Raw genomic sequence first — 55,917 nt, 5'->3', positions numbered from 1 at the left:
GTGCCCGCTACGTCGAGCTGGACGGCGAGGCCGAGATCCTGCCGGGCGTGGTGATCGTGCCCACACCCGGGCACACCGCCGGACACCAGTCGGTGGTGGTACGCCGCCGCGACGGCACGGTGGTGGTCGCCGGGCAGAGTCACGACCATGCGGCCGCCTTCACCGGCGACGTGCTGGCCCGGCGGGCGCGCGCCGACGGGGCGGGGCCACCGCTGCCGGTTTTCCCGGACTGGGTGGCCCGCCTCCTCCAGTTCGATCCGGCACGCGTCGTCTTCGCCCACGACAACGCGGTGTGGACCCCCTGAACCGGCGCGCCGCCGGGCTGCGGCTACAGCCCGCTCAGGCGCTGGCCCGCGCGGACCACGGCCATCGCGTGCCGCTCGCCGGGCCGGCGGCCGAGGCGCTCGATCGGGCCGCTGATGGAGATGGCCGCGATCACCCGCCCGGTCCGGTCCCGGATCGGCGCCGAGACGCTCGCCACACCCGGCTCGCGCTCGGCCACGCTCTGCGCCCAGCCGCGGCGGCGGACCTCGGCCAGCGTGCGCCCGGTGAACTTGCACCGCGGCAGCAGCGGCATGACCGCCTCGGGCGGCTCCCACGCGAGCAGGATCTGGGCCGCCGAGCCGGCCACCATCGGCAGCACCGAGCCGACCGGCACCGTGTCGCGCAGCCCGCTCGCCCGCTCCGCCGCCGCCACGCAGATGCGCTCGTCGGCGCGGCGCAGATAGAGCTGCGCGCTCTCACCGGTCGCGTCGCGCAGCGCCGACAGCAGCGGCTCGGCCGCGGTCAGCAGCACGTCGGGTGCCGCGTTGGCCAGCTCGCCGAGGCGCGGTCCGGGTCGCCAGCGTCCCTGGGTGTCCCGGACCAGCATCCGATGGATCTCCAGGGCCTGGGCCAGCCGGTGCGCGGTCGCCCGGGGGAGCTTCGTGCGGTCGACTAGTTCGGCCAGGCTGGCGCCGTCGACACAGGCCGCGAGGATGACCACTGCCTTGTCGAGAACGCCGACACCGCTCATACTGTGTCCCACAAGCCGAAACATACCTCCCAGAATTTAGGATGTCCAGATGGTGGGAGTCACTCCGAAGCCGAGGACCTTGGCAGAGAAGGTCTGGGACGACCACGTCGTCCGCTCTGCCGAGGGTGAGCCTGATCTGCTCTACATCGACCTTCACCTGCTGCACGAGGTGACCAGCCCGCAGGCCTTCGACGGTCTGCGCCTGGCCGGCCGCCGGGTCCGGCGCACCGATCTCACGCTCGCGACCGAGGACCACAACACCCCGACGGGGTACGCGGACCCGGCGTTCAACAACCGCCGCGGCGACCTGCTGACGATCGCCGACACGACCTCGCGGACGCAGATCGAGACGCTGCGCAAGAACTGTGCCGAGTTCGGCGTGCAGATCCGCTCGCTCGGCCACGAGCAGCAGGGCATCGTGCACGTGATCGGTCCGCAGCTCGGCCTGACCCAGCCGGGCACCACCATCGTCTGCGGCGACTCCCACACCGCGACCCACGGCGCGTTCGGGGCGCTGGCCTTCGGCATCGGCACCAGCGAGGTCGAGCACGTGCTCGCGACGCAGACGCTGCCGCAGTCGAAGCCGAAGACGATGGCGGTCACCGTCGTCGGCGACCTGCGCCCGGGCGTCACCGCCAAGGACCTCATCCTCGCGCTCATCGCCCAGGTGGGCACCGGTGGCGGCAACGGCCACATCGTCGAGTACCGCGGCGAGGCGATCCGCAAGCTCTCCATGGAGGGCCGGATGACCATCTGCAACATGTCCATCGAGTGGGGCGCCAAGGCCGGCATGATCGCGCCGGACGAGACCACCTTCGCGTACCTCAAGGGCCGCGAGCACGCCCCCACGGGTGCCGACTGGGACGCTGCGGTCGCCTACTGGAGCTCGCTCGGCACGGACGAGGGCGCGCAGTTCGACACCGAGGTGATTTTGGACGCCTCCGCCCTCAGCCCGTTCGTCACCTGGGGCACCAACCCGGGACAGGGTGCCCCGCTGGACTCCGTCGTGCCGGATCCGGAGGAGTTCGTCGAGGAGGTCGAGCGCAACGCCGCCCGCCGCGCGCTGGAATACATGGGCCTGGAGGCCGGGACGCCGCTCAAGGACGTACCGGTCGACGTGGTCTTCGTGGGCTCCTGCACCAACGGCCGCATCGAGGACCTGCGCGCCGCCGCCGACGTGATCCGTGGCCGCAAGGTGCACGACGGGGTGCGGATGATGATCGTGCCGGGGTCGTACCAGGTGCGGGAGGCCGCCGAGCAGGAGGGCCTGGACAAGGTCTTCCTCGACGCCGGTGCCGAATGGCGCTTCGCCGGCTGCTCCATGTGCCTGGGCATGAACCCCGACACGCTCAGCCCGGGCCAGCGCGCCGCTTCCACCTCCAACCGCAACTTCGAGGGCCGGCAGGGCCGTGGTGGGCGCACCCATCTCGTCTCGCCGGAGGTCGCCGCCGCCACCGCCGTGGTGGGCCGGCTGGCCGCCCCCGCCGACCTCTGAGCCGAGAGAGACCGTCATGGAGAAGTTCACCACCCACACCGGCAAAGTCATGCCGCTGCGCCGCTCCGATGTGGACACCGACCAGATCATCCCGGCCGTGTACCTGAAGCGGGTCACCCGGACCGGCTTCGAGGACGGGCTCTTCAGCGCCTGGCGCGACGACCCGTCGTTCGTCCTGAACAACCCGGCGCACGCCGGCGCGACGATCCTGGTCGCCGGGCCCGACTTCGGCACCGGTTCGTCGCGCCAGCACGCCGTCTGGGCCCTGCGCGACTGGGGTTTCAAGGTCGTCGTCGCCGCCCGCTTCGGCGACATCTTCCGCAGCAACGCGCTCAAGGAAGGCCTGCTGCCGGTGCAGCTCGACCAGAAGGCGGTCGAGGCGCTCTGGGACATGGCCGACAGCGAGCCGGAGAAGCGGATCACCGTGGACCTCGCCGAGCGCCAGGTACGGGCGGACGACGCCGCCTGGGGCTTCCCGATCGACGACTTCAGTCGCTGGCGCCTCATGGAGGGCCTCGACGACATCGGACTGACCCTGCGACACGAGAGCGCGATTACCTCGTACGAGAAAGTCCGGCCGGCCTACAAGCCGGTCGTCGTCTGAGCCGCAAAACCCTGTCAGTACAGGCTTTTTCGCCCCCGCCGGCCGTCCGACGGGGGCGAATTCGTTGCGACACAACGGTTTTTTTTCCGGCTAATGTTTGTGTCTGCTGGTCAGAGGGCATACGGTGCGCGCAGAATGGCTCGCATTGGGCCAGTGATGCTCGCCACGACGGTGGAGACCCCGTAGGCGACTTGCGCAGGGCGCAGATCAAGGTAGGTCGTGAACGAGCATCTGTTCTCACGTTCGGGAGGAAAACCGTGAACAAGGCCGAGCTCATCGAGGCGCTCGCCGCCCGACTGGGGGACCGGAAGACGGCGACAGCGGCGCTGGACGCGGTGATCAGCGAGGTGCAGACCGCCGTCACCAAGGGCGACCGTGTTGCCATCACCGGTTTCGGGGTCTTCGAGAAGCGGGCGCGCAACGCGCGCACGGCTCGGAATCCGCGCACCGGCGAACCAGTCAAGGTGAAGAAGACGTCCGTCCCCGCCTTCAAGCCCGGCACGGGTTTCCGGGAGATGGTCGCCAGCGGCAAGGTGGCCAAGGCCGCCGCCGCGAAGAAGACGACGGCCACCAAGGCCACCGCCACCAAGGCGACCGCGACGAAGGCCACCGCCACCAAGGCGGCTGCCACCAAGGCCACCGCCACCAAGGCCACCGCCACCAAGGCGACCGCCACCAAGGCCACGGCGGCCAAGAAGACCGCCCCGGCCAAGGCGGCCGCCACCAAGACGGCGCCGGCCAAGAAGACCACGGCCGCCAAGGCGACGGCGACGAAGGCCACCGCGGCCAAGTCGACCGCCACCAAGGCCACCGCGGCCAAGGCGACCGCCACCAAGGCCACGGCGGCGAAGAAGACCGCCACGAAGGCCGCCCCGGCCAAGGCGGCCGCCACCAAGACGGCGGCGGCCAAGAAGACCACGGCCAAGGCCACGCCGGCGAAGAAGACCGCCACCAAGACGGCGGCCGCCACGAAGGCGGCCCCGGCGCGCAAGACGGCCGCCCGCAAGACCACGGCCGCGGCCAAGGCCACCCCGGCCAGCAAGGCCACCACGGCGCGCGCGACGCCGGCCCGCAAGACCCGCTGACGCGACCGCTCAGCGGGCCGCTGACGAGACGAAAGGCGTCCACCCTTCCGGTGGACGCCTTTCGCGTGTTCCGGCGCCACAGCGGCCGCTGAGCCTACGGTCCGCTGCATGAACCGCAGAACCACCCGGGACGACCCCGAGGCAGCGGCCGGATCGGCGCTGCCCTCCCGCGATCCGGCCCGGCCGCGCGGCCTGGTGAGCCGGTCGCTGATCGCCGCCGCCGTCTTCGTCGCCGCCGTGCTGCCCGGCTGGGCCCTGGGCGACGCCGCGGAACGCTGGACCGGCTGGGGGCTGCTCGACTGGCTCGTCACCTGTGCGCTGTCCGGCGTGGCCGTGTTCCTGCTGGCGCCGTACGGCTCGTACCGGCGCCGGGACGCGGTGCTCGGGCTCGTACCCTTCTACGGCTGGTATCTGACCAGCGTGCTCTGCTGGCGCATCGCGCTGCTGCCGCTGCGCGACTGGGAACCCCGCGAGGACGAGTTGTGGCGCGCCCGCTGGCTCACCGGCGACCTGATCGGCTTCTGGCGGGCGGACCCGCTGCCGCCGCCCCTGCCGCGCCGCCCGTCCGGCGGCTCCCGGCTCAGAACCGGCTCAGCGCCACGAGCCGGTCGCCCGACCAGGTGAGCACCCAGCCGTCGCCCTTGGGCGTCTTGTAGGGCGCCGGGTCGTCCACGCCGTCGAGGAGCGCCAGCAGCCCCGGGATGACCTTGCCCTGGCTGCAGATCGCCGTACGCCGGCCGTCGCGCAGCTCGACCAGCCGGGCCGCCGCGGCCTTCACCCGCGCCGGAATCTCCTCGGGCTCCCCGGGCTCGGCGAAGGCCGAGTCCGTGGCGATCGGCAGCCCCAGCCGGTCGGCGAGCGGCTCGAACGTCTGCCGGCAGCGCAGCGGCGTCGCCGCGACCAGCCGCCGGGGAGCGAAGAGGGCGGCGGCCGCGGCCATCGTCTCGGCCTGGGCCCGGCCCCGGTCGTCGATGGGCCGCAGCGCGTCGTTGCCGGCGAAGTCCTTGCGCCGGCCCGCGTGCGCGTGCCGGACCAGCAGGGTCACCCCGGTCACCCGTGGCAGGGCGACGACGTGCTCGACCAGGCGGCGGTCGTCCGGATAGCTCAGCCGGGCGACGGCCTCGCGCGGCGGCAGCCACACCACGGCGTCGACCTCGGTCGGATCCTGCGGCTCCGCGGCCGGTCCGTCACCGGCTCGCAGCAACCAGAAGTCCACGGTCTTCGGCACGCCGTCGGGCATCGTGTACGAGACCCCGGGCAGCCGCAGCTGCGGCTCGCCGCGGACGCCGGTCTCCTCCAGCACCTCGCGCACCGCCGCGGCCAGCGGATGCTCGGCTCCGTCCAGCTTGCCCTTGGGCAGACTCCAGTCCGCACGGTACGGCCGGTGCACGACGCAGATCTCGATCCCGTCGCCGGCCGGACGCCACAGCACCCCACCGGCGGCGCGGACAGTCTCCGTCAACTCAGACCGCCTTGCCGATGACCCGGCGCAGCAGCGCCTCCTGCAGGTGGATGTGCGGCTCGCCGTGGCTCGAGGAGCGCCGGTGCCAGGTGCCGTCGCCCGCCAAGTCCCAGCCCTCGCTCTCGTCGCTCATGGCCAATTCCAGCACATTGCGCAGATCCTCCTGCGCGGACGGCAGAGTGACACGCACCAGCGCCTCGACCCGGCGGTCGAGGTTGCGGTGCATCAGGTCCGCCGACCCGATCCAGTATTCGGCGTCGTCGCCGGCGCCGAAGCGGAACACTCTTGAGTGCTCCAGGAAACGGCCGACGACCGAGCGGACCCGGATGTTGTCCGAGAGCCCCGGCACGCCGGGCCGCAGCGCACACATACCCCGGATCACCAGGTCGACGCGTACGCCGTCCTGTGAGGCCCGGTAGAGGGCGTCGCAGGTCTCCTCGTCCACCAGCGAGTTCACCTTGAACTGCACCAGCGCCTCGCCGCCCGAGCGGGCCAGCCGGGCCTGCTCCTCGATCCGCTCGATCAGGCCCCTGCGGACCCCGTGCGGGGCGACCAGCAGGCGGCGGAACGCGGTCTGGCGGCTGTAACCGGTGAGCACGTTGAACAGGTCGGTGACGTCCGCGCCGACCTCCGGGTCGGCGGTGAGCATGCCGAAGTCCTCGTACAGGCGGGCGGTCTTGGGGTGGTAGTTGCCCGTGCCGATGTGGCAGTAGCGGCGGATCTGGTTGCCCTCCTGGCGTACGACGAGGGAGGTCTTGCAGTGCGTCTTGAGGCCGACGAGGCCGTAGACCACGTGGCAGCCGGCCTTCTCCAGGGTGCGGGCCCAGGCGATGTTGGCGACCTCGTCGAAGCGCGCCTTCACCTCGACCAGCACCACCACCTGCTTGCCGGCGGCGGCCGCGTCGACCAGCGCGTCGACGATCGGCGAGTCCCCGCTGGTGCGGTAGAGCGTCTGCTTGATGGCCAGGACGTTCTCGTCCGCCGCGGCCTGCTCGATGAAGCGCTGCACGCTCGTGGAGAACGAGTGGTACGGGTGGTGCACGAGGATGTCGCACTCGCGCAGCCGGTTGAAGACGCTGCGCGGTACCTCGCCGTCGGCCAGTTGCGGGTGCGTCGCCGGCACGAACGGGCGGTCCTTCAGGTCGTCGCGGTCGGCCTCGCCGTAGACCTGCCACAGGGCCGCCAGATCCAGCAGGCCGGGCACCCGCAGCACGTCCTCGTCGTTCATGTCGAGCTCGCGGGCGAGCAGGTCCAGGACATGGTCGCTGATCGAGGCCGCCACCTCCAGGCGTACGGGCGGGCCGAAGCGCCGCTGCGCCAGCTCGCGTTCCAGGGCCTGCAGCAGGTCCTCGTCGCGGTCCTCGTCGACCTCCACCTCGGCGTTGCGGGTCACCCGGAACAGGTGCCACTCCAGGATCTGCATGCCGGAGAAAAGCTGATCCAGGTGTACGGCGATGAGCTCCTCGACGGGCAGGAAACGCACGCCCCGGCTGTCGTTCTGCACCGTCACGAGGCGCGGCACGTTGTTGGGCACCTTGATGCGGGCGAACAACTCGCCGCTGTTGTCGACCGGGTCGCGCAGCACCACGGCCAGGTTGAGCGAGCGGCTGGAGATGTAGGGGAACGGGTGCGCCGGGTCCACGGCGAGCGGCGTGAGCACCGGGAAGACCTGCTCGCGGAAGAAGGTGCGCAGCCGCTCGCGCTCCGGCGCGTCCAGCTCCGCCCAGCTGACCAGCTCGATGCCCTCGGCCTGCAGCTTGGGGCGTACCTCCTCGGCGAAGCAGGCGGCGTGCCGGGTCACCAGGTCGGCGGCCCGCTCGGTGATCATCTCCAGCTGGTTGCGCAGCGAGCTGCGGTCCCCGCCGCGCATCGGCAGGCCGGCCTTGAGCCGCCGCTTCAGGCCGGCCACCCGGACCATGTAGAACTCGTCGAGGTTGCTCGCGAAGATCGCCAGGAACTTGGCCCGTTCCAACAGGGGCGTCCCGGGATCCTCGGCGAGGGCCAGGACGCGGGCGTTGAAGTCGAGCCAGGACAGCTCGCGGTTGAGGAAGCGGTCGTCGGGCAGCTCGGCGCGCTCCACGGGGGTGTCGCCGGTGCGCGGTGCGGCGGTCGTCACGGCAGGCTCCGTCGGCTCGATGGCGGTCGGTCTGGTCGTGGTCGGGGTCGTGGCGGGGGTCGGCGTCGGGGTCGATCGCAGGAACCGCCCGTCCCCGCCGCGCCGCCGCGCGGGAGCCGCGGGCATGGCGGAGCGCGGGGTCCGGGGCGGGATGGTCATCACTCCATCATTGCCCGTCCAGGGGCAATGAGAAATGAACAAAGCTCAGCTGATTCCGGAAACTTGGACCTTGGTCACGGAGCCGTCCGCCGCCGTCTCGACGGCGACCCGCTGGCCCAGGCGCAGCAGGCGCAGCCCGGAGGCGTGGAACGCCGCCGCGGGGAAGGCCAGCTCGCTGCCGTCGTCGAGCAGCAGCGTGCCGCTGTGGGTCTGGGAATCGAAGGTCGCGACCGTGCCCTGCATAGGGTGCACGCTACCGGGGCGGCCCGGCCGGCACCCGGTAGGAGCCGCATCCCGCGAGCCCGAGACCGCGCAGCAGCGCGCAGGTGTGGTCGCCGGCGCCGAGTTCCAGCACCGTACGCAGATCCGCGGCGGTGTCCACATCCTGGCGCAGCCCCGGCCACTCCCCGCCCAGCGCGACGGCGCCCGAGGCGGCGTGGGCGGCCGCCGAGCCGGCGCCGAACCGGGGGTCCAGGGCCGTGCCCCGGCCCGCGGTCAGCAGCACCGTGCCCGAACCGGCCGCGTCCACCACGAATCCCCGGGCGTCGCCGGCGGCGAGCAGCGCGGCGCCGAGCTCGTCCGGGCGTAGCGCCGGGAGGTCGCCGGCCAGGGCGGCGCGCCGGCGACCGGGACCGACGGCCACCTCGGCGCCGTGGCGCAGGGCCGCGTTCAGCCCGCCGCCGACGTCGCCCACCACCCGGGCGCCGAGCGCGGCCACGGCGGCGGCCGCGACGGGGTCGTCCGTCACCACGACCACCTCGCCGACCTGTTCGCAGGCGGCGATCGCCGTGACGGTGTCGCGGACCATGGCCAGCGCGAGCCGCTCGTGCCAGGCGGCGGGGACGGCGCCGCGCAGCCGGCTCTTGGCCGCGCTGAGGCGCTTGACGGGAACGACCGCCGTCCAGTCCGGTGCTGACACGCGGACAATCCTGCCATCGGCGCGCCCGCGGGCCGGAGCCCGATCCGCCCCGCGCTGGCTCCGGCGGCGGCGAGCAGGCATGATTTCGTCCCAGGGTGTGGGGATGGAGGAGATACCGTGGCGCAGCGCAGGCTGGGGTTCTGGCGGCGACTGGCGGTGGGGCTGGTGCTGCCGACCATGTGGTTCTGGACGAAGCGGCGCTGGTACGGCATGGAGAACCTGCCTTCCGGCGGCTTCATCATCACGCCGAACCACATGTCGCAGTTCGACCCGCTGCTCGTGGCGCACTACGTCTACGGCGCCGGTCGCTGGCCCCGCTTCCTCGCCAAGGCCAGCATCTGGAAGGTGCCGTTCGTGGGCTTCATGCTCCGCAAGACCGAGCAGATCCCGGTGGAACGCGGCAGTGTGGAGGCGGTGAAGTCGCTGGACACCCTCGTCCAGGCCATCCAGGAGGGCGGCGTCGTGGTGATCTACCCGGAGGGCACGACGACGCGGGACCCGCAGCTGTGGCCGATGCGCGGCAAGACCGGCGCCGCCCGGCTCGCGCTGCTCACCGGCGCCCCGGTCGTGCCCATGGCCAGCTGGGGGTCGCAGCAGGTGCACGACGTACGGACCAAGAAGATCTCGCTGCGGCCGCGCCGGGCGGTCAGCGTCGTCGCCGGCAAGCCGGTCGACCTGAGCCGGTGGATGGGTGAGGCGCCGACCCGGGCGGTACTGGAGCAGATGACCGAGGCGATCCAGCTCGCCAGCCGGGACCTGCTCGCCGAGCTGCGCCAGGAGCCGCCGCCCGACGGTCTCTACGAGGTGCCCTCGCGCCGGCGCACCGGCCCGGCCTCGGAGCAGTCGGCATGAGCCGCTCGGCGGTGCTGGGCGCCGGCGCCTGGGGCACGGCGGTCGCCAAGGTCCTGGCCGACGCCGGGGCCGACGTCACGATCTGGGCGCGCCGGGAGACCGTCGCCGCCGCCATCCGCGAGCACGGCGTCAACGAGGCCGCGCTGCCCGGCGTCAAGCTGCCCGAGCGGATCACCGCCACCAGCGACCTCGCCGCCGCGGTCGAGGGCGCCGGGATCGTCTTCCTGGCGGTGCCGTCTCAGACGCTGCGCGGCAACCTCGCCGACTGGGCCGGGCACCTGCCGCCCGATGCCACGCTGGTGTCGCTGATGAAGGGCATCGAGCTCGGCACGACCAAGCGGATGAGCCAGGTCATCGTCGAGACCGCGGGCGTGGAGCCGGGCCGGGTGGTGGTGGTCTCCGGCCCCAACCTGGCCCCGGAGATCGCCGCCGAGCAGCCCGCCGCCACGGTCGTGGCCGGGACCGACCCGGCGCGCACCCAGCTCGTGCAGCAGGCCCTGGCGCTGCCGTACATCCGGCCGTACACCAGCGACGACGTCATCGGCTGCGAGCTGGGTGGCGCGGTCAAGAACGTCATCGCGCTCGCGTACGGCATGGCGACGGCGATGGGCATGGGCGACAACACCAAGGCCTCCCTGATCACCCGCGGGCTGGCCGAGACCGCCCGGCTCGGCGTCGCGCTGGGCGCCGACCCGATGACCTTCGCCGGCCTGGCCGGGCTGGGCGACCTGGTGGCGACGTGTTCGTCGCCGCTGTCGCGCAACCGGACGTTCGGCGAGCACCTGGGCCGCGGCGAGTCGCTGGAGGCGGCGCAGGCGTCGACCAAGCAGACCGCCGAGGGCGTGAAGAGCTGTCTGGCGATCCGGGACCTGGCCCGGGCGCACGGCGTCGAGATGCCCATCACCGAGCAGGTGGAGCGGGTCTGCCACGAGGGCGTGGACCCGCGCGTGGCGGTGAAGCTGCTGATGGGCCGCGAGATGAAGCCGGAATGACCGGGCACGCCGGCCGGGGTGACGGCACGCGGGTCGTGCACGCCGGCCTGCCCGCGCCCGTGCCGGGCCGGCCGTTCCTGCCCGGGCCGGTGTTCGCGGCGCCGTACCACCTGGATCCCGTCGCGGGGCCGGGGGAGGACGGCTACGGCCGCCCGGACAACCCGACCCGGCGGGCGCTGGAGGCGGCGATCGGGGAGCTGGAGGGCGGCGCGGTCCGGGCCTTCGCCAGCGGCCAGGCGGCCATCACCGCACTGCTGCTGGCGGTGCTGCGCCCGGGCGACACGGTGATGCTGCCCGCCGACGGCTACTTCACCGTGCGCGCGTTCGCCGAGGGCACCCTGCGGGAGCTGGGCGTCGCCACGGTGCTCGCGCCGACCGCCGGGCCGTACCCGTCCTTCGACGGCGTGCGCCTGGTGCTGCTGGAGACCCCCGCCAACCCCGGGCTGGACGTCTGCGACCTGCGCGCGGTCGCGGCGGACGCCCATGCGGCGGGTGCCCTCGTCGCGGTGGACAACACCACCGCGACGCCGCTGGGGCAGCGCCCGCTCGAGCTGGGCGCGGACCTGGTCGTGGCCTCCGGCACCAAGGCGCTGACCGGCCACTCCGACCTGCTGCTCGGTTACCTGGCGACCCGCGACGAGGACCTGCTCGACCGGGTGACCACCTGGCGGGCGCAGACCGGTGGCGTCCCCGGCGCCTTCGACTGCTGGCTGGCCCACCGCTCGCTGGCCACGCTGGACCTGCGGCTGGCCCGGCAGAGCGCCAACGCGGCCGCGGTGGCGGGCCTGCTCGCCGGGCGCGGCGACGTGACCGGGCTGCGCTGGCCGGGCCTGGAGACCGACCCGTCGTACCCGGTCGCGCGGGCGCAGATGCGGCGCGTCCCCGGCATCGTCTCCTTCGACCTGGGCGGCGCGGAGCGGGTGGCCCGGTTCCTGGCGGCCTCGGCGCTGGTCTTCGCGGCGACGTCGTTCGGCGGGTTGCACACCACGGCGGACCGGCGGGCGCAGTGGGGCGACGACACCGCGCCGGGCTTCGTACGGCTCTCCTGCGGCATCGAGGACGCCGACGACCTGCTGGCGGATCTCACCGCGGCCCTGGACGAGGCCTGATCTACGGTTCTTGCCATGGAGTGGAGCAGTTTCAGCGGCGCCGAGGTGACCGCGCTGGCGCAGGGCGAGAGCTTCTTCGCCGCCCCTGGGGAACGGGAGTGTCCCGCCTGCGGTCGGCGCAGTGTGCGCGCGTACGTGAATGCTCCGGAGAACGCCCGCCGGCCCACCCTGGTGAGCTACGTCTGGTGTTCCGCCTGCCACCGGTTCGTCGGCACCCGGGCCAAGCACCCCGAGGGCCTGGTCTTCTCCGACCCGCTGGCCACGCTCGCCGCCGGTGAGCGGCGGGAGCTGGAGCGCAGCCTCGTCGGCTTCCTCGCCCATCTCGACCGGCTGTGGGACGAGGGCGTCCTGCCGCAGACGTTCGCGGCCGCCTGACGTCCGTCCGCCTTGCTTCCGGGCGGCACTGGCTCTATGGTTCATTACATTAGTGGTGAACCCCCGAAGTAGGGAGCCTCCGCGTGTTCGACGACCGGAGCCCGATCTACGTGCAGATCGCCGACGGCATCAAGAACGACATCCTGAGCGGGGCACTCGAGGAGGACGGGCAGGTCATGTCCACCAACCAGTACGCGGCCTTCTACCGCATCAACCCCGCCACGGCGGCCAAGGGCTTCGCCCAGCTCGTCGACGAGGGCGTGCTCTACAAGAAGCGCGGCATCGGCATGTTCGTCAGCCCCGACGCCCGCGCCCGGCTGCGCGCGCAGCGGCGCGAGCGGTTCTTCGCCGACGTGGTCGATCCCATGCTCGCCGAGGCCCGCATGATCGGCGTCTCGGTCGAGGAGATCAAGAAGCACCTCGACGGGGGGCGGCAATGATCTCGATCCGGGACCTCACGGTCACCTACGGCGCCACGACCGCCGTCGACCGGCTCACCCTCGACCTCGCGCCCGGCCGGATCCACGGGCTGCTGGGGCGCAACGGCTCGGGGAAGACCAGCCTGCTCAGCGTGCTGGCCGGGTTCCGCCGGGCCGACGGCGGCACGGTGCGGGTGGACGGCGCCGACCCCTTCGAGAACGCCGGGCTCATGCGGGACACCGTGTTCGTCCGGGACACGCTCGACGTGCCGGCGGGCGACCGGATCGGCACGGTCCTCGACTTCCACGCCCGGTTGCGGCCGCGCTGGGACGCCGGTTACGCGGACCGCCTCCTCGACGCCTTCGGCCTCGACCGGCGCACCCGGGTGGCGGCACTGTCGCGGGGACAGCGGTCCGGCCTCGGCGTGGTCCTCGGGCTCGCCTGCCGTGCCCCGCTCACCCTGCTCGACGAGGTGTACCTCGGCATGGACGCGGGCGCCCGGGCCACCTTCTACCGCGAGCTGCTCGACGACTACCTCGCCCACCCGCGCACGATCATCCTCTCCACCCACCTGATCCAGGAGGTCGCCGACCTCTTCGAGGAGGTGGTCATCGTCGACCGCGGGCGGCTGGTCGTGCAGGAGGACACCGACACCTTCCGGTCGCGCGGGGTCGCGGTGACCGGTCCGGCCGCGGCGGTGCAGGCCTTCTCCTCCGGTCGTACGGTGCTCAGCGAGCAGAGCCTCGGCGGCGTCCGTCAGGTCACCCTGTACGGCGCCCTGAGCGACGGCGACCAGCGGCACGCCGCGACGGCCGGCCTGAGCCTCGCCCCGGTCGGCGTCCAGGATCTCTTCGTCCACCTCACCTCGGAGGCCCGTCGATGAACGCGGTGTTCCACGTGCTGCTGCACAGGCACCGGCTGCCCTTGCTGCTCGTCGCCGTGGCTCTGCTGGTGGGCCTGGTGGCCACCGCCCTCGTGGTCGGCGCGGCCACGGATCCGGGCTTCAGCCCCTGGCTGACGGTGGCCGGTTCGGCGGTCAAGTACTGGCTCGGCGCCTTCGGCATCCTGCTGGTCGTGACCCACCTGCGCCACTTCGTGGCGGCGGGCCTCACCCGCCGCGCCGTCCTGGCGGGCGGCGCGGCACTCGGCGCGCTCCTGGCGCTCGGCGGTGCCGTACTGGTCCCGCTGGGGCACGGCCTGGAAGAGGCGCTGATCGGCGACGTCTCGGCGGGCTACCCGCCGTGGTCCCCGGCCGTCGCGGTCGGCGAGTTCGGCCGCCTGTTGCCGATCTGCCTCGCCTTCCTCGTCTCCGGGACCGTACTCGCGGCGGCCTTCTACCGCTTCGGCACGTGGCGGGGGCTGCCCCTGGCGGCGCTCGCCGGCCTGCCGCTGCTGGTGTCCCAGGAACTGCTCCGCTCCGACGGCTCGGACCTGCCGTACCCGGCCGCTCTGGCCGTGTCGCTGGCGGTGACCCTGCTCGGCGCCGTGCTGTGCCGGTGGCTGGTCAGCGACGTGGCAATCCGCCGTCCGGCCACGCCCTGACACTGTGGGTGCCGGCTTCATCGACGCTGGGTGGGCGGTCCGGCGAGGTGGCGCCCGCCGTATCCGGAAAGTGCCCTACGCAGAGTAGGGTCTTCCCGGCATGCCCCCGGCAGGCAGCCTCAGGTCCGGCAATCGAGGAGCCCTTTCCATGACGACCCCTCGCAGAACCCGCGTGGCGATCGTGTTCGGCGGTCGCAGCACCGAGCACGCCATCTCCTGCGTGAGCGCCGGCGGCATCCTGGCCGCGCTCGACCCCGACGTCTACGAGGTGGTGCCGGTCGGGATCACCCGCGAGGGCGCCTGGGTGCTGGCCGGCAGCGACCCGGCGCAGCTCGCCATCGAGGGCGGCCGGCTCCCGGAGATCACCGTCGAGTCGGGCCGGGCCGTGGTGCTGCCCCCCGACCCCACCTCCTCCGGGCTCATGGTCGTCGACCCGGCCGACGGGGTGGCGGTCCTGGCCGGCGTGGACGTCGTGTTCCCCGTCCTGCACGGCGCCTACGGCGAGGACGGCACGATCCAGGGCATGCTCGAGATGGCCGGGATCCCGTACGTCGGCGCCAACGTCTTCGCCTCCGCGGCCGGCATGGACAAGGAGTTCACCAAGAAGCTCGCCGCCGCCGAGGGCATCCCGGTCGGGCCGTACGCCGTGCTGCGGGCCGGTCAGTCGCTGTCCGAGGCGGACAAGGAGCGGCTCGGGCTGCCGGTCTTCGTCAAGCCCTCCCGCGCCGGTTCCTCGTACGGCATCAGCAAGGTCACCGACTGGTCCCAGCTCGACGAGGCGATCGCCGGCGCCCGTCGGATCGACCCCAAGGTGCTGGTCGAGGGCGCCATCGTCGGGCGCGAGATCGAGTGCGGGGTGCTCGAGGGCGAGACGGCCGGCGGTGCCGAGGCCTCCCTGCTCGCGGAGATCATGGTCAGCACGTCGGGCGACGAGTTCTACGACTTCGAGGCGAAGTATCTGGGCGACGGCACGCCGTACCAGATCCCCGCCGATCTGAAGCCCGAGGTGGCCCGCCAGGTGCAGGAGTACGCCTGCCGCACCTTCACGGCGCTCGACTGCGCCGGGCTGGCCCGGGTCGACTTCTTCGTCACCGCCGACGACGAGATCTTCCTCAACGAGATCAACACCATGCCGGGCTTCACGCCGACGTCCATGTTCCCGCTGATGTGGGCCGCGACCGGCCTGGACTATCCCAAGGTCGTCGACCGGCTGATCCGCACGGCCCTGCGCCGGGGCACCGGCCTGCACTGAGGCCGGCTCAGCCGGAGGCCGGCTCAGCCGGAGGACGGCTCAGCCGGAGGACGGCTCAGCCGGAGGACGGCTCAGACGCAGCCGCTGGGCACGCCCTGGGTGATCGACTTGTCGGTCTGCACCACCGCGTCGGAGAACTCGTTCGCCCACTGCGCGGCCTGCGCGTACTGCTTCGGCACGGTGACCCGGACAGGCACCTCGCGGTCCATCGTGGTGAACGTGGTGGCGGCCGGCTGCTGGTCGGCGTACCAGCAGACGCGGTTCATGTTCATCAGCTCGGTGTCCATGGGCACGCAGCCCGAACCACTCTCGGTCAGCGACTTGCACATCCGCGGCTGCGGGACGCCGCAGGCCACGGTGATCGGCGGCTCGCCGTAGGCGGCGTTCTGCTCCGGACCGGCGCTGACCTTGCGGGGCGCGAGGTCGCGCACCTGCGCCGGAAGCTGCGACGTGACCGCCAGGCAGACCTGCTTGGCGCGGCCGGCGAGCGCCGGCGCGGCCATCTGCACCGGCGTGCCGGGCACGGCCGCGGGCCGGGTGGCGCTCGGCGCGGGTGCCGCGCCGTCGCCCGCGTCGCCCGGCGTCAGCTGGGAGAAGATCAGGAGCCCGGCGAGGATCGCCACCGGCACGGCGACGACGGTCGCCCACAACGCGGCGCTGCGCGTGACCGGATCCCGGGTGGGTGGCTGCGGCTCGGTGCGGGTCTCCACGTCGACCATGTCAGAGATTTACCACGGAGCACGTCACGGTCCGGGTGATGCCCGGGACGTACTGGATTTTGCTCACAATCATCCGACCGAGTTCGTCGACGCTGTGGCCCTCGGCGAGGACGACCACGTCGTAGGGCCCGGTGACCGCGTCGACGCGTACCACTCCCTGAATTTTGTCGATCGCGGCGGCCACGTCACGGGCCTTTCCGACCTCCGTCTGGATGAGGATGTATGCCTGGACCACGATCCGACTCCTATCCGCGCCGCCGGGAACCCGAACGTGAAACTACAGTACGGAGCGCGGTCCTGGCGGCACGCACCGCTGTGCCGGTCGGCGGGCCGCACCGGCCGGCGGGCTTCAACATAACGGCGCGGGGCGAATTCGCGCACCGCGACGGGGGAAACGAGGGAACGGTGGACGTGAGCATCGCGGAGGCGGGGGAGTTCGGGCTGATCGCCCGGATCGTCGCGCGGCTCGGGGACGCCCCGGCCGGCTTGCTCGGCCCGGGCGACGACGCCGCGGTGGTGGCCGCGCCGGACGGCCGCACGGTGGCGTCGACGGACGTCCTCGTGGAGGGCCGGCACTTCCGGCGGGACTGGTCCAGCGCGGCCGACGTCGGTCACCGCGCGGCCGCCGCCAACCTGGCCGACATCGCGGCCATGGGCGCCACGCCGACGGCGTTGCTGGTGGCGCTCTGCGTGCCGACGGACCTGGACGTCGCGTGGGCCGAGGAGCTGGCCGAGGGGCTCGCCGCGGAGGCCGCCCTGGTCGGGGCGACGGTGGTGGGCGGCGACATGTCGTCGAGCCCGACGCTGACCGTCGCGGTGACCGCCCTGGGCGACCTGGGCGGCCGGGCGCCGGTGGTGCGCAGCGGGGCCCAGCCGGGCGACGTCGTCGCGCTCGCCGGGCGTACGGGCTACGCGGCGGCGGGCTACACGGTCCTGTCCCGCGGCTTCCGGACGCCGAAGCTGCTGGTGGAGGCGTACCGGCGGCCGGCGGTGCCGTACGCGCAGGGTCCCGCGGCGGCGCAGCTCGGCGCGACCTCGATGATCGACGTCTCGGACGGGCTGCTGCAGGACCTGGGCCACGTGGCGACCGCCAGCGTGGTCGGCGTCGACATCCGGCGGGACGCGTTCGAGGTCCCGGACCAGATGCGCGACGCGGCCTCGGCGCTGGGCGTGGACCCGTACGGGTGGCTCCTGGCCGGCGGCGACGACCATGCCCTCGCCGCGACGTTCCCGGCGGGGGTCGCGTTGCCGCCGCAGTGGCGGGTGATCGGCAGCGTGCACGAGGGCACCGGCGTCACCGTCGACCGCAAGCCCTGGCAGGGCGGGACGGGCTGGGATCACTTCCGCTGAGCGGTCCGGCTAGCGTTGCCGCGTGGAACAGATCGAGATCCGCGAGGTCCGCTTCGACGAGCCCGCGGTGCAGGAGCTCATCGGCCAGGCGATGGCCGAGCTCAGCAGCAGGTACGGCGGCAGTGGCGACGACACCCCGGTCGCGGCGGCGGACTTCGCCCCGCCCGGCGGGGCGTTCTTCGTGGCGCGGGAGGCGTCCGGGCGCCTGATCGGCTGCGGGGGCTGGCGGGAGCACGGGGAGGATGCCGAGCTCAAGCGCATGTTCACGATCGCGGCCGCCCGCGGGCGCGGTGTGGCGCGCCGGGTGCTGGCGGCGATCGAGGAGTCGGCGCGGGAGCGGGGCCGCAAGCGGGTGATCCTCGAGACCGGCGACAAGCAGCCCGAGGCCATCGCGCTCTACGAGAAGTACGGGTACGAACGGATCGAGGACTTCGGCTACTACAAGGGCGAGCCGGGGGTGCTGTCCTACGCCCGGGTGCTCTGACCGGGGCGCCGCGGACCCGGGCACACGCGTAGCCGCCGGGTCACGAGGACCCGGCGGCTACGGGAAGTGCGAGATCAGGACCGGGCGCTCAGGCCCGGCGCCGGCTGTCAGGCGCGGACGACCTTGCCGGCCTTGATGCACGAGGTGCAGACCTTGAGCTTCTTGGTGTTGCCGCCACCGGCCGGGGTGCGCACCGACTGGATGTTCGGGTTCCAGCGGCGGTTGGTCCGCCGGTGCGAGAAGGACACGTTGTGGCCGAAGCCCGGTCCCTTGCCACAGACGTCGCACACGCTAGCCACGGGATACTCCTGGGATTGATACGCCGGGCGGGACAGGCCGAGACCCGGCTGCGAACTGAGGGTGCCCCGGGCAGACTGCGCTCGGGCAACCTGGCCAGGTTACCCGATGGCCCGGGTGAACAGCCAATCGCCCTCGGGCCCCGGCGCGACCGCGGATTGTCGTCAGGCGGTTAGTACGCTTTTCGAGTGCTGGAAACCCTGGATGCCGCGGCCGTGCATCGCTGGTGTGGCGCGGGGCTCGCCGCGTTGCGGGCCCACCAGCACGAGATCGACGAGCTGAACGTCTATCCGGTGCCGGACGGCGACACCGGCACCAATCTTGTCCTGACCCTGGCCTCGGCCCAGGAGGCGCTGGCCGGGTCGCCGGCCACCGAGGCGGAGGACACCGTCCGGTCCGGCCTCGACGGCGGCCCGCTGGGGCAGGTGATGCGCCGGATGGCTCGTGGTGCGCTGCTGGGCGCCCGGGGGAACTCGGGCGTCATCGTCTCCCAGATCCTGCGGGGCATGGCCGACACCTTCGCCTCGGCGGTGTCCGTCCGGGGCGCGGAGCTGGCCGCGGCGCTGCGGACGGCGAGCGAGGCCGCCTATGCCGCGGTCGCCCGTCCGGTCGAGGGGACCGTGCTGTCCGTGGCGGCCGCCGCGGCGGAGGGCGCAGGCAAGATCAAGTCCGACGACCTGCTGGCGGTGGCCCGCGCGGCGGCCCGCGCCGCCGCCGAGGCGCTGGCCCGTACGCCGCAGCAGCTGCCCGTGCTGGCCGACGCCGGGGTGGTCGACGCGGGCGGCCGGGGCCTGGTGCTGCTGCTCGACGCGCTGGTCGAGGCGCTCAGCAGCACGGCCGCCGACGGCACGCAGGCGGATCCCGTGCCGCCGCCGCCGGCGGCCGCCCCGCCCGCGGGCGGGCCCCCGGCCGGCGGGTTCGGTTACGAGGTGCAGTTCCTGCTCGACGCGGAGCCGGCGGCGGTCGAGGTGATGAAGCGGACCCTCGACGGCCTGGGCGACTCGCTGGTGGTGGTCGGCACCGGCGAGGGGCGGCCGCCCACCTGGAACGTGCACGTCCACGTGGCCGACATCGGCGCCGCCATCGAGGCCGGGATCGTCGCGGGCCGGCCGCACCGGATCTCGGTGAACCCGCTCGAGGACCGCGTCCACGACCACGGCCACCCGCACCCGGCGCCTGCGCACCCCGCCGCCGGGGCCGAGGCCGCAGCGGCGGCGGCCGAGGGCGACCGGACCGTCCTGGAGGAGCACGCCGAGACCGGCGGGTGGGAGACCGGCGACCGGGGCGCCGTCGTGGTGGCCGCCGGTGAGGGGCTCACCTCTCTCTTCGCCGACGAGGGGACGGTCGTGGTCGGCCGGAACCCGTCGACCGCGGAGATGCTCGCGGCGGTCGCGCAGACCGGTGCCCGGCGGGTCGTGCTGCTGCCGAACGACGCCAACACCCACGCCGTCGCCGTCTCCGCCGCGCAGGAGGCCGCCGCGGCGGGCATCCGGGTCGTCGTGGTGCCGACCCGGTCTCCCGTGCAGGCCCTCGCCGCGCTCGCGGTGCGGGACTCGCAGCGGCGCTTCGACGACGACGTCATCGCGATGGCCGAGGCCGCCGGCGCCTGCCGCTACGGCGAGGTGACGACCGCGGCCCGGGAGGCGCTGACCGTCGCGGGCCGCTGCCACCCCGGCGACCTCCTCGGCCTGGTGGACGGCGAGGTCAACGTGATCAGCGGCGGCCCCGAGGACGGGACGGCGAGCGACGCGGCCCTGGCCGACGTCAGCCGGCGGCTCCTGGACCGGATGCTCGGCGGCGGCGGTGAACTGGTCACGCTGGTGCTCGGCGCCGACGCCCCCGCCACCCTCGAGGAAGCGCTGCGCTCGCACCTCGCGCACGCGTGGCCCTTCGTCGAGGTGCAGTGTTATACGGGCGGCCAGCCCCGGTACCACCTCCTGGCAGGAGTGGAATGAGCGACACGACCACGGCGACGACGACCGCCACCCCGCTGCGCAAGGTGCTCGGGGAACGGACCGCCAAGGCGCTGGCCACGCATCTCGACCTGCACACCGCGGGCGACCTGATCTACCACTTCCCGCGCCGCTACGACGAGCGGGGCGAGCACACCGACCTGCGCCAGCTCCAGGTGGGCGAGCAGGTCACCCTGCTCGCCCAGGTCAAGAGCGCCACGGTACGCCCGATGCGCCAGCGCCGCGGCACCATGCTGGAGATCACCATCGGGGACGGCTCCGGCGCCACGCTCACCTGCACCTTCTTCAACCAGGCCTGGCGGGAGCGGGAGCTGCGCACCGGGCGGTGGGGCCTGTTCGCCGGCAAGGTCACCGACTTCCGCGGCAAGCGGCAGCTCAACGGGCCCGCCTACCAGCTGCTGCGCGCCGACGCCACCCAGGACGAGGCCGCCGAGGAGATCGAGGAGTTCGCCGGCGCGCTCATCCCGGTCTATCCGGCCGCGGCCGCCGTGCCGACGTGGACGATCGCCAAGTGCGTGCGGACCGTGCTGGACACCTTCCAGCCGCCCGAGGACCCGCTGCCGGGCGCGGTCCGGGCGAACCGCAACCTCGTCGGCATCGGCACGGCGCTGCGCGAGATCCACCGGCCGAGCTCCAAGGAGGAGCTGTTCAAGGCGAAGTACCGGCTGAAGTGGGACGAGGCTTTCGCCGTACAGCTGACGCTCGTGCAGCGCAAGGCCCGCGCGGCCGCCGCTCCCGGACGGGCGCGACCACGACGCGACGACGGGATCCTGGCCGCGTTCGACGCGGCCCTGCCCTACGAGCTGACCGAGGGACAGGCGCGGGTCGGCGAGGAGATCTCCGCGGATCTGGCGCGGGCCCATCCGATGCACCGGCTGCTGCAGGGCGAGGTCGGCTCCGGCAAGACCCTGGTCGCCGTCCGGGCGATGCTCCAGGTCGTCGACGCCGGTGGGCAGGCCGCGCTGCTCGCCCCGACGGAGGTGCTCGCCACCCAGCACCACCGCAGCATCAGCGCCCAGCTCGGCGCGCTGGGCCGGGCCGGTGAGCTCGACGGCGACCCGGCCGGCACCCAGCTCACGCTGGTCACCGGGTCGCTCGGCGCGGCCGCGCGCCGGGCCGCGCTGGCCCGGGTGGCCGACGGCAGTGCCGGCATCGTCGTCGGCACGCACGCCCTGCTGTACGAAGGGGTCGACTTCCACGATCTCGGCCTGGTGGTGGTGGACGAGCAGCACCGGTTCGGCGTCGAGCAGCGCGACGCGTTGCGGGCCAAGGCCGCCCGGCCGCCGCACGTCCTGGTCATGACGGCCACGCCGATCCCGCGGACGGTCGCCATGACCGTGTACGGCGATCTGGAGACCTCGACGCTGTCCCAGTTGCCGCGCGGCCGGTCGCCGATCGCCTCGCACGTCGTGCCGCCGGAGCGGCCGGCGTTCCTGGACCGGGCGTGGCAGCGGGTCAAGGAGGAGGTCCGGGCGGGTCATCAGGCCTACGTGGTGTGCCCGCGGATCGGTGACGCGGCCGGCGCCGAGGACGACGGCGAACCGCCCTCCGACACCGAAGGCGAATCCGCCCGCCGCCCGCCGCTGGCCGTCCTGGACGTGGCACCCATCCTCGCGGAGGGGCCGCTGCACGGCCTGCGGATCGGCGTCCTGCACGGGCGGCTTCCGGCCGAGGAGAAGGACGCGGTGATGCGCCGGTTCGCCGCCGGAGAGCTGGACGTGCTGGTGGCCACGACGGTGATCGAGGTGGGCGTGGACGTACCGAACTCCACCGTCATGATCATCATGGACGCGGACCGGTTCGGCGTCTCCCAGCTGCACCAGCTCCGCGGCCGGGTCGGGCGGGGCTCGGCGCCCGGCATCTGCCTGCTGGTCACGGAGGCGGTCGAGGGCACGCCCGCCCGCGAGCGCCTCGACGCGGTGGCGTCCACGACGGACGGATTCAAGCTGGCCGAGCTCGACCTCGAGCAGCGCCGCGAGGGCGACGTGCTGGGCGCCTCGCAGTCCGGCCGGCACAGTCACCTGCGGCTGCTGTCGCTGCTGCGCGACAGCAAGCTCATCACCGACGCGCGGGCCGAGGCGGCCGAGCTGGTCGGCGACGACCCCACCCTCGCCCGGCACCCGGCGCTGGCCGCCTCGGTGGCCGCCCTGGTCGACGAGGAGCGGGCCGAATACCTGGAGAAGGGATGATCCTGCACTTCTGCCCCCGCGCCGAGTGGGAGGCGGCGGTCGCGACCGGCACCTACCGCGCCGACTCCCTGGCGACGCAGGGTTTCGTCCACTGCTCCACGCCGGAGCAGGTGCACATCCCGGCGACCCTGCTGGCCCGCGGGCGGACCGACCTGGTGCTGCTGGTGCTGGACGAGGCGCTGCTGCCGGCGCCCGTGGTGTGGGAGGACGGTGATCCCCCGGATCCGGGCGGCATGCAGTTCCCGCACCTGTACGCCCCGATCCCGGTCGAGGCGGTCACGGCGGTGCACGAATGGCGGCCGGAGCCCGACGGCTCCTTCCGGCCGCCGACCTCCCTGTCGTAGCGGCGATCTTCCGGCTTGCGTTGGAGCGCACTCCAACCCGTAGCGTCGGGGCCATGGGGAAGCACGCCGGAAGTACCACCCTGCTGGAGATCGACTGGCAGGCCTGGATCGCCGAGATGGGACACGACGCCGGGGCGGCCGACCGGGCCCGGCGGGTCCGGTCCGCGGCCCGCGCGCGCGGCTGGCCGGTGATCTGCAGCCGGTATCTCTCCGCCGATCCGGCCGACCGGCCGCGCGCCGACCTGCGGAGCCCGGAGGCGTCCTTCCTCCCGGGCCTCGCGCCGGAGCCGGGGGACCCGGTCGTGACCAAGCACGATCGCGACGTCTTCGACGTGGCCGGGCTGCCGGCCCTGCTGGAGCGGCTGCACACCGGCCACCTGCTGCTCACCGGCCTGGTGACCGACCACGGGGTCGCGCTGGCGGCACGGAGCGCCGCCGCCCGCGACCTGACGGTCACCGTGGTCGCGGACGCCTGCGCGGCGACCAGCGCCCGGGCCCACGACCGGGCCCTGGCCGAGCTCCGCGCGGCCGGGATCGGCATCGCCGGCGCCGCCGAGGTGGCGGCCTGGTGAGCACCGCCGTCACGATCGCCGAGGTGGCCGGGCGGACCGGCCTCTCCAAGGACACGCTGCGCTGGTACGAGGCGGAAGGCCTGATACCGAGCGTGCACCGCGACGCCAGCGGCCACCGGGCGTACGACGACGCCGCGATCCGGGTCATCGAGCTGGTCGTCCGGCTGCGGCGCACCGGCATGCCGGTGCGGGAGACCAAGGACTTCGTCGCGATGACCCGGCAGGGTGCGGCCACCCACGGGCGGCGGCTGGCCCTCCTCCAGGAGCATCGCGAGCGGGTACGCGCGCAGCTCGCACAGCTCGAGGGCGACCTCCACGCCATCGAAGGCAAGATCGACCACTATGCCGGACTCATCGCCGAGGGCCGCGACTGCGACGCCTCGCCGGTGACCGATCCGGCGATCCGTGCTCAGCAGAGGAGCCTGGGATGACCCCGACCGTACCCACCGTCGCTCTCGGGGACGGGTTGCACGTCAGCCGGATCGGCTTCGGCGGCATGGCGCTCAGCCACGCCTACGGGGACACCGATCCGGACGAGGCCCTGCGGACCTTGCACCACGCGGTCGACCGCGGAGTGACGTTCATCGACACCGCGGACGTCTACGGCAAGCCGCGCGACGGCGGCACCGGACCGGCCGGGACCAACGAGGAGCTGATCGCCAAGCTGCTCGCGGACCGGCGCGACGAGGTACGCATCGCGACGAAGTTCGGCATCACCGGCGCGGTCGGCGCTCCCGCCGCCAGGGCGACCCGCGGGGACCGCGACTATGTGCGCGCGGCCTGCGAGGCATCCCTGCGGCGGCTGGGCACCGACGTCATCGACCTGTACTACCTGCATCGCCGTCAGCTCGACATCCCGATCGAGGAGACCGTCGGCGCGATGGCGGAGCTGGTCGCGGAGGGCAAGGTCCGCCACCTCGGCCTGTCGGAGGTGACCGCGGACGAGCTGCGGGCCGCCGCGGCGGTGCATCCCATCGCCGCTGTGCAGAGCGAGTGGAGCATCTGGTCGCGGGACGTCGAGGCCCGGGTCGTGCCGGCGGCGCGCGAGGTGGGGGCGGGATTCGTGCCGTACAGCCCGCTGGGGCGGGGGTTCCTGACCGGCGCCATGACGCCGGAGCGGGTCTCGGCCGGCATCCTGCGCGCGGAACCCCGGTTCGTCGAGCACTTCGCGGCCAACCAGCGGATCGTCGAGCTGTTGCGCCAGGTCGGCCGGGAAACCGGGGCGAGCGCGGCGCAGGTGGCGCTCGCCTGGCTCTGGGCCCAGGGTGCGGCGCTCGGGCTGCCGGTCGTGCCGATCCCCGGCACGCGTCGGCCGGCGCGGGTGACCGAGAACGCCGACGCCCTGCGGGTGGTCCTCGACCCGGCGCAGAAGGCCCGGCTGGACGGCGCGGCCGACCTGGTCCGGGGGAGCCGGAGCCTTTCCTTCACCCCGCGGGACTGGGTCTCGGCCGATCGCGAATGACCTCCGGTCGCGCGTACGGCAACGAGGGCGCGCCGGCACCTGCCGGCGCGCCCTCGCGGGTCGTGCGGTGTTACGCGGTGAAGGTGATCTTGCGGCGGCGGGCGACGACGAACAGCGCGCCACCGATCAGCAGCAGCAGGGCCGCGCCGCCCGCGATGCTGCCGGCCACCGGGCCGGTGAGGGGCAGGGTGGGCTCGTCGGCCTTGCCGCCGCCACCGCCGCCGTTCTCGCACTCGAGCCTCTCGAGCGTGGCCTTGATCGGCTCCACGTCCAGGCCGGGGAAGTCGATCGCCGCGTAGGTGGCCTTGCTCGCCTCGAAGGAGACCTTCTCCGACTTTCCGGCCGCCACGGTCATCGTCTCGGACTCGTCGCCGTACGTGACGTTCGCGGTCACCGGGGTGACGCCCGCGGGGTTCTCGACGGTGATCGCCACGGTCTCGCAGTCGTTCTCCACGATGACCGTGGGCAGCTCGCAGTCCTCGGGCCGCTGCCACGCGTAGGTGGCGTCCGCCATGCCTTCGGCGGTGACGGTGACCGTGCCGGCGCCCGCCGGGACGGTCACCGTCTCGCCCTTGCCGGCGTCGATGGTGACGGCCTTGCGGAAGCCGGCCGCCGAGACGGTGAAGGCGACCGCGTACCGGCTGATCTCACCGTTGTTGCTGAGGTTCAGCGCGATCGTGCCGTCACACTGTGGCAGCGGCTCGACGACCGGGGCCTGGCAGCCCTTCTCGCCGCCGTTGAACCAGCCCTCCGGGCCCTTCGAGCGGGCGCCGGGGCCGCTGTCGCCGCCCAGCTTCCGGTCGCCGTAGCGCGGGCCGTTCTCGGTGATCTCCGAGATGACGTCCTTCTCGCCGCCGAAGAACAGGTCCACCTGGGTGTGGCAGTCCGGCACGCTGACCTCCAGCGTCACCGAGCGCTGTTCGTTGGTGATGGTGCCCGTGGCGTGGTCGAACTCGTACTGCGGCACCGAGAACTGCGGCGTGGGCGAGAAGTAGGAGACGAGCGTGACGGGCTCGCCCTCGCACAGCTTGACGCCCTCGTCCAGGGCCACCGTGGCGGTGGAGCCCTGGTCGGTCACGCCGAAGGTGTGGTGGAACGTGGCCTCGCCCGCCTCGACACACGGGGTCTCGGCCGGCGCGCAGGGCTCGGCGAGGTCGACGCGGGCCGAGTTGTGCTCGTCCACGTAGCCGTCGGCGGACCAGATCGACCGGAATGAAATGGTGGCTTCCCGGGCGTCGCCGGTCACCTGCTGGGTCACGGTCAGCTCTCCGTCGCGCCCGTGCGCCGACTTGGGGATGACCAGGTTGCCCTCGGTGGCCTGCTCGGCGGGGGTGGGCGTGGTGGCGAGGTCCGCGACGGTGGCGTCGGTCGGATAGTCGTTGGTGAGCGTCCAGGTCACGGTCCGGGTGCCGGTGGCCGTGTCGCAGACGGCCTTGCCGCTGACGGCCGAGGCGTGTGCGCCGGCGGGCGCGGTCACGACCGCGGCCCCACCGAGGCCGATGAGCGCGCCGGCGAGGACGGTCGCGGCGCGGCGGAGCGGGGAGTTCGACTTCACGTGTACTCCTGAGGGCGGTCGAACAAGGGGGGGCCACGACGCGGGGGAGACGGCGGCCGGCGCCGGGCGACGGCGGGCCGGAGACGACGCCTCCCCGCGTCGTCGAGCCGACAGCGTGTCGTCGGCGCGGCTGACCTTAGCGACTGAGAGAAATCTGGGAAGTGGCTCAGAAACCGCTAAGGGTCTTGATGCGGATCCGAGACGATCGCTGCACGGACAGCTCGAAGGCCGATGCGGGGAGTGCCGATTGGCCCTCGTGGCCGTCACTCGGAAGAGTGGTGCAAACGCTGGCCGTGATCGCCGCCACGCCCCGGCATCTCCCACGTATGCCCTGGTCAGGCGCCGATCTGCCGTTCGGGCCCCGATGTCGTGGGCGCGGTCGGTGACCGAAAGATCCACAATGGTGCCGCCCTCCGGAACCGCCCGCCGGAGCCTCCGCGGACCAATCCGGAAAATGGTGCATAAGCCACTTAACATACCGATACATATTCGAGATCTTCGCTATACGGATCGCGATTGTGTCGATGCGCTGAGTGCTGTTTGGGAGGCAAAAGTTCACTCCGCAGTGGGGGTTGCGGCGGGGTGGCGTAGCGTCGCCGCATGACCAGGATCATCGCCGGCGCCCATGGCGGTCGCCGGCTGGCCGCGCCGCCCGGCGCGCTCACCAGGCCCACCTCCGACCGGGTGCGGGAGGCCTATTTCAGTGCCCTGGGCACGATGACCGACCTGGAGGGCGCCCGCTTCGCCGACCTGTACGCCGGTTCCGGCGCGATCGGCCTGGAGGCGTTGTCCCGCGGGGCGGCCCACGCGCTGCTCGTCGAGGCGGACGGCAAGGCGGCCCGGGCGATCCGCGACAACATCGTGGCCCTGCGGGTGGGCGGTGCCGCCCGGCTGGTCACCGGCAAGGTAGCCCAGGTGCTCTCGGCACCGCCGGAGGGCGGGCCGTACGACGTCGTGTTCGCCGATCCGCCGTACGCGGTCACCGACGACGAGGTCGCGGAGGTGCAGCGGCTGCTGGTGGCCCACGGCTGGCTGGCCCCGGACGCCGTGGTGACCTTCGAGCGCTCCTCGCGGACGGCGGTGCGCGGCGAGCCGCTGGAGTGGGTGGACGGCATCACCGCGGACCGCAGTCGGCGCTACGGCGAGACCACACTTTGGTACGGTCGCCGATCATGAGACGAGCGGTCTGTCCCGGGTCCTTCGATCCCGTCACCAACGGCCACCTCGACATCGTCGGGCGGGCCAGCCGGCTCTTCGACGAGGTGATCGTCGGCGTGCTGATCAACCACTCGAAGACCGGCCTGTTCAGCGTCGAGGAGCGGATCGGGATGCTCCGCGAGGCGACCGCCGGGTACGGCAACGTCCGCGTCGAGTCGTTCCACGGTCTCCTGGTCGACTTCTGCCGGGCCCAGGACGCCGCAGTGGTGATCAAGGGCCTGCGGGCGGTCAGCGACTTCGACTACGAATTGCAGATGGCGCAGATGAACATCGGGCTCTCCGGCGTGGAGACCTTGTTCATGCCGACCAACCCGCTCTATTCCTTCCTCTCTTCCAGTCTGGTCAAGGACGTGGTCAAGTGGGGTGGGGACGCATCGCCGTACGTCCCGGACTTCGTCGGGGAGCGGCTCGTGACGAGGCTGCGGCAAAACTGACGGCGTGGCCTTCGCGGCCTCGTCGCCGGGTTCGGCAGTAACGTGATCGCACCACTCAGCGTGAGTGCTGTCTGACAGGAGTGAGGCGCCGGTGGATCCGCTCGACCGCATCGACGAGATCATCTCCATGGTGGAGCAGGCACGGTCGGTCCCGATGTCCCGGACCAACTTCATGTTCGACCGCGCCGAGATGGTGGCGCTCCTGGACGAGCTGCGCTCGGAGCTCCCCGGCGACCTGCGCCGGGCCGTCGCCCTCCTCGAGGAGCGCGACAAGATCATCGATGCCGGCAAGCGCGAGGCGGACCGGATCATCAGCGAGGGCGAGACCGAGCACGCCCGGCTCGTCTCCGTGAACGAGATCACGGTGTCCGCCGAGCACGAGGGCGCCCGGATCATCGCCGAGGCCCGCGCCGAGGCGCAGCGGCTGCGGGAGGAGGTCGACGACTACGTCGACACCGCCCTGGCCAACTTCGAGCAGTTCCTGACCCGGGCCCTCGCGTCGATAGAGCGTGGCCGCGACAAGATGCACGCGCTGCGCGAGATCGGCACGTTCCAGGGCGAGGACAGCGAGCGCCCCCTGCCCTTCTGAGCCGCCGGGGGCGATTCGACGCTACCGACCCTGCTCAGGTAACCTTTCCTGTCGGCCTACCCAAGGCTGAGGATTCACGATGCCCAAGTCTCCGCAGAAACACCTCGATCCCAGGCAGCCGCTGGTCGTCGACACGACGAAGCTCCCGCGCCGGCCTGGGGCGACGCGTGCCCTGAAGCGGGTCGTCCCGGCGCCGGCGGACCTCGGTCTTGAGCTGATCTCGGTGCCCGAGGGCTCCGACCTCGAGCTCGATATGAGCCTGACGTCGGTCTCCGAGGGTGTGTACGTCAGCGGCAACGTGCGCGGCTCACTCTCCGGTGAGTGCGGGCGGTGCCTCAACGAGATCTCCGAGTCGTTCGACGTCTCCGTCGCGGAGCTGTTCGCCTACGAGGACAGCACCACGGAAGAGACGACGGACGAGGACGAGGTGGGCCGGATGCAGGGCGACCTGATCGACCTGGAGCCGGCGGTCCGCGACGCGGTGGTGCTCACACTGCCGACCAACCCGGTCTGCCGGCCGGACTGCCCGGGGCTGTGCCCCGAGTGCGGGGTGCATCTCGACGACCTTCCGGCCGGTCACGGCCACGAGGACGTCGATCCCCGCTGGGCCGCTCTGCGCACCTTGTCGGCGGAGCAGCCGACGGCGGCTTCGCCGCACCACCAGCAAAACCGGATCGAGGAGTAGGTACCGTGGCCGTCCCGAAGCGCAAGATGTCGCGCAGCAACACCCGGTCCCGCCGGGCGAACTGGAAGGCGACTGCGGTATCGACCGTGGCCTGCCCCCAGTGCAAGTCGCCGAAGCTGCCGCACACCGCCTGCTCGGTCTGCGGCACCTACAACGGCCGTCAGGTCCTCGAGGTCTGAGCCTCGCGGAGTGACGCGCCCGATCATCGGGCGGGTCGAGCCTGAGCAGCGGCGAACGTCCGGTGCCCCGGGCCCGACGCAGGCCGGCCGCGAGGCCGGCACTGTGCGGGAGCCGGGCACCGCGCGGATCGCCGTCGACCTCCTCGGCGGGGACCAAGCTCCCGCCGTCGTGGTTGACGGCGCTCTGCGCGCCTGCCAGGCCGATCCGGCCCTTCAGCTCTTGCTCGTCGGCCCGGTGGAAGCGGCCGACGCGGTTCTCGCTGCCCTCGGCCCGGAAGATCGCGCCCGGGTGTGCGCCGTCGCGGCGCCCACCGGCCCGCACGGCCGGGACCGGGACGTCAGCAGCGTCGAGTCCGGGGTCCGCTCGGCCGTGCTGGCCGTCGCGCAGGGCCTCGCCGACGCCGTCGTCTCGGCCGGCAACACCGGCGCCACCGTCACCTCCGCGGCGCTGGGCCTCGGCCGCTGGCCGGGGGTACGCCGCCCGGCCCTCACCGCCGTGCTGCCCACCGCCGCCGGCCGGCTCGTCCTGCTCGACGTGGGCTCCTCCGTCGACCCGGACGAGACCACCCTCGCCATGCACGCGCGTCTCGGCGCCGCGTACGCCTCGGTCGTGCACGGCGTCGCGGCCCCGCGCGTCGGCCTTCTCACCATCGGCACCGAGCGCGGCAAGGGCGACCGCCTGCGCCGCGCCGCCCCCGCCGTCCTCGCCGCCCTCGATCTGCCCGCCGGCGGCAGCTACGCCGGCCTCGTCGAGGGCAACGACGTGGTCACCGGCGCGCCCGCGGACGTCGTGGTGGCCGACGGCTTCACCGGCAACGTCCTGCTCAAGGGGCTCGAGACGGCGTACGCGCTGCGGGGCGCCCCGAACCCGGGCCCGGTGCCCCCGCGGGCGGCCGTGCTGCTCGGCGTCGGCGGGACGGTCGTCGTCTGCCACGGCGCTGCCTCGGGCGCCGACATCGCCGCGGGCATCGGCTTCGCCGCCACCCTGCACCGCCGGGCCGCCGTCCCGGCCATAGCCGACTTGATCACCGGTCCCGAGGATCCGGCGACGGACCGCAAGACCCCGGATCCGCAGAACGCAAGAGGTGGTTCATGAGCAGTAACGACAAGCGGCGGCTACGGCCCTCCACCGAGCCGCTCGAGGAGGCCTTCGGCGTCCCCCTCGAGCCGGGGCTGCTGGAGCGGGCGCTCACCCACCGCTCGTACGCGTACGAGAACGGCGGCCTGCCGACCAACGAGCGCCTGGAGTTCCTGGGCGACTCGGTCCTCGGCGTGGTCATCACCTCGGCGCTGTTCCACAACCATCCGGACCTGCCCGAGGGCCAGCTCGCCAAGCTGCGGGCCAGCGTGGTCAACATGCACGCGCTCGCCGACGTCGCCCGTACGCTGGGCCCGCAGGGCCTCGGCCCGCACCTGCTGCTCGGCAAGGGCGAGGAGACCACCGGCGGCCGGGACAAGGCGAGCATCCTCGCCGACACCCTGGAGGCGCTGCTCGGGGCGATCTACCTCGAGCACGGGCTCGGCACCGCCAGCGAGGTCATCCACCGGCTGTTCGACCCGCTGATGGCCGAGTCGGCCGGCCGCGGCGCGGCCCTGGACTGGAAGACCAGCCTCCAGGAGCTGACCGCCGCCCTCGGCCTCGGCGTGCCGGACTACGTCATCGACGACGCGGGCCCGGACCATGCCAAGACCTTCACCGCCTGGGTGGTGGTGGCCGGGGAGCGCTACGGCGGGTCCGACGGTCGCAGCAAGAAGCAGGCGGAGCAGCGCGCCGCCGCGGCGGCCTGGCGCACGCTCACCGAGCGGGCCGAGGCGGAGACCCCGCCGCCCGCCGTCGCGGGCGGCGGCCACGCGGAGCTGTCGCCGGCCGACAGCCGCAACGCCGCCGCCGCGGCCGACCGCAGCAGCAACGCCGCCGGCACCAGCGACAGCCCCGCCGGGGCCGACGACAGAAGCGCCGCCGGCCGGTGAGCGTCGTGGCCTCCGGCACGGGCGAGGCTCCGGCCACGGATGACGACGCGGCTCCCCGGTCCCGGCCCGAGCGCCTCTGGGACGCCGCGGGTGGCTGGCACGGGGCCGCCGTCGCGGCCGGCATCCTGGCGCTCTCCCGGATCCTGCAGATCCTCCTGGTCGTCCGCCTGGACCGGGCCACCGAGGAGCCGGCCGGGCTGCGCGCCAACCTGCTCATCTGGGACGGCGGCTGGTTCATCAAGGCCGCCGCCGGCTACCCGCAGGGCTACACGTACGGGACCGACGGCGCGCTCGACGGCAACGAGCTGGCGTTCTTCCCGCTCTACCCGATGCTCATCCGGGGCCTCTCCCAGCTCGGGCTGGAGCCCGGCACCGCCGCGCTCACGGTGAGCTGGCTCGCCTCGGTCGGCGCGGCGGTGGCCCTGCACCTGCTCGGCACCAGCCTCTACGGGCGTCGCAGCGGCTGGGCCCTGGTGGCGCTCTGCTGCACCGCGCCGATGTCGGTGGTGCTCTCCATGGCGTACTCGGAGAGCCTCTTCCTCGCCCTGCTCGCCGGGATGCTCGTCGCCGCGCACCGCAAGGTGTGGTGGGCGGCCGGGCTGCTCGGCCTGGGCTGCGCCCTGACCCGGCCGACCGGCGCCGCGGCCGCGGTGGCCCTGGCCGTCGCCGCGGTCATGGCGGTCCGCAGCGACCCGGCCCGCAAGTGGCCGCCGCTCGCCGCCGCCGGCGTCGCGCTGGCCGGGGTCCCGGCGTTCCTGGGCTGGGTCGGGTGGCGCGTGGGCGACGCGGACGCGTGGTTCCGCATCCAGACGGCCGGCTGGGGCACGTCCTTCGACTTCGGCGCCAGCACGCTGACCTTCCTCGGCGACACGCTGACCACGGGGGACCGCTGGGTGCCGATGAGCGTCGCGCTCATCCTGCTCGTCGCGGCGGTCGCGGCGGCCGTCGCGCTGGCCGGCCGGCCCTGGCTGCCGCTCACCGTCTACGGCGTGGTCGCCATGGTGCTCGTGTACGGCCAGGCCGGCTACTACCACTCCAAGCCCCGGCTGTTGTTGCCCGTCCTGCTGACGCTCCTGCCGGCCGTGATCGCCGCGGGCCGGGCGCGTCCCCGCGTGGCCGTCCTGGCGATCGCCGCCTGGGCCGCCTTCGGCCTGTGGTACGGCGCGTACCTGCTGGCCGTGTGGCCCTACACCATCTAAGAGAGAGCGATGCCCGAGCTTCCCGAGGTCGAGACCGTCCGGCAGGGCCTGGCCACCTGGGTGGCCGGCCGCCGCATCGAGCAGGTCGAGGTACGCCACCCGCGCGCGATCCGCCGGCACCTGCCCGGCGACGTGCACTTCGCGGCGGTGCTCGCCGGGCGCACCGTCACCGGCGTCTCCCGGCGCGGGAAGTATCTCTGGCTGCCGCTGGACTCCGGCGACGCGATCATCGCGCACCTGGGCATGAGCGGCCAGTTGCTGATGCAGCCCGCGGACGCCCCGGACGAGACGCACCTGCGGGTCCGCGTCGCTTTCGCCGACGACGGCCCGGAGCTGCGCTTCGTGGACCAGCGTACGTTCGGCGGGCTGTCGGTCTCGGAGGGCGGCGCCGCGCTGCCGACCGAGATCTCGCACATCGCCCGGGACCCGATGGACCCGCTCTTCGACGACGAGGCGTTCGTGGCGGCGCTGCGGCGCAAGCGCACGGAGGTCAAGCGGGCCCTGCTCGACCAGACATTGATCTCCGGAGTGGGCAACATCTACGCCGACGAGGCGCTCTGGCGGGCCGGGCTGCACGGTGCCCGGCCGACGGACGCGCTGACCGGACCGGCGGTGCGGCGGCTGCTCGGCCACGTGCGCGACGTCCTCGCCGAGGCGATCGTCGCCGGGGGCACGAGCTTCGACGCGCTCTACGTCAACGTCAACGGCGAGAGCGGCTACTTCGACCGGGCGCTGAACGCGTACGGGCGCGAGGGCCAGCCGTGCCACCGGTGCGGCACGGCGCTGCGCCGCGAGCAGTTCATGAACCGTTCGTCGTACAGCTGCCCGCGCTGCCAGCCCCGCCCGCGGAAGCCGCTCCGCTGACGTACGGCCCGGCGTCGGTGGCGAGCCCGAAACCGGCTCCGCGGCGGCCCATCAGCCGGCGGGCGGCGGTCAGCAGTTCCGGCGGCACCCCGTGCACCAGGTGGCCGTCGCCGGGGCGGACGCCGTCGCCGTCCCAGCCCTGGTAGGCCGACCACGGCCCGTCGAAGGTGCAGATCTTCACGCCCAGCTCGCGGTAGAGCGGATGGGTGGGCACGCCCGGGTTCAGTACCACGCGGTGCAGGCCGCGGCGGGCGGCCAGCCGTACCGTCAGCGCCACCGGGCCCACCCCGCTCGATCCGGCGGGCGCCCGGTCCAGGAACAGGCCCTGCACGCCGTCCTCGCGCCACGCGTCCACGTCGGCCAGCACGTCCGCCAGCGACCGCCCGCCCCAGTCCAGGTCGACCCGGCCCAGCCGCTGGTGCGCCGAGCGCGGCGGGCCGGGCCGGTCCTGCACGACCCAGGTGTCGGGGTCCACGGCCAGCTCGGGCGACGGCGGCGCGTACGGGGGGAACAGGGTCTTCACGGCGTCCTCCGGGGGTCAGCGGCGGTACGGGCGACGATGAGCAGGCCGGCGAGATGGGTCGCCGCCAGCAGGGCGACCACCGTGGGCAACGGCTCGACGGGCAGCACCGGTACGGCCGGCGTGGCGAGCGCCACCGCGGGCGACGCGGCGGCGAGCAGGGTCGCGACCCCGGTACGCCCGCGCCAGCCGAGCAGCAGGGTGATCGCCAGGACGCCGCTGAGCAGGATCCCGCCCGCGAGGACCAGCACGGCGCCGCGGGTGCCGCCCGGCAGCCGGTACGCGGCCGCGGCCAGCGCCGTCCCGGCGGCGAGCGGCGGTAGCAGCGCGGCGACGGTCACGACGGTGACGCCGCTCAGGTGCTCGCGGAACTCCGCGTCGCTCTCGGAGACGTCGAGCCCCGCCTGGACCTGGCGGCGGTGCCAGCCGATCAGCGCCTCCAGGACCGGACCGGCGGCGAGCAGCGGCACCACCGCCAGCGCGGCGGCGGCCGGCGGGCCCGCCTGCCACAGCAGCGCGACGCAGGAGGCCTGGGCCGCGCCGAGCAGCAGGCGGGTGCCGCCGTAGCGCAGGTCGCCGGGGCGCAGCCGGCCCACCGGCGAGGAGCCCAGGACGGCCCGGAAGGCGCGGGCGGCGGCCAGCGCCACGGCGGCCGGGACCAGCGCGGCGACCGGCACCGTCTCGGCCAGCGTGTCGCCGACGGTCCCGGCGACGCCGAAGGCGGCGAGCAGCCAGCACGGCAGGCTCCACCGGACCACCGTCGCCTCGGTGCGGGTCACCAGCGCGGCGGTGACCGTACCCAGGGAGAGCAGGCCGCACAGGCCGACCGTGACGGCGAGTCCCCGGTCCGCGCCGACCAGGCCCGCCGGCGCGAGAAGGACGATCACCACCCAGAGCGCGGCCGCGGCGGCGAAGCCCCGCGCGACCACCGTGGCGGCCGGGCCGCGCCCGGAGCGCCGCGCGACGACGGCGCCCACCCCGGTGAGGGCGTGCGCGAGGCTCCAGCCGAGCAGCAGCGTCCCGGCGGTCACCGGCCCGGCGACCCGGCCGAGCGGGCCGGCCGCCGCCACCGCGACACTCAGCGGGCCGAGGTAGAGGGCGCAGCGCAGCAGCGTGGCACCGAGGGCGGGCGCGCGCAGACTGCCGCCGCGCAGCGCGAGGTCGGCGGTCACCGGTCCTCCCCGGCTCCGGCGAGCCAGCGCACGGTGGCCGGGCGCGCGTCGCGGGGGGCGGGAACGGCCAGGGTCAGCTCGTAGGACGGCGCCGGCGCCGGACCGGCCAGGTCGGTGTAGAGCGCGCCGTAGACCCGCACCACCCGGTCCGCGGTGAAGCAGGCGAGGGCCCGGCGGCGGGCCGCGTCGCCGAGGGCGCGCCGGCGGGCCGGCGCGGTGAGCAGCCCGGTGCAGGCGGCCGCGAGCGCGCCGGGGTCGCCCTGCGGCACGACGACGCCGGCGTCGCCGAGCGTCTCGGCGACGGGTCCGACGTCGATCCCGACCACCGCGCGGCCCGACATCATGGCCTCGATCAATCGGTACGGGGGATCCGACGGCCCGGGCACGTGCACGACGAGGTGGCCCGCGGCGTACCGGTCGCGGGGGTCGGCGGGCAGCGGGTGCAGGCGGACCGCCCGGCCGAGCCCGGTGCGCTCGACCTGCTCGGCGCAGTGGTCCTCGTGGGCGCGGGCGACGCCGACCAGGTGCAGCACGGTCCCGGGCACGGCGGCCGCCACCTGGGTGAACGCGGCCAGCAGGTGGCCCAGGCCGCTCTCCGGCCCGCCGTTGCCCGCCCACACGACGGCCGGCGGGGTGCGCGACTCCGGCGCGCACGGGAAGTCACCCGGGTCGACGCCGGCGGGCACCGGGACCAGCCGGTCCGGCTCCGCGCCGTGCCGCAGCGCCCAGGAGTGGTGGTACTCGCTGAGCGGCGCGATCAGCCCGGCCTCGGCGTACCCGGTGCGGGCCACGGCACGGCGGAAGCGGCGCAGGACGGTCTGCACGGCGGGGGACAGCCGCTCCTCGTTCGCCCGCAGCTTGGCCACCGGTGCCCGGGCCTCGGTGAGCAGCAACGGCGTCCCGCTCCGCCAACGGCCGGCCAGCGCGGCCAGCAGCGGGGTCGTGCCGCCCACGCAGTGCACCAGGTCGGCCTGCGGCAACGGTACGGCCAGCGCCCGCGCGGCGTGGCGCAGCAGGGTGGCCGCGGTCCGCGCGTCCCGCAGGCTGAGCCGCGGCAGCCGCTCGTCGGCGCCCGACGCACGCCCGGCCCGCCACGCCTCCAGCAGCACGTCCGCCAGGGGTACGGCGTTGAGCGGCGACCCGGCGGCCATGCCACCGCCCTCGGCCAGCACGGCCAGGCCCATCAGCCCGCGGGCGAACGCCTCGTCCTGCTCGAGCACCAGCCCCCGGCACAGCAGTACGGCCGCCGCCGTGGCGTGCTCGTCCCGGCCCTCGCGCCGCGACGTCTCCCGCGGCAGCGCCACCGTCCGGGCCGAGCTCACGTGGCCGGGCAGCGGATAGGCCGGACCGCCGGGCGGCTCGCGGTCCGAGACGGTGACCAGGTCGAAGCGGAACCGGCCGAGACCGTCGACGAGCGTCCGGCACCAGCCGCCTAGCGCGTCCCGGCGGAACGGATAGCCGCCCCCGGTGAGCAGACAGATGCGCATGCGGTCAGCACCGCGGGCGCGTCGGGGGCGATATCACGAAGGCTGCAACGACGCAGCGGCGCGAAGGAGGGGGAGCCTGTCGGCTAGGCGACAGATCTTTAGCCCTTTTGTCGGGTTTATCCGGGCTCTTTGCTCAGGAACGGCCGAAAAGCTGTCCCCACACGATCGTCCCGTCGACGCCCTTGACGGCCCCGGCGCCGATCGCCTTGAAGTCGCAGTTGAGGATGTTGGCGCGGTGCCCCGGGCTGTTCATCCACGCGTCCATGACCGCGGCGGCGTCGCGCTGGCCCCGGGCCACGTTCTCGCCGCCCGGATCGTCGTAGCCCTGCTCCCTCGCCCGCTGGGCGAAGTCCCGGCCGTCGTCGCTCACGTGGCTGATGTAGAGGTCGTCGTGGGTGCCGAGCTCCTGGACGTGCAGGCGCATCGCCGTACGCAACCTGGTGTCGGGGTCCACCGGGCCGCAGCCGGCCCGGTCCCGCTCGACGTTCACCAGCCGGACGACCTCGGACTCCTGGCCCGCGAGCCCGGCCGCCACCGGAGGCCTCGCCGCCGGCTTCCGCGGGCTCTCCGCCGGCGCCTGTGCCGCCTTCGGTGCCGGCGCGGCGGTGGTCTTCTTCGCCGCCGGCTTGGTGGTGGCCGGCTTCGAGGAGGGCGTCGCCGCCGCGCCGGACGGGGCCGGTGCGGCGGACTGGCCGGCGGTGCCCGTGCTGGCGCCCGGTGTCGCGCCCTCGGCGTCGCGCGCTACGGCGGCGACGGCCGCCTCGGGTCGCTCGGCGGCAGTGCCCGAGCCGGTGAAGGCGGACGGGAGGAAGGCGGCGCCGGCGCCGAGGACGGCCAGTACGCCGCCGACCGGCAGGATCAGCCGGGCCGCCGGCGGCATCGGCCGCCGTCCGCGGTGCCGTCCGGCCCATCCCGCGCGCTGTTCCCGCTCGATCGCCGCGTGCTGTTCCCGGTCGGTCTGCTCGATCGGCCCGCGCAAAGTCCTGCCTCCGTGGTCCCCAGGGATCGAGGAAATTCGACCCGGGCGACGGTAAGCAGTCCGGCCGATAGGCGGCAAACCAGCTAAGGAAGATCTAAGACTCCGTTCGGGCACGGACCCACCACTTCGGGTTCGGCCTTTCGGCGTGGTTGCGCCGCCGCACGGCTCGACGGGGTCCGACGGCGTTTGCCGGCGCTCCGGACCCGGTATCCGACAGGCATGCTCGACCCGAGGCACCTCGAACTGTTGCGCGACTGCGATCGGTACCTGGAGCGGCAGCAGGTGCTGCTCGATCGGCTCGCCGGCGAGGACCGGGCGGACGCGGTCCTCGCCGCCATGGATTCCGCCTTCGATCAACTGCTGCATGCCGTCACCATCGCGTGGCGCGGTGTGGTCGCCGACCTCGGCGACCGTCACCCGGACGAAGAAACGGCTTGATCCAAGCGTGGGCGGCGTGCCAAGGTGGCGTGATTCACTGGTAGACGGGGGTCGGCGCGTTGTCCACGGCTTGACGGAGCCTGGTCATCGGCGCACCATAGAAGAGTCGCCAGTCGCGCCCATCTGTGCTCAGTCGAGTCCTGAGCGCGGATACATCTGCCACCCACATAAGTTCGTCGGGTGCAGAGCGCTGCCCCACGCGTGCCCGTGGGAGCAGGTGTGCAAACCACTGGGCGCGCGTTTGGCCGGCCTTTTCGGCAGCGCTTACACAAGAGACGCAAGTGTCTCACAAGGAGAAGTCATGGCGAAGGCCCTCTACGGCCACGTAGGTGCGGCGCCCGACCGGCGCCTGCTCGACGAGGTCACCCGGCTGCGTTCCAGGGTGCAGGCTATGGAGTTCGAGATCACACGCCTGCGGGCGGAGAACGATCGTCTCGCGGCGGCGGCCGCGGAGGCGGACGATCTGATGCGGCTGACCGAGCCCGCGCTGACCTGAGCTCCGCGCGGCGCCGCGACCGGGCGCCCCGCAGTCCCCTCGCACCAGGCAACGCAAACAGAAAAGCGCGCCTCCACAGACACACGTGGCGGCGCGCATCTTTTTGCGGTAGCGGCGCACATCCTTTTGCGCCCGGGTGGAGCTGCCACTTTTCACGCAGGCGCCCGGCGCTTCGAGCCCGCGTGGCAACCGCACGCTGCGCCTGCCGTCGGCGGGCACCCCCTTTTTCGCCGGGTGCCGCGGCCTGTTCGCCTCCCTGCGCGGTGGCGTGCCAACTTCGGGCCGTTTTCCTCGCTGTTCGCGCCGGCTTCGTCGCTTTGCGCGTGGATGCCGCCATGCCTCCGGTCCGCCGAAAAGGACAACCGGGCGCCAACGCCGCAGACGGACAGGATCCGGGACGCGCGGCGTGCACGGACATGGCCCGCACCTGCGGGTAACCTGCTGCCGGAGAGCTAACCGCGACCCCCGGAGTCCCGTGCACCTCAAGAGCCTGACGGTCAAGGGCTTCAAGTCCTTCGCCTCCGCAACGACGCTGCGGCTGGAGCCGGGCATTACCTGTGTGGTGGGCCCCAACGGCTCCGGCAAGTCCAACGTCGTCGACGCCATCGCCTGGGTCCTCGGTGAGCAGGGTGCCAAGGCGCTGCGCGGCGGCAAGATGGAGGACGTGATCTTCGCCGGCACCGCCGGGCGGGCGCCGCTCGGCCGCGCCGAGGTGACGCTCACGATCGACAACGGCGACGGGGCGCTGCCCATCGACTACACCGAGGTGTCGATCACCCGGCGGATGTTCCGGTCCGGCGAGAGCGAGTACGAGATCAACGGCAGCTCCTGCCGCCTGCTCGACATTCAGGAACTGCTCAGCGACTCCGGCATCGGCCGGGAGATGCACATCATCGTCGGCCAGGGCCGGCTCGACGCCATGCTGCACGCCAAGCCCGAGGACCGCCGCGCCTTCATCGAGGAGGCCGCCGGCGTCCTCAAGCATCGCAAGCGCAAAGAGAAGGCGATCCGCAAGCTCGACGCGATGCAGACCAACCTCAACCGGCTCAACGACCTCACCGCCGAGCTGCGCCGCCAGCTCAAGCCGCTGGGCAAGCAGGCCGAGGTCGCCCGCCGCGCCGCCGGGATCCAGGCCGACCTGCGCGACGCCCGGCTGCGGCTGCTCGCCGACGACCTGCACACCCTGCGGACCACCCTGGACAAGGAGATCGCCGACGAGTCGGCGATGCGCGAGCGCCGGCAGCAGGTCGAGGACGAGAACCGCGAGGTGCAGCGCTGGCTCGCCGACCTCGAGGCCCAGCACGCCGAGGACGCCCCGCTGCTCCAGGCGGCGCAGGACACCTGGTACAAGCTGTCCACCCTGCAGGAACGGTTCCGCTCCACCGAGCAGCTCGCCACCGAGCGGCTGCGCCACCTCGCCGCCACGCCCGACGACGAGCGCACCGGCCGCGACCCCGACCAGCTGGTGGCCGAGGCCGAGCGGGTGCGCGAGCAGGAGGAGGAGCTGCGCGAGGCGCTGACCGAGGACCAGATGCGGCTGGCCGAGGCGGTCGAGCACCGCCAGGAGCTGGAACGCCAGCTCGCGGCGGCCGAGGGCGCCCTGCGTACGGCGGCGAAGGCGATCGCCGACCGGCGTGAGGGCCTCGCCAAGCTGACCGGGCAGGTGAACGCGGCCCGGGCCCGGACCGGAAGCGCCGCCGAGGAGATCGAGCGCCTCGCCGCCGCGCACACCGACGCCCTGAAGCGCGCCGAGGCCGCCCAGGCGGAGGTCGACGCGGTCTCCGCGGAGTCGACCGAGGCCGACCGCGACAACGCCGAGCTGGACGCCCGGCACGCGGAGGCGGTCGCCGCGCACGACCGCGCCGCCGCCGTGGTCAAGGAGCTCTCCGACGCCGAGCGCACCGCCGAGCGGGACGCCGCGAGCTGGAAGGCCCGCGAGGAGGCGCTCGCCCTCGGCCTCAAGCGCAAGGACGGCGCGGGCGCGCTGCTCGGCCGGGCGGACCAGGTGCCCGGCCTGCTCGGCAGCCTCGCGTCGATGCTGACCGTCCGGCCCGGTCACGAGGCCGCGCTCGCGGCGGCGCTGGGCGCGCTCGCCGACGCGGTCGCCCTCAGCGGGATCGACGAGGCCGTCGAGGCCATGCGTACGCTCAAGATCTCCGACGCGGGCCGTGCCGCCCTGGTCGTCGCGAGTCCCGCGACGCCGGGCATGCAGGGGTCGCTCGACTCGCTGCGGCCGTCGCTGCCGGAAGGCGCGGCCTGGGCGCCCGACGTCATCGACTGTCCCGACACCATCCGCCCGGCACTGCACCGCGCCCTGCGCGACGTCGTCCTCGTGCCGGACCTCGCCGCCGCCTCCCGGCTGGTGGCCCAGAACGCCGAGCTGCGCGCCGTCACCCCCGACGGCGACGTCCTCGGCGCCCACGCCGCGGCGGGCGGATCCGGCAAGGCCACCAGCTACATCGAGGTGCAGGCCGCCGTCGACGAGGCCCGCGCCAACCGGGAGGCCGCCGAGCAGTCCATCGCGGAGCTCGAGGACCGGCTCGCCGAGGCCCGCGCCGCGGTCGCCGAGCACAAGGAAGCGGTCAACGTCGCCGCCGCCGCCAAGCGCGCCGCCGAGGGCGAACGCAACGCCGCCGCCCGCCGCCTCGCCGAGCTGGGCGCCGCCGCCCGCTCCGCGCACGCCGAGTCCGAGCGGCTCGGCGCCTCCCGGCAGAAGGCCGAGGCCAACCGCGACCGGGATCTCGCCGGCCTCACCGAGCTGGAGGAGCGGCTGCGGCTCGCCGAGGCCACGCCGATCGACGAGGAGCCGTCCACCGAGGAACGCGACCGGCTCGCCGCGCTCGTGCCCCAGGCCCGTCAGAACGAGATGGAGGTGCGGCTCGCCGTGCGTACGGCGGAGGAGCGCGTCTCCTCGATCGCCGGACGGGCCGACTCGCTGCTGCGCCAGGCCAACGCCGAACGCCAGGCCCGGGAACGGGCCGCGGCCCGCCGGGCGGCCCGCGCCCGCGGTGCGGAGGTCGCCAAGGCGGTCGCGCTGGGCGCGGCGTCGGCGCTGGCCCGGGTGGCGGTCTCGCTGGCCGCCGCGGTCGAGGTGCGCGACGAGCTGGCCCGCGCGCGTACGGCCCGCGAGGCGGAGCTGTCGGAGGTACGCGCCTCCGCCAAGCGTCTCGTCGCCGAGCTCGAACGCCTCACCAGCGAGGTCCACCGCGACGAGGTGGCCCGCGCCGAGCAACGGATGCGCATCGAGCAGCTCGAGGCGAAGGCGGCCGAGGACTTCTCCCTCGACGTCGACACCCTCGTCGCCGAGTACGGGCCCGACCAGCTCGTACCGCCGACGCAGGCCGAGGTGGCGCAGGCGGAGAAGGACGGCAAGGACGTACCGGAGCCGGTGCCGTTCCACCGCCCCACCCAGGAGAAGCGCGCCAACAAGGCGGAACGCGACCTGGCCCTGCTCGGCAAGGTCAACCCGCTCGCCCTGGAGGAGTTCGCGGCGCTGGAGGAGCGGTTCAAGTTCCTGTCGGACCAGCTGGAGGACCTCAAGGCCACCCGCAAGGATCTGCTCACCGTGGTCAAGGACGTGGACGACCGCATCCTGGAGGTCTTCACGTCGGCCTTCGAGGACACCGCCCGCGAGTTCCAGACGGTGTTCCAGGTGCTCTTCCCGGGCGGCGAGGGCCGCCTGGTGCTGACCGACCCGGAAGACATGCTGACGACCGGCGTCGAGGTCGAGGCCCGCCCGCCCGGCAAGAAGATCAAACGCCTGTCCCTGCTCTCGGGTGGCGAGAGGTCTCTGACGGCGGTGGCGATGCTCTGCGCCATCTTCCGCGCCCGTCCCAGCCCCTTCTACATCATGGACGAGGTCGAGGCGGCGCTGGACGACGTCAACCTGGGGCGTCTGATCACGCTCTTCCAGCAGCTCCGGGAGAAGAGCCAGCTCCTGATCATCACCCACCAGAAGCGGACGATGGAGGTCGCCGACGCCCTGTACGGCGTGACGATGCGCTCCGGCGTCACGCAGGTGATCAGCCAGCGGCTGAACCGCGAGCAGGAGGACTGAACGCCGGATGGTCTCCCGGCCGAGGTGGCCGGAACCGCGTGCCGGGCGCGGCGTAATCTTGGGGAAAACGTGGAGAGAGGATCGTTCGCCGCATGCAGCGCCAACCCGCCCAGGCCATGCTCATCGACCTGGACGGCGTGGTCCGCCGCTGGGACCCCGCCGTCGCGGCGGCGGCCGAGGCGGAGCACTCCCTGCCGGAGGGTGTGCTGATGCGGACGGCATTCTCCTGGGATCTCCTCCGTCCCGCCGTGGCCGGCGAGATCACCGACGCGGAGTGGATGTACCTCGTCGCCAAGCGCCTCCCGCTGCCGGAGGACGAGGCCACCGCCGCGGTCGCCCGGTGGCAGCAGCACCGCGGCACGGTGGACCCGGAGGCCCTGGCGTTCGTCCGGGAGGTCCGCGCGGCGGGACGCCCGGTGGCACTGGCCACCAACGCGACCGACCGGCTCCGCGAGGACCTCGACTCCCTCGGCCTCACCGGCGAGTTCGACGCGGTGGTCAGCTCCTGGGAGCTGAAGATCCACAAGCCGGCCCCCGAGTTCTTCGCCCAGGCCACCGCCACCCTGGGCGTCGACGCGCCCTGGGTGCTCTTCGTGGACGACGACGACCGGGTGATCCGCGGGGCCCGGGCGGCCAAGCTGCTCGGTTTCCGGTGGTCGGGGCCGCAGGACCTGCCCTACCTGCGCAAGGCCCTGGCCCTCCCCGGCTGACGGCTGGACACCGGCTCCGCGCGGGTGGGTCAGTCGCCGGTCTGGCCGTCGATGCGCTCGCGGAGGAGGTCGGCGTGGCCGTTGTGGCGGGCATACTCCTCGATCATGTGCAGGTAGACCCATCGGAGGCTGGTCGCCGGTCCGTTTTCCCTGGTGAACTCGTGGTCGAGCGGCAGGCCCGCCACCGCGGCGCGGGCCGCTTCGATCTCGGCCAGGAAGGTGGCGTGGTCCTTCTCCGCGTCGGCCTCCGCGACGTCGTCGAAGTCGCCGTCGACGTTGGTGTCGTCGCAGTAGAGGTAGGGCAGCTCCTGGCCCGCCGCCCGGATGCGGAACCAGCCGCGCTCCACCTCGGCCAGGTGCCGGAGGAGCCCGAGCAGCGTCAGCGTGGACGGCTCGACCGCCCTGGTCCTCAGCTGCTCCGCCGAGAGGCCGGCGCATTTCGTCAGCAGGGTCTGCCGGTGCCAGTCCAGCCAGCCTTCGAGCATGGCGCGCTCGTCGCCGGTGCAGGGTTCGCTCACTCGATGCGCCGCAGGCGCGGTCCAAGAAGTCACCACGACATAGTGGACCGTCCCTACGACAATTTCCGCCGCCGCCCGAAAGCCTCGAGGACGGGGGAGCGGTGCCGTCTCGTCAGTCGGTGAGGCGGACGGCGGCCACCGTGAAGAGGTTGCCGTCCTTGGTGGTGCCTTCGACCTCGACGTCCGCGCGGGCTCCCGTGTGGCGCAGGGTGCCGACCGCGTTGCCGAAGTACGGGCCGGCGACCCGCTTCCAGGTCAGCGGCGGCCGCTTCACTCCGGCCGACCTGGCGAGCGTGCGCATGGCTCGCGCCGCCACGCGGGACCAGCTCAGGCGCATCAGGGGCTTCAGGGGTGCCGGGACCTGGTTGTGGATGGGCGAGCAGGTCAGCTGGTGCACGGGGGTGCGTACGGCCGGTCCCAGCAGGGCGCGGGCCACGTACGAATGGTGAACGTCGCCCGAGAGGATGCTGATGGTGGCCGGGGGTGCGTAGGCGCCGCCCGCGCCGACGCGTTGCCGGGGTGCTCCCTCGCCGCCCTCGCCCAGGCGGCGGCAGAGCTCCGTGAGGGCGTGGAACGAGCGCCCGAAGGCCGCCCAGTGCTCCAGGTCGACGGCCCGGCGGATCGTCTCGGCGAGGGCCGCCCGGCGGGTGCCGGGCCGGGCCGTCAGCCGCTCGTTCCAGGCCTCGACGTGGTGGATCGCCGGCGGCATGAGCCAGGGCAGGGACGACCCGATCACCAGGTGGTCGTAGTCGCCGTGGGCCTGGTCGACGAACCAGCGCCACTCCGCGGCCGGCAGCATCTCCCGGCGGGCCGGGACCAGGACGCGGTTGCAGCGGTTGTCCAGCATCACCAGGCGGGTGCGGCCCACGTCCAGGGCGAAACTCCACTGGTACGGCCGGTCGGTGTTCTCCGCCGACGACGGTGAGTCGACCGAGAGGCCGAAGTCGTGCAGCAGCTCCGTCGCGTCCGGGGTGGCGGCGATCTTGGCCAGCAGCGGATCGGCGGCGAGCTCGTCCGGGCTCATGTTGCCCAGGTGCTGGTAGACCCAGTACGACGCCAGGCCGCTCGCGATGCGCTCCGCCCACCAGGGCTGCGCCGACATGTCCGCGCGCCACGCCGCCGAGGTGTTCCAGTCGTCGATGATCTCGTGGTCGTCGAAGATCATCACGCTCGGCACGGTGGAGAGCAGCCAGCGGACCTCCGGGTCGCGCCAGGATTCCAGATAGAGCTTGGTGTATTCCTCGAACGACACCACCTCGTTCGCCGGTGCCGCGTGGCCGGCCGGGCGGTGACGGCGCAGGAAGCGGCGTACCTTGGCCGAGGTCTTGTCCGCGTAGACCTGGTCGCCGAGGAGCACCATGAGGTCGGGGCGCAGCTCCGGACCGGCCGGGTCGGTCATCAGCCGCCGGGCGTACGCGTCCAGCGCGTCGGGCGGAAGCTTGCGGCCGGTCGCGTGCGGGGTGGCCTCGCGGCACGAGCCGAAGATCATGCTGACCGGGTGGCCGGCGTCGTCGGCCGGGCGGGTCACGATCACGCTCGGCGGGTACGGCGAGTCCGGCTGGGGCCACACCTCGCGCTCGTCGAGCCACACCCGGTATTCGCTCGCCACGCCGCGGCGCAGGCCCGCCACCACCACGATCGCGTAGTGGTGCCCGTACGCGGAAAAGGTGGGCGCGGCGCCGGCGCCGCCGCCGGTGGCCTCGACCCGCACCCGGGCCGGACCGGTGGTCTCCACCCAGATCGTCGCCTGGTCGCCCACGACTCGGCGCAGCACCGGCCCGATGAGCAGGTGCGCGGTCACCGTGTCGCCGTGGTGAGAGCCATGCAGCCATCCTCCCCACCGCCCCGGGATTCCGCCACCACGCTTTCGGTCACCTCGTGATCACCGGGTGGTGTGCACCGGCAACGGACGGGTGGCACCACGCGCCTCCGGCCCATCTGTCAGGATTTCGTACATGGAATACGTGGTCACCTCCCTGATCCTGCTCGTGGTGCTCATCGTCGGGGCCGTCGGTCTCGTCGTGCCGCGGCTGCGGCGGCGGGAGCTTCCGCCGCCCGGGGAGAGCCGGCCCGGGGAGACCCGGGCGGGGACGACCACGCTCGAACGCCCCCCGGCCGCCCCGCCGGTCCCGCAGACCGAGACGCTGCCGCCGCTGATCGAGCGCCCGGCCGCGCCGCCCGTGGTCGAGGAGCCCGTGGTGGAGGCCCCGGCGAAGCCGGCCCTCGAGAAGCCCGAGCCCACCGCCGGCCGCCTGGTGCGCCTGCGGGCCCGGCTCAGCCGTTCGCAGAACGTCTTCGGCCGCGGCCTGCTCAGCGTGCTCTCCCGCGACCACCTGGACGAGGACGCGTGGGAGGAGATCGAGGACAGCCTGATCACCGCCGACGTGGGTGTCGAGGCCACCCAGGTCATCGTCGAGCGGCTGCGCGAGCGGGTCCGGGTGCTCGGCACGCGGACGGTCGCCGGGGTGCGCGAGCAGCTCGCCGAGGAGCTGACCGCCGCGCTCGATCCGGAGCTCGACCGCAGCCTGCGCACCGCGCCGCACGACGGGCGTCCGGCGACCGTGCTGGTCGTCGGGGTCAACGGCGCCGGGAAGACCACCACCTGCGGCAAGATCGCCCGGGTGCTGGTCGCGGACGGGCGTACGGTGCTGCTGGGCGCCGCCGACACCTTCCGGGCCGCCGCCGCGGACCAGCTCACCACGTGGGGCGAGCGGGTCGGTGCGGAGACCGTCCGGGGTCCCGAGGGCGGCGACCCGGCCAGCGTGGCGTTCGACGCGGTGAAGCGCGGCATCGACGTCGGTGTGGACACCGTGCTGATCGACACCGCCGGCCGGCTGCAGAACAAGGTCGGGCTGATGGACGAGCTCGGCAAGGTCAAGCGGGTGGTGGAGAAGCACGGCCCGGTCGACGAGACCCTGCTGATCCTGGACGCCACCACCGGGCAGAACGGCCTGGAGCAGGCCCGGGTGTTCACCGAGGTGGTGGACGTCACCGGCGTCGTGCTCACCAAGCTCGACGGCACCGCCAAGGGCGGCATCGTCATCGCCGTGCAGCGCAAGCTGGGGATTCCGGTCAAGCTGGTCGGTCTGGGCGAGGGTCCGGACGACCTCGCGCCGTTCGAGCCCGCCGCCTTCGTCGAGGCCCTGCTTGGCGCCGACGCGTAGGCTCGAAGCCGGTGAGCCCGTGATGGGGCGGCAAGCCCGTGCAGCGGGGAACTTCCAGGGGAGGTCGTGGGTGACCCAGGAGCGCAGCGCTCCCGACAGCAGTCGCGAGATCCCCTTGCACGGCGGCAACGTCAGCACGGTCTCCAAGGTCGGCGACACGGTACGCCGCAACGCCGGCCCGTGGACACCGGCCGTGCACGCCCTGCTGAACCATCTGCAGCAGGTCGGTTTCACGGGGTCGCCGCACGCCCTCGGCATGGACGAGAAGGGCCGGGAGGTCCTGTCGTACCTCGACGGCGAGTGCGGCGAGTATCCGCTGGCGCCGCACTGGACGACGGAAGAGGCCCTGGTCACGGTCGCCACGATGCTGCGGATGTTCCACGACGCGCAGTACGGCTTCCAGCCGCCGCCGGGCGCGGTCTGGCGCAGCTTCGGGCCGCCGCCGCCGGACACCGAGGTGATCTGCCACCACGACGCGGCCCCGCACAACGTGGTCTGGCGGCCGGACGGCACGCTCGCCCTGATCGACTTCGACCTGGCCTCGCCGGGGGCGCGGATCTACGACGTCGCGTACGCGGCCTGGACCTGGGTGCCGCTGTTCAGCGACCGGGACTCGTACACGCTGGGCTGGAAGCGGCCCAACCGGCCGCGGCGGCTGCGGCTCTTCGCGGACGCGTACGGGCTGATCCCGCGGGACCGTCACCGCCTGGTCCGGACCATCCGCAAGCGGATCGTCGACCACGTCGAGGGCATCCGCAGGATGGCCGCGGCGGGCGACCCGGCCTTCGTACGCATCGTGCACAAGGGACATCTACGGCGCCCGATGCGGGATCTCCGCCTGCTCGACTACGAGCGCCACACCTTGGAGTACGCCCTGCGGTGACCTCCCGCTTGTGAGAGTTTCTTCACACGTACGAAACAAACGGTGACCTGCCGGAAATCGCGCGTTGACCCTGCGCGAAACAGCCGACCGGGAGGCTTGCGCCTCACACCGGTCGAACGGCGCGACGCTGCCCCGGCGCCGGCTCCGCACTGCCCGCACGGATCCGCGGCGGGCAAGCGCGGCAGGACACTAATCGGAGAGGAGGCAGCGTGGAGATCAACACCGGCAACACCGCCTGGTTGCTCCTGTCGTCTGCGCTCGTTTTGCTCATGACTCCGGGTCTGGCGCTGTTCTACGGTGGCCTCAACCGGTCCAAGGGCGTACTCAACATGATGATGATGAGCTTCTCGTGCATCGGGCTCGTCTCCGTCCTCTGGGTGCTCTACGGCTTCACCCTGGCCTTCGGCGTGAACGGCAGCGACGGGCTGAACACCGTCATCGGCAACTTCTCGTACTTCGGCACGGGCACCGACGGGATCACCGAGGAGTGGCTGTTCTTCGGCGCGCACACCGGCATCCCGACCTACGCCTTCATGGGCTTCCAGATGATGTTCGCCATCATCACCGTCGCCCTGATCAGCGGCGCCGTCTCGGACCGGATGAAGTTCGCCGGCTGGGTCGTCTTCGCGCTGGCCTGGTTCACCCTGGTCTACGTGCCCGTCGCCCACTGGGTCTGGGGCGGCGGCTTCGTCGGCTCCAAGATCCGCGCGCTGGACTTCGCCGGCGGTACGGCGGTGCACATCAACGCCGGCGCCGCCGCGCTGGCGCTCTGCCTGGTCCTCGGCAGGCGGGCCGGCTGGCCGCGGGAGAACATGCGCCCGCACAACGTGCCGTTCGTCGCCCTCGGCGCCGGCCTGCTGTGGTTCGGCTGGTTCGGCTTCAACGCCGGTTCCGAGCTCACCGTCGACGGCACCACCGTCTTCGCCTTCCTCAACACCCAGGTGGCGACGGCCGCCGCCCTGGTCGGCTGGGTGGTCGTGGAGTGGCTCCGCGACGGCAAGCCAACCCTGGTCGGGGCCTCCTCCGGCGCGGTGGCCGGCCTGGTCGCGATCACCCCGGCCTGCGGCTTCGTCGCCCCGCTGCCGGCCGTGCTGATCGGCCTCGTCGCGGGTGCGGTCTGCGCCCTCGCGGTCGGCCTGAAGTACCGGCTGGGCTACGACGACTCGCTGGACGTGGTCGGCGTGCACTTCGTCGGCGGCTGGATCGGCTCGCTGGCGATCGGCTTCTTCGCGACCGCGCAGGTCAACGCCGGCATCACCGACCCCGCCATCCTCAACGCGAGCGAGGGCCTGTTCTACGGCGGCGGGCTGGCCCAGCTCGGCCGCCAGGCGCTCGGCAGCCTCGTCGTGACGCTCTACTCCTTCGCCATCGCCGCGGCCATCGCCCTGGCCATCCGGGCCGCCAAGGGCCTGCGGGTCTCCCCCGAGGCCGAGATCACCGGCATCGACATCGCCGACCACGGCGAGACCGGCTACGACCTCGCCCCGAGCGGCGGTGCGGGCGGCGGCGGGGCCTTCGCGATGGCCGGTCTGGCCGGCGCGACGCCCGCACCGGCGGACACCGAGGGCAAGGCGGCCTCGGCGGAGAAGGTCGCCGGATAAGTTCTCTGACATGGAGGGACTGAGCATGAAGCTGGTGACCGCTGTCATCAAGCCGTACCAGCTCGACGCGGTGAAGGAGGCTCTGCACGCCCTGGGCGTCGCCGGGCTCACCGTGAGCGAGGTACAGGGATATGGGCGGCAGAAGGGCCACACCGAGGTGTACCGGGGCGCCGAGTACACGGTCGAGTTCCTGCCGAAGATCAAGGTCGAGGTGGTCACCGACGAGATCGACGTCGAGAAGGTCGTGGACGCGGTGGTGAACTCCGCGCGTACCGGCAAGATCGGCGACGGCAAGGTCTGGGTCACGCCGGTGGACGACGTGGTCCGGGTCCGCACCGGTGAACGCGGCCTCGACGCGCTCTGAGCCGCCGGCGGCGCCACAGGTGCCGTCCGGCGCCGCGCCGGAGGTCCTGCGAGCCCACGTGGGCGCCGCGGCCCGGGAGTCCCGGGCCGCGGCGCTCGACGCGTGGCTCGGCTCCGTGTTCCCCGGCCACGTGCCGGGGGTCAGCCTGGTGGCGGTCGGCGGGCTGGGGCGGCGCGATGTCGCCCCGCACAGCGACCTCGACCTCGTGCTGCTGCACCGCGGCACGGCCGGGATCGACCGGATCGCCGCCGCGCTCTGGTATCCGATCTGGGACGCGCGGATCGGCCTCGACCACTCCGTGCGGACCCTCCCCGAGGCACTCTCGGTCGCCCACGACGACGTGAAGGTCTCCCTCGGGCTGCTCGACGCCCGGCACGTCGCCGGTGACGCCGCCCTCTCCGCCGAGTTGGTCGCGGCCGCCGGGGACCAGTGGCGGCGCACGGCCGTACGCCTGCTTCCTCGGCTCAAGGAGCTGACAGCGGCCCGGTGGGCGGCCCACGGCGAACTCGCATTCCTGCTCGAGGGCGACCTCAAGGAGGCCGCCGGGGGTCTGCGCGACCTGACGATCCTGCGTGGCATCGGCCGCGCCGGGCTCGCCGACACCCTGCGGCCCGCGGTGCGCGCCGCCGTCCTGCGCCTGCTGGACACCCGCGACGCCCTGCACCTGGCCGCGGGCCGCCGGGTCGACCGGCTGGTCGCCCAGGAACGCGCGAGCGTCGCCGCGCTGCTGGAGCTGGAGGACGCCGACGCGCTGCTGCGCCGCGTCTCCGGCGACGCCCGGACCGTCGCCCACGCCCTCGACGACGCCTGGCGGGCCGCCGACCGGCTGCGCGGGGTACGCCGCCGCGGCACCGCCCCGGGCACCTCCGGGCGCCGGCCCGTCGCCCGGGACGTGGTCGAGCAGGACGGGGAGCTGGTGCTCGCGCGGACGGCGATCGGTCCCGTGCCGGATCCGGCGCTGTCCCTGCGGGTCGCCGCCGCGGCCGCGGCCGTGCGCCTGCCGATCGCCCGGGCGACCTGCGAGTGGCTCGCCGCCTTCTGCCCGCCGCTGCCCACGCCGTGGCCGTCCGCCGCCCGCGGCGCGCTGGTCTCGCTGCTCGGCTCCGGGCCGGGGCTGCTGCCCACCTGGGAGACGTGCGACCGGTACGGCCTGATCGACGCCTGGCTGCCCGAGTGGGCCCGGATGCGCAGCCTGCCGCAGCACCACCCGGTGCACCGGTTCACCCTGGACCGGCACCTGGTGCAGGCCGCGTACGAGGCGACCGCCTACGCCCGCGAGGTGGACCGTCCCGACCTGCTGCTCATCGGCGCCTTCCTGCACGACGTCGGCAAGGGCCTGCCCGGCGACCACAGCCTCACCGGCGCCCCGATCGCGGCCGGGATCGCGGCCCGCATCGGCCTGCCGAGCGCGGATGTGGCGACCGTCGAGCGGCTCGTCCGCCTGCATCTGCTGCTGCCGGACGCGGCCACCCGGCGCGACCTCGGCGACCCGGTGACCATCTCCACGGTCGCCGAGCAGGTCGGCGACACGGCGACCCTGGACCTGCTGCACGCGCTCGCGCGCGCCGACGCGCACGCCACCGGGCCGGGCGCGTGGTCGGACTGGAAGGGCCGGCTGATGGCCGAGCTGGTCCGCCGGGTGCACACCGCGCTCGACACCGGCGAGCTGCCCGCGCCGCCGGAGCCCGGGCCCGAGCTGCGGACCGGCGACCTGCCGGCCGTGCACCTCGACGGCGACCGGGTCGCGGTGGCCGCGGCCGACCGCCGCGGGCTGCTCGGCGCCGTCGCGGCCTGTCTCGCCCTGCACCGCCTCGACGTCGTCGCGGCGGACGCGTCCACCGTCGACGGCAGGGCGATCGTCGAGTTCCTGACCCAGCCCCGGTACGGCTCCCCGGCGGACCCCTTCGCGCTCGCGGCCGACCTGCGCCGCGTCGCCGCCGGCGACGTGTCGGTGACCCAGCGGCTGCGGTCGCGCCCGGCGCCGGCCCGCGACGGCGCCGCCCCGCGGGTGGTCTGGCTGCGCGCCGCCGCCACCGACGCCGTGGTCCTCGAGCTGCGCGCGGCCGACTCAGCCGGGCTGCTGCACCGGGTCGCCGCCGCGCTGGACGAGGCCGGCGCCGAGCTCCGGGCGGCGCGCATCTCGACGCTCGGCGGCGACGTGGTCGACGCCTTCTACCTCGTCGGGGCCTGGGCCGACCCGGCGGCGCGGGCCCGGGTCGAGGCCGCGGTGCTGGCCGTGGCCTGAACCGTCACCTGCCCCGTGGCGGCGGCGTTGCCTTAGTGACATTCAGGGGCTTAAGAAGAGGTCTGTTGCCGCATGGGGGAACCAGCCGGTCTGCTCGACGACTACCTGAGGATCGCCCGGTACCACGTGCAACGGGCCGTGCCGCCCACGGCGATCCGGCTCCGCTCGCTGGAGATGCGGCGGCTGCTGGCGTACATCGCGCTGCGGGACACCGGGGCCGCGTACGCCGACCTGCTCGCCGCCGTCCGCGGCGGCGACGTGGCCTGGTTGCGCCGGATCAAGCGGGAGGCCCGCCCGTCCGTGCTCGCCGGGCTGGCACAGACGATCGCGTTGCAGGACATGCTCCCGTCGGACCGCACCGACGCCCTCGGACTGTACGAGCTGGTCCGTGACGCCTGGGGAGCCCGCGCGCTCCCGGCCGCCCACCAGGGACTGCACGCGCAGCTCAGCTACGCCTGGCGGGGACCCGACGCGGCGCGCGCGTTGCTGCGGGCGTACCCGCGGATGAGCGAGGCGGTCCGCACCGACCTCGAGATCGACGTGGCCAACCCGTTCGCCGGCGACGGCGAGCTGCCGGTGGCGCCGTGGCTCGCCGCGTTCCAGCGGCTCATGCCGAGGCCCTATCCGGCGCTCGACCCGGCCAACGGGCTGCCGCCGTTCGACCGGCTCACCGTGGCCGCCCCGAGCGTGCCGGTCGACGAACCGCAGCGGATCTCGGTCATCGTCACCGCGTTCCATCCCGACGAGGGCCTGATCACGGCGGTCCGCTCGATCCTCGCCCAGTCCTGGCGCAACGTCGAGATCGTCATCGTGGACGACGCGTCGCCGCCGGAGTACGACGAGGTGCTGCACCGGGCGGCCGCGCTCGGCCCGCGGATCCGGGTGGTGAAGCAGCCGTACAACCAGGGCACGTACGCGGCGCGCAACGCCGGGCTCGACGCGGCCGAGGGGGAGTTCGCCGCCTTCCAGGACTCCGACGACTGGTCCCACCCGCGCCGCCTCGAGCTGCAGGTGCGGCCGCTGCTGGAGAACGCCCGCATCGTCGCCACCACCACGGACGGGCTCGCCGTCACCGAACGGCTCGTGCTGACCCGCCCGGCCGTGCGGCGCGGGCGCTTCAACCCGTCGTCGCTGCTCTTCCGCCGCCGGCTGGTACTGGACCGGATCGGCTACTTCGACCAGGTCCGCAAGGCCGCGGACTCCGAGTACATCGGACGCATGCGCGCGGTCTACGGGGAACGGGCCGTGCGCCACCTCGACGCCGAGCCGCTGGCGCTGATCCGGCTGTCCGAGGGCTCGCTGTCGCGCGCGGAGATCCGGGCGTACTGGATGCACCCGGCCCGGGTCGCCTACTCCTCGGCCTACCACCAGTGGCACGGCCGCATCGCGGCCCGGGCCGCGAAGCCGTACCTTCCCCGCGAGGGCGGCGAGCGGCCGTTCGCGGCGCCGGACCATCTCCGGTACGCCCGCGGGGAGGCGCCGCCCCGGCCCGAGTACGACGTGGTGATGGCCGGCGACTGGCGTTTCCTGCAGGGCCCGCAGCTGTCGGCGGTGGAGGAGATGCTCGCCCTCACGGACCGGGGACTGCGGGTGGCCGTGCTGCACCTGGAGTCGCTGCGGCCGATGGCCCGGCGGCGCTACCCGCTCGCCGGCCCGGTCCAGAAGCTGATCAACGCGGGCCGGATCGCCCAGGTGCTGCCGGGCGACGTCAACGAGGCGGCGCTGGTCGTGGTCCGGCACGCCGCGGTACTGCAGTTCGCGTCGGACGACGAGTGCCTGCTGCGGCCCCGGCGGGTGCTGGTGGTCGCGGACCAGGCACCGGTGCGTCGTGACGGCCTCGACCACCGCTACGAGCCCGCGGCGTGCACGCGGACGGCCACGCGGCTGTTCGCGGCGCCCGTGGTGTGGTGTCCGCAGGATCCGGAGGTCCGGGCCGCGTTGCGGGCGTACCCGGCGCTCGAGCTGACGCCGTACGACCTGCCGGTCGTGATCGGGACCGGCCGGTGGACGGCGGCGCGCGACGGCGCCGGCCGGGGCCTGCCGGTGGCCGGGACGGACCTGTGCGACCACGGGGTGTGGCCCCGGGACACCCGCGAGTCGCTGTACGTCTTCGACGACCTGCACAGGGTGGACGTCCGGCTGCGGTTGCCGGACTGGCCGCGGGTCGAGGTCAACCTCGGCGGCCCGCGCTCGCATCTGGTCTACGAGGCGGCGGACCTGGACCTGCGGGCCTTCCTGCACCAGCTCGACTTCTACCTGCACTTCCCGCACCCCGAGACGGTGGAGACCTTCTCCCGCCCGGCGTGCGAGGCGGCGGCCCAGGGATGCGTGGTCGTCACCCAGGAACGGCATGCCGCGGTCTTCGGCGACGCCGCCGTCTACTGCGCACCGGCCGAGGTCGCGGGCCTCGTCAAGCGCTACAGCGAGGACCGGGTGCTCTTCGCCGAGCAGAGCCGGCGGGCCCGCGCCGTCATGGCCAACGCCCACCAGCCGCAGGCGTACGTGGACCGCATCGCCGCTCTGGTCCACGCGCCGCACCACCCGGCGCCGGCCCAGCGCACACCCGAGGTCGCCCGCGCGTAACGGGCGGGGAGGCGCCGGAGTTAGGGGACGTGTTGAGACGCGCGTACATCGGAGGTTTGAGCGAATGAGCGGCCTGACCCGGTTCGGCGGTCGGCTGGCGGTACGGCTGCAGAGCCTGACCCGTCCGCAGGCGGTGGTGCTCATGGTGGTGCTGGCGCTCGTCGCCGGCATCTGGACGGCGGCCGCGTCCGGGCACGCCGGCCTCGCCACCTCCCTTGTCGCGGTGCTGCTGCTGGGTGTGCTGCTCGGCATCCTGCACCTGTCGCGCTGGATGGCCGGACTCCACCGGGCCAACCAGGCCGCCCACCGCGACCTGCGGATCGTGGTCGAGCAGATGCAGCGCCGCGTGGTGGCGGGGGTCGAGAAGGAACGGCTCACCGCGGGCGACCGGCACCAGGAGCTGACCCGGACCCTGACCCGCGGCCTGCGCCAGCACGGGCACGGCAACGATCTGCTGCTGCGCGCGCAGAGCCGGGAGATCGAGGCGATGTTCCAGCTCTTCGCCGAGTTCACGCCGCGGGCGCCGATGCCGTCCTCCGGCGACTTCGCGCTCAACCCCACGGACCTGCTCGAGCTGCTGCACCTGGTCCGGCTGCGCCGGCCGCAGCTGGTGGTCGAGCTCGGCAGCGGCACGTCGACGGTGTGGCTGGCGTACGCGCTGGAGAAGACCGGCGGGCGGCTCGTCTCGCTCGACCACGACGACGACTACGCGCGGCGGACCCGCGAGCAGCTGGACGCGCACGGGCTGTCGGCGGTGGCGGAGGTGCGCACCGCGCCGCTGACCGAGCTGGCCGTGGACGGCAAGACCTACCGCTGGTACGACGTCGAGAAGCTCGCCGACGTCCGCGACATCGACCTGCTGCTGATCGACGGCCCGCCCGCGTCGACCGGGCCGGACGCCCGCTACCCCGCACTGCACGCCCTGCAGAGCCGGCTGGCCTCGGTGGCGACGGTGGTGCTCGACGACGCCGACCGCCCGGACGAGCAGGACGCCGTCCGGCGCTGGACCGAGACGGTCACCGGCCTGAGGTGCGAGCCGCGCCTGCTGGGGCGGCACGCCGTGCTGTCGTACTCGCGCAGCGGCGCGCAGGCCTCCGTACCCGCGTGAAAAAAGACCGGCCGGCATGCGGGGGCATGCCGGCCGGTCGAGGGGGAGGGTAAGGTCAGCGGCTGCCGAAGACCTGGGTGTAGTACGGGGTGCCGTTGGCGGAGTAGACCA

General features: G+C 73.6%; 55 protein-coding genes and 1 pseudogene (1 of these 56 only partly in view). 41 read left to right on the top strand and 15 right to left on the bottom strand.

Features of this window, described 5'->3' with window-relative positions; translation table 11 throughout:
• On the top strand, positions 1–305 hold the 3' portion of the coding sequence (locus IEY99_RS00280; protein ID WP_189198644.1) for an MBL fold metallo-hydrolase. The gene continues 388 nt to the left of window position 1, outside the view; 305 of the gene's 693 nt are visible here — the last part of the coding sequence; its start codon lies off the left edge, out of view; its stop codon occupies positions 303–305.
• A 23-nt stretch (positions 306–328) separates the two neighbouring features.
• Here IEY99_RS00280 and IEY99_RS00275 read toward each other — a convergent pair whose 3' ends face one another.
• A complete protein-coding gene (locus IEY99_RS00275; RefSeq protein ID WP_127497394.1) occupies positions 329–1,015 on the bottom strand; it encodes an IclR family transcriptional regulator in 687 nt (228 codons plus the stop codon).
• A gap of 49 nt (positions 1,016–1,064) precedes the next feature.
• On the opposite strand from IEY99_RS00275, the gene leuC reads away from it, so the two are divergent.
• The 4 genes and pseudogenes from leuC to IEY99_RS00255 all read left to right on the top strand — a co-directional run bounded on the left by leuC (position 1,065) and on the right by IEY99_RS00255 (position 4,823).
• Positions 1,065–2,510, top strand: a complete 1,446-nt coding sequence (gene leuC, locus IEY99_RS00270) for a 3-isopropylmalate dehydratase large subunit (RefSeq protein WP_189198643.1) — start codon at positions 1,065–1,067, stop codon at positions 2,508–2,510.
• Between the two features lie 16 nt (positions 2,511–2,526).
• The gene (gene leuD / locus IEY99_RS00265) at positions 2,527–3,114 is read left to right on the top strand and encodes a 3-isopropylmalate dehydratase small subunit (protein ID WP_189198642.1); all 588 of its coding nucleotides are present in this window, start codon (positions 2,527–2,529) and stop codon (positions 3,112–3,114) included.
• A 257-nt stretch (positions 3,115–3,371) separates the two neighbouring features.
• Positions 3,372–4,070, top strand: a pseudogene (locus IEY99_RS00260) (HU family DNA-binding protein); the annotation flags it as partial.
• A gap of 237 nt (positions 4,071–4,307) precedes the next feature.
• Positions 4,308–4,823, top strand: a complete 516-nt coding sequence (locus IEY99_RS00255; protein WP_229797943.1) for a hypothetical protein — start codon at positions 4,308–4,310, stop codon at positions 4,821–4,823.
• Here IEY99_RS00255 and IEY99_RS00250 read toward each other — a convergent pair.
• From IEY99_RS00250 to cofC, 4 genes are read right to left on the bottom strand one after another with little or no spacing between them, the layout of a single operon-like run.
• On the bottom strand, positions 4,780–5,661 hold the full coding sequence (locus IEY99_RS00250) for an NUDIX hydrolase (RefSeq protein WP_189198640.1): 882 nt from the start codon (positions 5,659–5,661) through the stop codon (positions 4,780–4,782). The two genes, IEY99_RS00255 and IEY99_RS00250, sit on opposite strands and share 44 nt — an antisense overlap.
• A 1-nt stretch (position 5,662) precedes the next feature.
• Positions 5,663–7,936: an RNA degradosome polyphosphate kinase gene (locus IEY99_RS00245; RefSeq protein WP_229797942.1), complete on the bottom strand. Its 2,274-nt coding sequence runs from the start codon at positions 7,934–7,936 to the stop codon at positions 5,663–5,665.
• 45 nt (positions 7,937–7,981) lie between these two features.
• Positions 7,982–8,179: a cold-shock protein gene (locus IEY99_RS00240; protein WP_189198639.1), complete on the bottom strand. Its 198-nt coding sequence runs from the start codon at positions 8,177–8,179 to the stop codon at positions 7,982–7,984.
• A 10-nt stretch (positions 8,180–8,189) separates the two neighbouring features.
• On the bottom strand, positions 8,190–8,855 hold the full coding sequence (gene cofC, locus IEY99_RS00235) for a 2-phospho-L-lactate guanylyltransferase (RefSeq protein WP_229797940.1): 666 nt from the start codon (positions 8,853–8,855) through the stop codon (positions 8,190–8,192).
• A 117-nt stretch (positions 8,856–8,972) separates the two neighbouring features.
• On the opposite strand from cofC, the gene IEY99_RS00230 reads away from it, so the two are divergent.
• The 8 genes from IEY99_RS00230 to IEY99_RS00195 all read left to right on the top strand — a co-directional run bounded on the left by IEY99_RS00230 (position 8,973) and on the right by IEY99_RS00195 (position 15,397).
• Positions 8,973–9,707: a lysophospholipid acyltransferase family protein gene (locus IEY99_RS00230; RefSeq protein WP_189198637.1), complete on the top strand. Its 735-nt coding sequence runs from the start codon at positions 8,973–8,975 to the stop codon at positions 9,705–9,707.
• Positions 9,704–10,699: an NAD(P)H-dependent glycerol-3-phosphate dehydrogenase gene (locus IEY99_RS00225; RefSeq protein WP_189198636.1), complete on the top strand. Its 996-nt coding sequence runs from the start codon at positions 9,704–9,706 to the stop codon at positions 10,697–10,699. Before IEY99_RS00230 ends, IEY99_RS00225 begins: the two co-directional genes overlap by 4 nt.
• Positions 10,696–11,808, top strand: coding sequence for a cystathionine gamma-lyase (locus IEY99_RS00220; RefSeq protein ID WP_189198635.1), 1,113 nt, complete (start codon positions 10,696–10,698; stop codon positions 11,806–11,808). Before IEY99_RS00225 ends, IEY99_RS00220 begins: the two co-directional genes overlap by 4 nt.
• A gap of 15 nt (positions 11,809–11,823) precedes the next feature.
• Positions 11,824–12,183, top strand: coding sequence for a hypothetical protein (locus tag IEY99_RS00215; RefSeq protein ID WP_189198634.1), 360 nt, complete (start codon positions 11,824–11,826; stop codon positions 12,181–12,183).
• 83 nt (positions 12,184–12,266) lie between these two features.
• Complete coding sequence (locus IEY99_RS00210; RefSeq protein WP_189198633.1) at positions 12,267–12,623, top strand: GntR family transcriptional regulator; 357 nt, start codon at positions 12,267–12,269, stop codon at positions 12,621–12,623.
• The gene (locus IEY99_RS00205; protein ID WP_189198632.1) at positions 12,620–13,486 is read left to right on the top strand and encodes an ABC transporter ATP-binding protein; all 867 of its coding nucleotides are present in this window, start codon (positions 12,620–12,622) and stop codon (positions 13,484–13,486) included. Before IEY99_RS00210 ends, IEY99_RS00205 begins: the two co-directional genes overlap by 4 nt.
• Complete coding sequence (locus IEY99_RS00200) at positions 13,483–14,145, top strand: hypothetical protein (RefSeq protein ID WP_189198631.1); 663 nt, start codon at positions 13,483–13,485, stop codon at positions 14,143–14,145. The genes IEY99_RS00205 and IEY99_RS00200 overlap by 4 nt, the downstream gene beginning before the upstream one ends.
• Before the next feature lie 148 nt (positions 14,146–14,293).
• Positions 14,294–15,397 (top strand): D-alanine--D-alanine ligase family protein, encoded by a 1,104-nt coding sequence (locus IEY99_RS00195; protein WP_189198630.1) that lies wholly within the window; start codon positions 14,294–14,296, stop codon positions 15,395–15,397.
• A 71-nt stretch (positions 15,398–15,468) separates the two neighbouring features.
• Here IEY99_RS00195 and IEY99_RS00190 read toward each other — a convergent pair whose 3' ends face one another.
• Entirely contained in the window at positions 15,469–16,116 is a 648-nt protein-coding gene (locus IEY99_RS00190) for a DUF3515 family protein (protein WP_189198629.1), read from the bottom strand.
• Position 16,117: 1 nt separating this feature from the next.
• Entirely contained in the window at positions 16,118–16,351 is a 234-nt protein-coding gene (locus IEY99_RS00185) for an Lrp/AsnC ligand binding domain-containing protein (protein WP_071805731.1), read from the bottom strand.
• Positions 16,352–16,527: 176 nt separating this feature from the next.
• On the opposite strand from IEY99_RS00185, the gene IEY99_RS00180 reads away from it, so the two are divergent.
• Positions 16,528–17,466: a thiamine-phosphate kinase gene (locus IEY99_RS00180; RefSeq protein ID WP_189200441.1), complete on the top strand. Its 939-nt coding sequence runs from the start codon at positions 16,528–16,530 to the stop codon at positions 17,464–17,466.
• 22 nt (positions 17,467–17,488) lie between these two features.
• A complete protein-coding gene (locus IEY99_RS00175; protein ID WP_189198628.1) occupies positions 17,489–17,950 on the top strand; it encodes a GNAT family N-acetyltransferase in 462 nt (153 codons plus the stop codon).
• A gap of 107 nt (positions 17,951–18,057) precedes the next feature.
• Here the strand turns inward: IEY99_RS00175 and rpmB are convergent, their stop codons facing one another.
• On the bottom strand, positions 18,058–18,249 hold the full coding sequence (gene rpmB, locus IEY99_RS00170) for a 50S ribosomal protein L28 (RefSeq protein ID WP_041832800.1): 192 nt from the start codon (positions 18,247–18,249) through the stop codon (positions 18,058–18,060).
• A gap of 186 nt (positions 18,250–18,435) precedes the next feature.
• Here rpmB and fakA point away from each other — a divergent pair, with 186 nt between their 5' ends.
• From fakA to IEY99_RS00140, 6 genes are read left to right on the top strand one after another with little or no spacing between them, the layout of a single operon-like run.
• Positions 18,436–20,202, top strand: coding sequence for a DAK2 domain-containing protein (fakA, locus tag IEY99_RS00165; protein ID WP_189198627.1), 1,767 nt, complete (start codon positions 18,436–18,438; stop codon positions 20,200–20,202).
• Positions 20,199–22,409 (top strand): ATP-dependent DNA helicase RecG, encoded by a 2,211-nt coding sequence (gene recG, locus IEY99_RS00160; protein ID WP_189198626.1) that lies wholly within the window; start codon positions 20,199–20,201, stop codon positions 22,407–22,409. The genes fakA and recG overlap by 4 nt, the downstream gene beginning before the upstream one ends.
• On the top strand, positions 22,406–22,753 hold the full coding sequence (locus IEY99_RS00155) for a DUF952 domain-containing protein (protein WP_189198625.1): 348 nt from the start codon (positions 22,406–22,408) through the stop codon (positions 22,751–22,753). The genes recG and IEY99_RS00155 overlap by 4 nt, the downstream gene beginning before the upstream one ends.
• A 53-nt stretch (positions 22,754–22,806) precedes the next feature.
• Positions 22,807–23,325, top strand: a complete 519-nt coding sequence (locus tag IEY99_RS00150; protein WP_189198624.1) for a cysteine hydrolase family protein — start codon at positions 22,807–22,809, stop codon at positions 23,323–23,325.
• Positions 23,322–23,756, top strand: a complete 435-nt coding sequence (locus IEY99_RS00145; RefSeq protein ID WP_189198623.1) for a MerR family transcriptional regulator — start codon at positions 23,322–23,324, stop codon at positions 23,754–23,756. The genes IEY99_RS00150 and IEY99_RS00145 overlap by 4 nt, the downstream gene beginning before the upstream one ends.
• Positions 23,753–24,787, top strand: coding sequence for an aldo/keto reductase (locus IEY99_RS00140; RefSeq protein WP_189198622.1), 1,035 nt, complete (start codon positions 23,753–23,755; stop codon positions 24,785–24,787). Before IEY99_RS00145 ends, IEY99_RS00140 begins: the two co-directional genes overlap by 4 nt.
• A 70-nt stretch (positions 24,788–24,857) precedes the next feature.
• Here the strand turns inward: IEY99_RS00140 and IEY99_RS00135 are convergent, their stop codons facing one another.
• Complete coding sequence (locus tag IEY99_RS00135) at positions 24,858–26,342, bottom strand: LPXTG cell wall anchor domain-containing protein (RefSeq protein ID WP_189198621.1); 1,485 nt, start codon at positions 26,340–26,342, stop codon at positions 24,858–24,860.
• Between the two features lie 600 nt (positions 26,343–26,942).
• Here IEY99_RS00135 and rsmD point away from each other — a divergent pair.
• From rsmD to mutM, 9 genes are all read left to right on the top strand, one after another.
• Positions 26,943–27,518, top strand: a complete 576-nt coding sequence (gene rsmD, locus IEY99_RS00130) for a 16S rRNA (guanine(966)-N(2))-methyltransferase RsmD (protein ID WP_189198620.1) — start codon at positions 26,943–26,945, stop codon at positions 27,516–27,518.
• Positions 27,515–27,994: a pantetheine-phosphate adenylyltransferase gene (gene coaD / locus IEY99_RS00125; RefSeq protein WP_071805704.1), complete on the top strand. Its 480-nt coding sequence runs from the start codon at positions 27,515–27,517 to the stop codon at positions 27,992–27,994. Before rsmD ends, coaD begins: the two co-directional genes overlap by 4 nt.
• Positions 27,995–28,085: 91 nt before the next feature.
• Positions 28,086–28,583 (top strand): ATP synthase subunit B family protein, encoded by a 498-nt coding sequence (locus IEY99_RS00120; protein ID WP_071805703.1) that lies wholly within the window; start codon positions 28,086–28,088, stop codon positions 28,581–28,583.
• Between the two features lie 79 nt (positions 28,584–28,662).
• Positions 28,663–29,268: a YceD family protein gene (locus IEY99_RS00115; RefSeq protein ID WP_189198619.1), complete on the top strand. Its 606-nt coding sequence runs from the start codon at positions 28,663–28,665 to the stop codon at positions 29,266–29,268.
• Between the two features lie 5 nt (positions 29,269–29,273).
• A complete protein-coding gene (gene rpmF, locus IEY99_RS00110; RefSeq protein ID WP_014694262.1) occupies positions 29,274–29,447 on the top strand; it encodes a 50S ribosomal protein L32 in 174 nt (57 codons plus the stop codon).
• Positions 29,448–29,550: 103 nt separating this feature from the next.
• Positions 29,551–30,543, top strand: a complete 993-nt coding sequence (locus tag IEY99_RS00105; RefSeq protein ID WP_229798196.1) for a phosphate acyltransferase PlsX — start codon at positions 29,551–29,553, stop codon at positions 30,541–30,543.
• Positions 30,540–31,418 carry a ribonuclease III gene (rnc, locus tag IEY99_RS00100; protein ID WP_229797938.1) on the top strand — a complete coding sequence of 293 codons (879 nt, stop codon included), beginning with the start codon at positions 30,540–30,542 and terminating at the stop codon, positions 31,416–31,418. Before IEY99_RS00105 ends, rnc begins: the two co-directional genes overlap by 4 nt.
• A gap of 5 nt (positions 31,419–31,423) precedes the next feature.
• Positions 31,424–32,617, top strand: coding sequence for a putative hexosyltransferase (locus IEY99_RS00095; RefSeq protein ID WP_189198617.1), 1,194 nt, complete (start codon positions 31,424–31,426; stop codon positions 32,615–32,617).
• Positions 32,618–32,626: 9 nt separating this feature from the next.
• Positions 32,627–33,481, top strand: a complete 855-nt coding sequence (mutM, locus tag IEY99_RS00090; protein WP_189198616.1) for a bifunctional DNA-formamidopyrimidine glycosylase/DNA-(apurinic or apyrimidinic site) lyase — start codon at positions 32,627–32,629, stop codon at positions 33,479–33,481.
• Here mutM and IEY99_RS00085 read toward each other — a convergent pair.
• From IEY99_RS00085 to IEY99_RS00070, 4 genes are all read right to left on the bottom strand, one after another.
• Positions 33,417–34,004 (bottom strand): putative glycoside hydrolase, encoded by a 588-nt coding sequence (locus tag IEY99_RS00085; protein ID WP_189198615.1) that lies wholly within the window; start codon positions 34,002–34,004, stop codon positions 33,417–33,419. The two genes, mutM and IEY99_RS00085, sit on opposite strands and share 65 nt — an antisense overlap.
• The gene (locus IEY99_RS00080) at positions 34,001–35,173 is read right to left on the bottom strand and encodes a hypothetical protein (RefSeq protein WP_229797936.1); all 1,173 of its coding nucleotides are present in this window, start codon (positions 35,171–35,173) and stop codon (positions 34,001–34,003) included. The genes IEY99_RS00085 and IEY99_RS00080 overlap by 4 nt, the downstream gene beginning before the upstream one ends.
• Positions 35,170–36,660 carry a DUF3492 domain-containing protein gene (locus IEY99_RS00075; RefSeq protein ID WP_189198614.1) on the bottom strand — a complete coding sequence of 497 codons (1,491 nt, stop codon included), beginning with the start codon at positions 36,658–36,660 and terminating at the stop codon, positions 35,170–35,172. Before IEY99_RS00075 ends, IEY99_RS00080 begins: the two co-directional genes overlap by 4 nt.
• A 133-nt stretch (positions 36,661–36,793) precedes the next feature.
• Positions 36,794–37,639 (bottom strand): CAP domain-containing protein, encoded by an 846-nt coding sequence (locus IEY99_RS00070; protein ID WP_189198613.1) that lies wholly within the window; start codon positions 37,637–37,639, stop codon positions 36,794–36,796.
• A gap of 219 nt (positions 37,640–37,858) precedes the next feature.
• Here IEY99_RS00070 and IEY99_RS00065 point away from each other — a divergent pair, with 219 nt between their 5' ends.
• From IEY99_RS00065 to IEY99_RS00050, 4 genes are all read left to right on the top strand, one after another.
• Entirely contained in the window at positions 37,859–38,077 is a 219-nt protein-coding gene (locus IEY99_RS00065; protein WP_189198612.1) for a hypothetical protein, read from the top strand.
• 301 nt (positions 38,078–38,378) lie between these two features.
• Entirely contained in the window at positions 38,379–38,573 is a 195-nt protein-coding gene (locus IEY99_RS00060; protein WP_071805696.1) for a hypothetical protein, read from the top strand.
• A 475-nt stretch (positions 38,574–39,048) separates the two neighbouring features.
• Entirely contained in the window at positions 39,049–42,630 is a 3,582-nt protein-coding gene (gene smc / locus IEY99_RS00055) for a chromosome segregation protein SMC (protein WP_189198611.1), read from the top strand.
• A 92-nt stretch (positions 42,631–42,722) separates the two neighbouring features.
• Positions 42,723–43,340, top strand: a complete 618-nt coding sequence (locus tag IEY99_RS00050) for an HAD family hydrolase (RefSeq protein WP_189198610.1) — start codon at positions 42,723–42,725, stop codon at positions 43,338–43,340.
• Positions 43,341–43,369: 29 nt separating this feature from the next.
• Here the strand turns inward: IEY99_RS00050 and IEY99_RS00045 are convergent, their stop codons facing one another.
• On the bottom strand, positions 43,370–43,825 hold the full coding sequence (locus IEY99_RS00045; RefSeq protein WP_189200437.1) for a DinB family protein: 456 nt from the start codon (positions 43,823–43,825) through the stop codon (positions 43,370–43,372).
• A 145-nt stretch (positions 43,826–43,970) separates the two neighbouring features.
• Complete coding sequence (locus tag IEY99_RS00040) at positions 43,971–45,659, bottom strand: alkaline phosphatase D family protein (RefSeq protein ID WP_189198609.1); 1,689 nt, start codon at positions 45,657–45,659, stop codon at positions 43,971–43,973.
• Positions 45,660–45,813: 154 nt separating this feature from the next.
• Here IEY99_RS00040 and ftsY point away from each other — a divergent pair, with 154 nt between their 5' ends.
• The 7 genes from ftsY (at position 45,814) to IEY99_RS00005 (ending at position 55,806) form a co-directional block, all read left to right on the top strand.
• Positions 45,814–47,022 (top strand): signal recognition particle-docking protein FtsY, encoded by a 1,209-nt coding sequence (gene ftsY, locus IEY99_RS00035; RefSeq protein WP_189198608.1) that lies wholly within the window; start codon positions 45,814–45,816, stop codon positions 47,020–47,022.
• Positions 47,023–47,092: 70 nt separating this feature from the next.
• Entirely contained in the window at positions 47,093–47,905 is an 813-nt protein-coding gene (locus IEY99_RS00030; RefSeq protein WP_189198607.1) for a phosphotransferase, read from the top strand.
• A 209-nt stretch (positions 47,906–48,114) separates the two neighbouring features.
• Positions 48,115–49,506, top strand: a complete 1,392-nt coding sequence (locus IEY99_RS00025) for an ammonium transporter (RefSeq protein ID WP_189198606.1) — start codon at positions 48,115–48,117, stop codon at positions 49,504–49,506.
• Between the two features lie 25 nt (positions 49,507–49,531).
• Positions 49,532–49,870, top strand: a complete 339-nt coding sequence (locus tag IEY99_RS00020; RefSeq protein ID WP_189200435.1) for a P-II family nitrogen regulator — start codon at positions 49,532–49,534, stop codon at positions 49,868–49,870.
• Between the two features lie 19 nt (positions 49,871–49,889).
• Complete coding sequence (locus tag IEY99_RS00015) at positions 49,890–52,115, top strand: [protein-PII] uridylyltransferase (RefSeq protein ID WP_189198605.1); 2,226 nt, start codon at positions 49,890–49,892, stop codon at positions 52,113–52,115.
• A gap of 72 nt (positions 52,116–52,187) precedes the next feature.
• Positions 52,188–54,698, top strand: coding sequence for a glycosyltransferase family A protein (locus IEY99_RS34805; protein ID WP_189198604.1), 2,511 nt, complete (start codon positions 52,188–52,190; stop codon positions 54,696–54,698).
• Between the two features lie 64 nt (positions 54,699–54,762).
• Positions 54,763–55,806 (top strand): O-methyltransferase, encoded by a 1,044-nt coding sequence (locus IEY99_RS00005; protein ID WP_189198603.1) that lies wholly within the window; start codon positions 54,763–54,765, stop codon positions 55,804–55,806.
• Positions 55,807–55,917: the final 111 nt, after the last annotated feature.

The organism is Couchioplanes azureus (genome assembly GCF_014648355.1).
Lineage (GTDB): Bacteria > Actinomycetota > Actinomycetes > Mycobacteriales > Micromonosporaceae > Actinoplanes > Actinoplanes azureus.
The sequence above is the reverse complement of the archived record's forward strand: the minus strand, read 5'-3'. Positions and strand labels throughout refer to the sequence as shown.

What these genes read in the sequence shown, in the direction of transcription:
- IEY99_RS00275 (WP_127497394.1), bottom strand. Translation starts at nt 1,015, where the DNA reads ATGAGCGGTGTCGGCGTTCTCGACAAGGCAGTGGTCATCCTCGCGGCC.
- leuC (WP_189198643.1), top strand. Translation starts at nt 1,065, where the DNA reads ATGGTGGGAGTCACTCCGAAGCCGAGGACCTTGGCAGAGAAGGTCTGG.
- leuD (WP_189198642.1), top strand. Translation starts at nt 2,527, where the DNA reads ATGGAGAAGTTCACCACCCACACCGGCAAAGTCATGCCGCTGCGCCGC.
- IEY99_RS00255 (WP_229797943.1), top strand. Translation starts at nt 4,308, where the DNA reads ATGAACCGCAGAACCACCCGGGACGACCCCGAGGCAGCGGCCGGATCG.
- IEY99_RS00245 (WP_229797942.1), bottom strand. Translation starts at nt 7,936, where the DNA reads ATGACCATCCCGCCCCGGACCCCGCGCTCCGCCATGCCCGCGGCTCCC.
- IEY99_RS00240 (WP_189198639.1), bottom strand. Translation starts at nt 8,179, where the DNA reads ATGCAGGGCACGGTCGCGACCTTCGATTCCCAGACCCACAGCGGCACG.
- IEY99_RS00225 (WP_189198636.1), top strand. Translation starts at nt 9,704, where the DNA reads ATGAGCCGCTCGGCGGTGCTGGGCGCCGGCGCCTGGGGCACGGCGGTC.
- IEY99_RS00220 (WP_189198635.1), top strand. Translation starts at nt 10,696, where the DNA reads ATGACCGGGCACGCCGGCCGGGGTGACGGCACGCGGGTCGTGCACGCC.
- IEY99_RS00215 (WP_189198634.1), top strand. Translation starts at nt 11,824, where the DNA reads ATGGAGTGGAGCAGTTTCAGCGGCGCCGAGGTGACCGCGCTGGCGCAG.
- IEY99_RS00205 (WP_189198632.1), top strand. Translation starts at nt 12,620, where the DNA reads ATGATCTCGATCCGGGACCTCACGGTCACCTACGGCGCCACGACCGCC.
- IEY99_RS00200 (WP_189198631.1), top strand. Translation starts at nt 13,483, where the DNA reads ATGAACGCGGTGTTCCACGTGCTGCTGCACAGGCACCGGCTGCCCTTG.
- IEY99_RS00195 (WP_189198630.1), top strand. Translation starts at nt 14,294, where the DNA reads ATGACGACCCCTCGCAGAACCCGCGTGGCGATCGTGTTCGGCGGTCGC.
- IEY99_RS00190 (WP_189198629.1), bottom strand. Translation starts at nt 16,116, where the DNA reads ATGGTCGACGTGGAGACCCGCACCGAGCCGCAGCCACCCACCCGGGAT.
- recG (WP_189198626.1), top strand. Translation starts at nt 20,199, where the DNA reads ATGAGCGACACGACCACGGCGACGACGACCGCCACCCCGCTGCGCAAG.
- IEY99_RS00155 (WP_189198625.1), top strand. Translation starts at nt 22,406, where the DNA reads ATGATCCTGCACTTCTGCCCCCGCGCCGAGTGGGAGGCGGCGGTCGCG.
- IEY99_RS00150 (WP_189198624.1), top strand. Translation starts at nt 22,807, where the DNA reads ATGGGGAAGCACGCCGGAAGTACCACCCTGCTGGAGATCGACTGGCAG.
- IEY99_RS00140 (WP_189198622.1), top strand. Translation starts at nt 23,753, where the DNA reads ATGACCCCGACCGTACCCACCGTCGCTCTCGGGGACGGGTTGCACGTC.
- rsmD (WP_189198620.1), top strand. Translation starts at nt 26,943, where the DNA reads ATGACCAGGATCATCGCCGGCGCCCATGGCGGTCGCCGGCTGGCCGCG.
- coaD (WP_071805704.1), top strand. Translation starts at nt 27,515, where the DNA reads ATGAGACGAGCGGTCTGTCCCGGGTCCTTCGATCCCGTCACCAACGGC.
- IEY99_RS00115 (WP_189198619.1), top strand. Translation starts at nt 28,663, where the DNA reads ATGCCCAAGTCTCCGCAGAAACACCTCGATCCCAGGCAGCCGCTGGTC.
- rnc (WP_229797938.1), top strand. Translation starts at nt 30,540, where the DNA reads ATGAGCAGTAACGACAAGCGGCGGCTACGGCCCTCCACCGAGCCGCTC.
- mutM (WP_189198616.1), top strand. Translation starts at nt 32,627, where the DNA reads ATGCCCGAGCTTCCCGAGGTCGAGACCGTCCGGCAGGGCCTGGCCACC.
- IEY99_RS00075 (WP_189198614.1), bottom strand. Translation starts at nt 36,660, where the DNA reads ATGCGCATCTGTCTGCTCACCGGGGGCGGCTATCCGTTCCGCCGGGAC.
- IEY99_RS00065 (WP_189198612.1), top strand. Translation starts at nt 37,859, where the DNA reads ATGCTCGACCCGAGGCACCTCGAACTGTTGCGCGACTGCGATCGGTAC.
- IEY99_RS00060 (WP_071805696.1), top strand. Translation starts at nt 38,379, where the DNA reads ATGGCGAAGGCCCTCTACGGCCACGTAGGTGCGGCGCCCGACCGGCGC.
- IEY99_RS00050 (WP_189198610.1), top strand. Translation starts at nt 42,723, where the DNA reads ATGCAGCGCCAACCCGCCCAGGCCATGCTCATCGACCTGGACGGCGTG.
- IEY99_RS00045 (WP_189200437.1), bottom strand. Translation starts at nt 43,825, where the DNA reads ATGCTCGAAGGCTGGCTGGACTGGCACCGGCAGACCCTGCTGACGAAA.
- ftsY (WP_189198608.1), top strand. Translation starts at nt 45,814, where the DNA reads ATGGAATACGTGGTCACCTCCCTGATCCTGCTCGTGGTGCTCATCGTC.
- IEY99_RS00020 (WP_189200435.1), top strand. Translation starts at nt 49,532, where the DNA reads ATGAAGCTGGTGACCGCTGTCATCAAGCCGTACCAGCTCGACGCGGTG.
- IEY99_RS34805 (WP_189198604.1), top strand. Translation starts at nt 52,188, where the DNA reads ATGGGGGAACCAGCCGGTCTGCTCGACGACTACCTGAGGATCGCCCGG.
- IEY99_RS00005 (WP_189198603.1), top strand. Translation starts at nt 54,763, where the DNA reads ATGAGCGGCCTGACCCGGTTCGGCGGTCGGCTGGCGGTACGGCTGCAG.